At 58.4% G+C, this 57,233-nt stretch carries 46 protein-coding genes and 2 pseudogenes; 21 read left to right on the top strand and 27 right to left on the bottom strand.

Going from position 1 to position 57,233, the window contains the following annotated elements:
• Positions 1-1,243, top strand: a 1,243-nt coding sequence (locus tag QDY28_RS25440) for an NAD-dependent succinate-semialdehyde dehydrogenase (RefSeq protein ID WP_331384153.1), incomplete at its 5' end; no start/stop codon positions are given.
• A 183-nt stretch (positions 1,244-1,426) separates the two neighbouring features.
• On the opposite strand, the gene QDY28_RS25435 is transcribed toward QDY28_RS25440, so the two are convergent.
• From QDY28_RS25435 to QDY28_RS25390, 10 genes are all read right to left on the bottom strand, one after another.
• Positions 1,427-2,356: a heme-binding protein gene (locus QDY28_RS25435; protein WP_331384152.1), complete on the bottom strand. Its 930-nt coding sequence runs from the start codon at positions 2,354-2,356 to the stop codon at positions 1,427-1,429.
• A 49-nt stretch (positions 2,357-2,405) separates the two neighbouring features.
• Positions 2,406-3,422 carry a sugar phosphate isomerase/epimerase family protein gene (locus tag QDY28_RS25430; RefSeq protein ID WP_331384151.1) on the bottom strand — a complete coding sequence of 339 codons (1,017 nt, stop codon included), beginning with the start codon at positions 3,420-3,422 and terminating at the stop codon, positions 2,406-2,408.
• Between the two features lie 2 nt (positions 3,423-3,424).
• The gene (gene iolE / locus QDY28_RS25425) at positions 3,425-4,363 is read right to left on the bottom strand and encodes a myo-inosose-2 dehydratase (RefSeq protein WP_331384150.1); all 939 of its coding nucleotides are present in this window, start codon (positions 4,361-4,363) and stop codon (positions 3,425-3,427) included.
• A complete protein-coding gene (locus QDY28_RS25420) occupies positions 4,360-4,905 on the bottom strand; it encodes a hypothetical protein (RefSeq protein WP_331384149.1) in 546 nt (181 codons plus the stop codon). Before QDY28_RS25420 ends, iolE begins: the two co-directional genes overlap by 4 nt.
• On the bottom strand, positions 4,902-6,008 hold the full coding sequence (locus tag QDY28_RS25415) for a ferritin-like domain-containing protein (protein ID WP_331384148.1): 1,107 nt from the start codon (positions 6,006-6,008) through the stop codon (positions 4,902-4,904). The genes QDY28_RS25420 and QDY28_RS25415 overlap by 4 nt, the downstream gene beginning before the upstream one ends.
• 43 nt (positions 6,009-6,051) lie before the next feature.
• A complete protein-coding gene (locus QDY28_RS25410; RefSeq protein ID WP_331384147.1) occupies positions 6,052-7,908 on the bottom strand; it encodes a GMC family oxidoreductase in 1,857 nt (618 codons plus the stop codon).
• Positions 7,909-8,088: 180 nt separating this feature from the next.
• Positions 8,089-9,846, bottom strand: a complete 1,758-nt coding sequence (locus QDY28_RS25405; protein ID WP_331384146.1) for a GMC family oxidoreductase — start codon at positions 9,844-9,846, stop codon at positions 8,089-8,091.
• A complete protein-coding gene (locus QDY28_RS25400) occupies positions 9,824-10,291 on the bottom strand; it encodes a hypothetical protein (RefSeq protein WP_331384145.1) in 468 nt (155 codons plus the stop codon). Before QDY28_RS25400 ends, QDY28_RS25405 begins: the two co-directional genes overlap by 23 nt.
• Complete coding sequence (locus QDY28_RS25395) at positions 10,288-11,739, bottom strand: glycoside hydrolase family 15 protein (protein WP_331384144.1); 1,452 nt, start codon at positions 11,737-11,739, stop codon at positions 10,288-10,290. Before QDY28_RS25395 ends, QDY28_RS25400 begins: the two co-directional genes overlap by 4 nt.
• Positions 11,740-11,789: 50 nt before the next feature.
• A complete protein-coding gene (locus QDY28_RS25390) occupies positions 11,790-12,227 on the bottom strand; it encodes a lipocalin-like domain-containing protein (protein ID WP_331384143.1) in 438 nt (145 codons plus the stop codon).
• Positions 12,228-13,038: 811 nt separating this feature from the next.
• Between QDY28_RS25390 and QDY28_RS25385 the strand changes: the two genes are divergently transcribed.
• The 4 genes from QDY28_RS25385 to QDY28_RS25370 all read left to right on the top strand — a co-directional run bounded on the left by QDY28_RS25385 (position 13,039) and on the right by QDY28_RS25370 (position 16,239).
• Positions 13,039-13,782, top strand: a complete 744-nt coding sequence (locus QDY28_RS25385; protein WP_331384142.1) for a helix-turn-helix transcriptional regulator — start codon at positions 13,039-13,041, stop codon at positions 13,780-13,782.
• Positions 13,783-14,027: 245 nt separating this feature from the next.
• Positions 14,028-14,696: an acyl-homoserine-lactone synthase gene (locus tag QDY28_RS25380; RefSeq protein WP_331384141.1), complete on the top strand. Its 669-nt coding sequence runs from the start codon at positions 14,028-14,030 to the stop codon at positions 14,694-14,696.
• Positions 14,697-14,989: 293 nt separating this feature from the next.
• Positions 14,990-15,241 (top strand): hypothetical protein, encoded by a 252-nt coding sequence (locus tag QDY28_RS25375; RefSeq protein ID WP_331384140.1) that lies wholly within the window; start codon positions 14,990-14,992, stop codon positions 15,239-15,241.
• 131 nt (positions 15,242-15,372) lie between these two features.
• Positions 15,373-16,239 carry an MBL fold metallo-hydrolase gene (locus tag QDY28_RS25370; protein ID WP_331384160.1) on the top strand — a complete coding sequence of 289 codons (867 nt, stop codon included), beginning with the start codon at positions 15,373-15,375 and terminating at the stop codon, positions 16,237-16,239.
• A gap of 76 nt (positions 16,240-16,315) precedes the next feature.
• On the opposite strand, the gene QDY28_RS25365 is transcribed toward QDY28_RS25370, so the two are convergent.
• The 5 genes from QDY28_RS25365 to QDY28_RS25345 form a co-directional block, all read right to left on the bottom strand.
• The gene (locus QDY28_RS25365) at positions 16,316-17,224 is read right to left on the bottom strand and encodes a homocysteine S-methyltransferase family protein (RefSeq protein ID WP_331384139.1); all 909 of its coding nucleotides are present in this window, start codon (positions 17,222-17,224) and stop codon (positions 16,316-16,318) included.
• 147 nt (positions 17,225-17,371) lie between these two features.
• The gene (locus tag QDY28_RS25360) at positions 17,372-18,061 is read right to left on the bottom strand and encodes an ABC transporter permease (RefSeq protein ID WP_331384138.1); all 690 of its coding nucleotides are present in this window, start codon (positions 18,059-18,061) and stop codon (positions 17,372-17,374) included.
• A 12-nt stretch (positions 18,062-18,073) separates the two neighbouring features.
• Positions 18,074-18,799, bottom strand: coding sequence for an ABC transporter permease (locus QDY28_RS25355; RefSeq protein ID WP_331384137.1), 726 nt, complete (start codon positions 18,797-18,799; stop codon positions 18,074-18,076).
• A 12-nt stretch (positions 18,800-18,811) separates the two neighbouring features.
• On the bottom strand, positions 18,812-19,585 hold the full coding sequence (locus tag QDY28_RS25350) for a transporter substrate-binding domain-containing protein (RefSeq protein WP_331384136.1): 774 nt from the start codon (positions 19,583-19,585) through the stop codon (positions 18,812-18,814).
• 43 nt (positions 19,586-19,628) lie between these two features.
• Positions 19,629-20,408, bottom strand: coding sequence for an ABC transporter ATP-binding protein (locus tag QDY28_RS25345; RefSeq protein WP_331384135.1), 780 nt, complete (start codon positions 20,406-20,408; stop codon positions 19,629-19,631).
• 173 nt (positions 20,409-20,581) lie between these two features.
• Between QDY28_RS25345 and QDY28_RS25340 the strand changes: the two genes are divergently transcribed.
• Complete coding sequence (locus tag QDY28_RS25340) at positions 20,582-21,064, top strand: Lrp/AsnC family transcriptional regulator (RefSeq protein WP_331384134.1); 483 nt, start codon at positions 20,582-20,584, stop codon at positions 21,062-21,064.
• A 103-nt stretch (positions 21,065-21,167) separates the two neighbouring features.
• Here the strand turns inward: QDY28_RS25340 and QDY28_RS25335 are convergent, their stop codons facing one another.
• From QDY28_RS25335 to QDY28_RS25325, 3 genes are all read right to left on the bottom strand, one after another.
• The gene (locus QDY28_RS25335; protein ID WP_331384159.1) at positions 21,168-22,406 is read right to left on the bottom strand and encodes an ABC transporter substrate-binding protein; all 1,239 of its coding nucleotides are present in this window, start codon (positions 22,404-22,406) and stop codon (positions 21,168-21,170) included.
• A 61-nt stretch (positions 22,407-22,467) separates the two neighbouring features.
• Positions 22,468-24,573 carry a putative bifunctional diguanylate cyclase/phosphodiesterase gene (locus QDY28_RS25330; protein WP_442967582.1) on the bottom strand — a complete coding sequence of 702 codons (2,106 nt, stop codon included), beginning with the start codon at positions 24,571-24,573 and terminating at the stop codon, positions 22,468-22,470.
• 478 nt (positions 24,574-25,051) lie between these two features.
• Positions 25,052-25,954: a helix-turn-helix domain-containing protein gene (locus QDY28_RS25325; RefSeq protein WP_331384133.1), complete on the bottom strand. Its 903-nt coding sequence runs from the start codon at positions 25,952-25,954 to the stop codon at positions 25,052-25,054.
• A 199-nt stretch (positions 25,955-26,153) separates the two neighbouring features.
• On the opposite strand from QDY28_RS25325, the gene QDY28_RS25320 reads away from it, so the two are divergent.
• The 6 genes and pseudogenes from QDY28_RS25320 to QDY28_RS25295 all read left to right on the top strand — a co-directional run bounded on the left by QDY28_RS25320 (position 26,154) and on the right by QDY28_RS25295 (position 34,312).
• Positions 26,154-27,344, top strand: coding sequence for an ABC transporter substrate-binding protein (locus tag QDY28_RS25320; protein ID WP_331384157.1), 1,191 nt, complete (start codon positions 26,154-26,156; stop codon positions 27,342-27,344).
• A gap of 80 nt (positions 27,345-27,424) precedes the next feature.
• A complete protein-coding gene (locus QDY28_RS25315) occupies positions 27,425-28,333 on the top strand; it encodes a carbohydrate ABC transporter permease (RefSeq protein WP_331384132.1) in 909 nt (302 codons plus the stop codon).
• Complete coding sequence (locus tag QDY28_RS25310) at positions 28,333-29,184, top strand: carbohydrate ABC transporter permease (protein WP_331384131.1); 852 nt, start codon at positions 28,333-28,335, stop codon at positions 29,182-29,184. The genes QDY28_RS25315 and QDY28_RS25310 overlap by 1 nt, the downstream gene beginning before the upstream one ends.
• Complete coding sequence (locus tag QDY28_RS25305) at positions 29,181-31,271, top strand: alpha-galactosidase (protein WP_331384130.1); 2,091 nt, start codon at positions 29,181-29,183, stop codon at positions 31,269-31,271. Before QDY28_RS25310 ends, QDY28_RS25305 begins: the two co-directional genes overlap by 4 nt.
• Before the next feature lie 5 nt (positions 31,272-31,276).
• Positions 31,277-32,368, top strand: coding sequence for an ABC transporter ATP-binding protein (locus tag QDY28_RS25300; RefSeq protein ID WP_331384129.1), 1,092 nt, complete (start codon positions 31,277-31,279; stop codon positions 32,366-32,368).
• Positions 32,368-34,312 (top strand): annotated as a pseudogene (locus QDY28_RS25295) (beta-galactosidase). Before QDY28_RS25300 ends, QDY28_RS25295 begins: the two are co-directional and overlap by 1 nt.
• A 125-nt stretch (positions 34,313-34,437) precedes the next feature.
• Here QDY28_RS25295 and QDY28_RS25290 read toward each other — a convergent pair.
• A complete protein-coding gene (locus QDY28_RS25290) occupies positions 34,438-34,836 on the bottom strand; it encodes a DUF1236 domain-containing protein (protein ID WP_331384128.1) in 399 nt (132 codons plus the stop codon).
• A 265-nt stretch (positions 34,837-35,101) separates the two neighbouring features.
• Here QDY28_RS25290 and QDY28_RS25285 point away from each other — a divergent pair, with 265 nt between their 5' ends.
• Entirely contained in the window at positions 35,102-35,608 is a 507-nt protein-coding gene (locus tag QDY28_RS25285; RefSeq protein ID WP_331384156.1) for a hypothetical protein, read from the top strand.
• A 45-nt stretch (positions 35,609-35,653) separates the two neighbouring features.
• On the opposite strand, the gene QDY28_RS25280 is transcribed toward QDY28_RS25285, so the two are convergent.
• The 6 genes from QDY28_RS25280 to QDY28_RS25255 all read right to left on the bottom strand — a co-directional run bounded on the left by QDY28_RS25280 (position 35,654) and on the right by QDY28_RS25255 (position 41,573).
• On the bottom strand, positions 35,654-36,136 hold the full coding sequence (locus QDY28_RS25280; RefSeq protein ID WP_331384127.1) for a GNAT family N-acetyltransferase: 483 nt from the start codon (positions 36,134-36,136) through the stop codon (positions 35,654-35,656).
• A gap of 19 nt (positions 36,137-36,155) precedes the next feature.
• Entirely contained in the window at positions 36,156-37,103 is a 948-nt protein-coding gene (locus QDY28_RS25275) for an ABC transporter ATP-binding protein (protein ID WP_442967583.1), read from the bottom strand.
• Complete coding sequence (locus tag QDY28_RS25270; RefSeq protein ID WP_331384125.1) at positions 37,103-37,915, bottom strand: ABC transporter ATP-binding protein; 813 nt, start codon at positions 37,913-37,915, stop codon at positions 37,103-37,105. Before QDY28_RS25270 ends, QDY28_RS25275 begins: the two co-directional genes overlap by 1 nt.
• Position 37,916: 1 nt before the next feature.
• On the bottom strand, positions 37,917-38,831 hold the full coding sequence (locus tag QDY28_RS25265; RefSeq protein WP_331384124.1) for an ABC transporter permease: 915 nt from the start codon (positions 38,829-38,831) through the stop codon (positions 37,917-37,919).
• A 3-nt stretch (positions 38,832-38,834) separates the two neighbouring features.
• The gene (locus QDY28_RS25260) at positions 38,835-39,812 is read right to left on the bottom strand and encodes an ABC transporter permease (protein WP_331384123.1); all 978 of its coding nucleotides are present in this window, start codon (positions 39,810-39,812) and stop codon (positions 38,835-38,837) included.
• 105 nt (positions 39,813-39,917) lie between these two features.
• Positions 39,918-41,573: an ABC transporter substrate-binding protein gene (locus tag QDY28_RS25255; protein WP_331384122.1), complete on the bottom strand. Its 1,656-nt coding sequence runs from the start codon at positions 41,571-41,573 to the stop codon at positions 39,918-39,920.
• A gap of 241 nt (positions 41,574-41,814) precedes the next feature.
• On the opposite strand from QDY28_RS25255, the gene QDY28_RS25250 reads away from it, so the two are divergent.
• Positions 41,815-45,216 (top strand): response regulator, encoded by a 3,402-nt coding sequence (locus QDY28_RS25250; protein WP_331384121.1) that lies wholly within the window; start codon positions 41,815-41,817, stop codon positions 45,214-45,216.
• A gap of 81 nt (positions 45,217-45,297) precedes the next feature.
• On the opposite strand, the gene QDY28_RS25245 is transcribed toward QDY28_RS25250, so the two are convergent.
• Positions 45,298-46,335: a class I SAM-dependent methyltransferase gene (locus QDY28_RS25245; protein WP_331384120.1), complete on the bottom strand. Its 1,038-nt coding sequence runs from the start codon at positions 46,333-46,335 to the stop codon at positions 45,298-45,300.
• 181 nt (positions 46,336-46,516) lie between these two features.
• On the opposite strand from QDY28_RS25245, the gene QDY28_RS25240 reads away from it, so the two are divergent.
• From QDY28_RS25240 to QDY28_RS25210, 7 genes are all read left to right on the top strand, one after another.
• Entirely contained in the window at positions 46,517-48,520 is a 2,004-nt protein-coding gene (locus tag QDY28_RS25240; RefSeq protein WP_442967581.1) for a putative bifunctional diguanylate cyclase/phosphodiesterase, read from the top strand.
• 246 nt (positions 48,521-48,766) lie between these two features.
• Entirely contained in the window at positions 48,767-50,056 is a 1,290-nt protein-coding gene (locus tag QDY28_RS25235; protein WP_331384119.1) for a Tad domain-containing protein, read from the top strand.
• Between the two features lie 413 nt (positions 50,057-50,469).
• On the top strand, positions 50,470-50,835 hold the full coding sequence (locus QDY28_RS25230; protein ID WP_331384118.1) for a DUF488 domain-containing protein: 366 nt from the start codon (positions 50,470-50,472) through the stop codon (positions 50,833-50,835).
• A 298-nt stretch (positions 50,836-51,133) separates the two neighbouring features.
• A complete protein-coding gene (gene repA / locus QDY28_RS25225; RefSeq protein ID WP_331384117.1) occupies positions 51,134-52,357 on the top strand; it encodes a plasmid partitioning protein RepA in 1,224 nt (407 codons plus the stop codon).
• A complete protein-coding gene (repB, locus tag QDY28_RS25220; protein ID WP_331384116.1) occupies positions 52,354-53,385 on the top strand; it encodes a plasmid partitioning protein RepB in 1,032 nt (343 codons plus the stop codon). The genes repA and repB overlap by 4 nt, the downstream gene beginning before the upstream one ends.
• Positions 53,386-53,768: 383 nt before the next feature.
• Entirely contained in the window at positions 53,769-55,073 is a 1,305-nt protein-coding gene (gene repC, locus QDY28_RS25215) for a plasmid replication protein RepC (protein ID WP_331384154.1), read from the top strand.
• 711 nt (positions 55,074-55,784) lie between these two features.
• Complete coding sequence (locus QDY28_RS25210; RefSeq protein WP_264422582.1) at positions 55,785-56,123, top strand: hypothetical protein; 339 nt, start codon at positions 55,785-55,787, stop codon at positions 56,121-56,123.
• Between the two features lie 6 nt (positions 56,124-56,129).
• Here the strand turns inward: QDY28_RS25210 and QDY28_RS25205 are convergent.
• Positions 56,130-57,005, bottom strand: a pseudogene (locus tag QDY28_RS25205) (IS66 family transposase); the annotation flags it as partial.
• Positions 57,006-57,233: the final 228 nt, after the last annotated feature.

Here is a 57,233-nt window from a genome sequence, read left to right as displayed (position 1 = left end):
ACGCTCCGGCATCCTCAGGCGCTGGTTCGAGCTGATGATGGAAAACCAGGATGATCTCGGACGCATCCTGACCGCCGAACAGGGCAAGCCGCTCCCCGAGGCCAAGGGCGAAATCGCCTATGGCGCAAGCTTCGTCGAATGGTTCGCCGAAGAAGCCCGCCGCGTCTATGGCGACATTATCCCCGGCCACCAGAAGGACAAGCGCATCCTTGTCATGAAGCAGCCGATCGGCGTGGTCGCGGCAATCACCCCCTGGAACTTTCCGAATGCCATGATCACCCGCAAGGCCGGCCCTGCTTTTGCCGCCGGCTGCGCCATGGTCTTGAAGCCCGCCTCGCAGACGCCGTTTTCGGCGATTGCAATTGCGGTGCTGGCCGAACGCGCCGGCCTGCCGAAGGGTCTCTTCAGCGTATTGACCGGCTCGGCCCGCGCCATCGGCGGCGAGATGACGGCAAGCCCGGTCGTGCGCAAGCTGACCTTCACCGGCTCGACCGAAGTCGGCGCCGAACTCTACAAACAGAGCGCGCCGACCATCAAAAAGCTCGGTCTCGAACTCGGCGGCAATGCCCCCTTCATCGTCTTTGACGATGCCGATCTCGATGCCGCCGTCGAAGGCGCGTTGATCGCCAAGTTCCGCAACAACGGCCAGACCTGCGTCTGTGCTAACCGCCTCTATGTGCAGGACGGCGTCTATGATGCCTTTGCCGAAAAGCTTTCCAAGGCGGTCGGTTCGCTGAAGACCGGCAACGGCTTCGACGAAGGCATCAATCTCGGTCCGCTGATCGACGAGGCAGCCCTTGCCAAGGTCGAGGAGCACGTTGCCGATGCGCTCGCCAAAGGCGGCCGCGTCGTTGCCGGCGGTCATCGCCATCAGCTCGGCGGACGCTTCTATGAGGCGACCGTGCTTGCGAATGTGACGTCGGCCATGGCGGTCGCGAGAGAAGAAACCTTCGGTCCGGTGGCGCCGCTCTTCCGCTTCAAGGACGAGGCCGATGTCATTGCTCAGGCCAATGACACCGAATTCGGCCTTGCCTCCTATTTCTATGCCAAGGACCTTGCCCGCGTCTTCCGGGTCGCCGAAGCGCTGGAATATGGCATGGTCGGGGTCAATACCGGCCTGATCTCGACGGCCGAAGCGCCCTTTGGTGGCGTCAAGCTTTCCGGCCTCGGCCGCGAGGGCTCGCGCTACGGCATCGAGGAATTCACCGAAATCAAATATGTCTGCCTCGGCGGCGTCGCCTGAGACCAAGGGAAGGCGCGAGATAAAGCAGCATGATGCCTGGTACAGGCTTGAGGTCGACGGCGGTGTCGTCGACCTCTCGGCCCGCCACAGCGCGACATAGCCGACGCTACGCCAAGTGACTGAAGCTGACCATCTCATTCAACTCGCCGAGGAAACCGGGTTCTGCGTTGGATAAATCCCTGCCTAGAATGCTTTGATCAATGTTCCGACCGTCACATGCGGAAAGCTCTTGCCTTTGAAATTCAGCAAACCGGTTTGCGAATATTGCAATTGCACGAACTCGTTACCCAGCTCGTCTATGACGGTTTCGATAGCAAAGACGGAATCCAGATCGAGCGTATTGGCATTGCTGGTGATGAACGGGACATTTGCGATGCCGCCGGCGGTGGAGGTTATCAAGCGTGTGATCTGTTTTAGGGTCTGACCCTGCTCGAAGACCTGATGGTTCAAGGTATCCCGTAGCACCTGATTGGGATCGTCGATCACAGCCTGAGTAATGCCCGGAGGGACCGGGCTGGTTCGGAATCCGTTCGTAATGGCAAGATCATACTCGGGATATGGATTCTTGCTGCCGGGCGCCGGCGGCTCGCCGCCGATCGCGAAGGGTATCGTGTTGGCCGGCGGGATATCCGGCACCTTGTCGAAGTCGGCATGCTGCACGAAACCGACCGTGCAGAACGCGTTGCCATGGGGAATGGTGCCCAATCTCGCAATGCTCGCATCGGCTTTTGGCGCGGTGGTCGCCGGAATATTCAACCACATGCCGGGTTCTATATGCAACGCGCCGCCATTGGTGCCGTCCGTGACGCGATGCAGGTAGGTGACACCATAAATGGCGATATCACCCTGCTCGCTGCCGCGATTGAAGACAGGGGATCCGATCGACGTGAATTCGATCGTTTCGTGCAATAGATTGAGTTGCAGGAAGAAGCCGTTTTCACTGCGACCGGAATAATCCGGACGTGCAATAAGGCTAAAACCCGTCCCTTCCCAGAAGCCGGGAAGATCTGCCAGGGCGCCGAGCCGATCGGCGGTGACCTGCTGCGAGGTCGCTACGCGCCGCAATGTGGCTAGGCCTCTTACGTGAAGCGGAGAAGGCTGCATATCGTTCATCGTCGTCACCTGTCCTTCGTGTGGCATGGGTCGGTGTCAGGCGGCTCGTTCAAAGCGCCGAGAGATACTCAAGCTTGGCGAATTCCTCCCGGAGGGTTTCCAAACCGTCACGGGCAACGTCATAGACGCTGGGTCGGCCCGCCACAGGCTGGTCCTCGCCAGGAATCCAGAACTTGCGCCGCGTCAGATGCAGGCCGCCGAGGAAAGCGGGGACCGCGTTGAACACCTCGATCAGGAACGGGCCGTCATAGACCGGCAGGATCGGCGCAAGGAAACTTTCCCAGGGAATCCAGCTATCCTTCAACGCGCCTCGATCCGGCGCGGAGATATGTATGTAGTTCAGGCGGCGCTGCGCGACGGTGGTACGCACGTCGGCCTGGAAAGCCGCAGGGCCGCTGCTTCCAAGCACCACATGAGCGCTGTCGATGGTCAAACCAGCCTGGGAACTGCCTACCCCTTCCAGGAAGCCGAGCACATCCGAGACCATGTTCGGCGCCGGTGTTTCCCAATGGTCCACCGGCTCGATCGCGAGCTTGACGGCCCTCTTCTCCGCATAATTGGCGAGCTCCTCGATGATCGGCCGCGCTAGCCTGTAGCGAGGTTCAAGCCAATCTTGCAGCGCATCGCTCCAGAGCGGCGTACCGGAATCGAGCGTCGGGAAGACACCGTAGGGAAAGACGATTGGTCCCGCCATGACGGTCTTGCCGCCCAGGATCGACGTGATATCGACGCGGGACTTCAAATAGGCCAGTGCGCCTTCCCTCTGTTCCCGGTAAGGCGAGGTGGGATCGAAGGTCCGCGTTGTCCCGACATTGGTCGTGAAGCGTACCGTTTCCAGGCCGGCCGCGTCCAAGGCCTGCCTGAAACGGGCGTAACTGTCGATCTCGGCCTGATGATCGCCCGTCTGTTGCGCGGCGATCGGCAGGTCGAAACCGTCATAGCCCATGGTAAGCAGGGCCTTGATGTGGTCGATGAGGGTTTGGGTGTAAGCCCGATCATTCGGCCGCAGGTCCGCCGTAAACATGAACAGGCTCAGCAAAATCTCTTTTTTTGCGCCCTTGTCCATCGCTACCACCCGAGCGTCTCGCGCAGATAGGTACGCGCCATCTTGGCGTAACGAAGCGGATTGGCTTTCGCCGGATCCTGTTCGGCTTCGATCACCAGCCAGCCGGCGAAATCGGCTTCGGCGAGCGTCGCAAGGATTTGCGGGAAGGTCTTTATCGAGCCGTCACCGGGAACGGTGAATATGCCGGCTTCGATGGCTGCTTCGAAGGAGAGCCCGTCATCATGAACACGGGTGACAACGTCGGCCCGGATATCCTTCAGATGGATGTGCTTGATCCGGGCGGCGTATTTCTTGGTGACAGCCAACGGATCGACGCCGGCTGCGGCAAGATGGGCGGTGTCGAGCAACAGATGGATCAAATCCGGATCCGTCCTTTCCATCAGCCTGTCAACGGCAGAAGCGATCATCACACCGGTGCCGAGATGCGGATGATAGCAAAGGCGCCGGCCTTCTTCCCTGGCAATCCTGCCGATCTGATGCAGACCGTCCACCAAGCGCCCCCACTGTTCGTCCGTCAGCGTCGGGCAGTTCGGGAATAGCGCGACCGGCAGCGGATTGACCGCATGGCCAAACTCGGCCACCACCAGATCGGCTCTCCTCGGATCGGTGCTGCCGCGCTCCATCTCCTCCAGAAAGGCAAGTTGCTGGCGGACTTTCTCGATCGTCTGCTCTTTCATCGCTTCAATCGTGAAATAGGTGCTGACCCACGGTTCCGAAACGCGCAAACCACGCAGTTCGAGTGCCGGCTTCAGCACCTTGGGGTCGGTCGGATATTTGTGGCCGACGCTGCAGCCGACATAGCCGGCGAGCGCCATTTCACTGATGCATTGTTCGAAGGGAATGCCGATGTCTATGTTGATGAAGTCGTCGTTCCACCAAAGCGTCGGCGTGATGCCAAGCCAGACCTTTTCGGGAGAGAGTCGGGGAGTTTGGATGCTCATCTTGCCAATCCTTCATTGTGGTTGATTTGGACTTCCTTGACTTGCGCAATCGCAGGCTCGCCCGCAAAGGCCGGAATCCGTGGCGGAGACGCCCATGAGCCATAACCCGGGGCCTTTGCCCCCGCGGGATGGGCTCCGATTGCCTTCCACATCAGGCCTTCGGCATAGGCGGCGGGCGAAATCACGAAGCTTACGTCCTTCGGCTTGGCACCAAACGCCTCGCACCAAGCGGCCGGCAGTCCGTACCAAGTGCCGACGTACCAGAGTTTGATGATGTTCCGCGCGACCGGGCCAAGTTTCTCGCTTCCGAAGATCTCACGGCGCAGACGCGCCTTTCGCTCCGACGGAGGTTGGCCCCCTGTCTCCAGACAGATCTTTTCGTAGGTGGAAAGGAGTTCATTCAGGATCGCATCGCCAATCGCGTCGTTGACGGCTGTGAGATAAGCTTCTACCTGGCCTGTCGCCCACAATTCAAATGTGGCAAAGGCGGTTACCTCCGTCGAGAAGGCAAGAAAGCGGTGCGGACGATCTTCGATACTCATGCCTGCGCCTCCTCGGCCGCAACGGTGCGCAGCACCTGATTGTAGCCAATCTCGAACGTCGCCATCGCATACTGGCCGGGGTAGTTGGGCAGGGGATTGCGGATCAGGTCTCCCATCAGGTTCCTGAATTCGAACATTCTGGGCACAGCCTCCAGCAGCAACTGCGGCTGGCCGTTGAAAGCTTGCGTCAACAGCTCCAGGAACGCCGCATAGGTCTGGTTGAACGAAAGCGCAGCCTCGTAGAGTTCCGGGCTCTTCTTACTGTCGATGTCACCGAGTTTCAGATCGGTTTTGACCGGATAAACAGCATGCCAATCGACCCTGAAAGTAGGCCCGGTCGGATGGCCTGCCCTGTCCTCCGGCTGGTAATAGCGCTCTCTGTCCAGCTCGTCGAAGCGGTAGTAATGCGCGAGCTCTCTCTCGTGGTCGTAGATGCCGCCGCCGGCGCCTTCGCCCTGTTCCATCACAAGGCGGATCGCCGCCCTTGCGCTTTCGATATCGATGACGGGAAAGAGCTCGCCGCCGCCGGAGTAATAGTATTCCGATGTGACCTGGCGCTTCGGATCCCCAATAAAGATCGTCTTGCCGTCAGTCTTGGCTTCCTTTTCCAGACGATCGAAACCCTCTTCGATTGCGGCGTAGAAGTCGCCGATGCTGTAGTATTGCATGTCGCTGGCGCCCGGATATCTCCCAAGCACCGTTACGCCCGAACGGTACATGCGCTTGACGAGCTTGTGGGATCCGGGGGCGAGACGAGGACGTTCGATCTTCTTGAAGATCGCCAGCGTCTCCTTGCTGAACGACGCCAGACTCACTTTGAAATCGGTTTCACCATCGGGAAGATGGGCGGGATAGGAAGGCACGAATCCCGGCCTGGTGAGGTCAGGGGTCCCGCCGATGGCGTTCAGAAGGTTTGCCGCGATCGTCAGATGCAGCATTTCCTCGACAGCGACGACCCGAATGACCTGGACGGCATCCACGTTGGTGCCGGGCTTGATCGAATAAAGCGCCGTCAGGTAGGGCGGAATCGTTGCATGCTCCAATTGCATTGCCAGGTAGAGATGCTCTTTGAGTGCATCGAGCGTCGTAATCGTATTAGACATGCTGGCTTCTCCGATTGTTGTGCGCGCGGAAGCGGTCCGGGGCTTATCGTTGCAACTGTTTCAGCATTGCTCGGGCGCTGCGGTAGCACAGTGCGGCGAGGGTCAAGGTGACATTGGCCGTGCCAATGGTTGGCATGCTGCCACCGCCGACCAGATAGAGGTTGTCGTGCTCCCAGGAGCGCTGGTCGATGTTTACGGCCGACCTCTGCTTGTCCGATCCCATGATGTGGGTGCCGGCCAGGTGGTTGCCGCCGCGGATGGCATAGCCTTCGCCTTCATAGTTCACATAGCCACAGTCATTGGTGTCGTAGCGGGTATGGTCGGCGGCGCCGAGCCGGGCAAACATGGTCTTTGCGAACTCCCGCGCATAGGCGGCGCCGCGCATGGTGTATTCCGGAACCGTGAACGAGACGACCGGCCGCATATTGCCGAGCCGGTCGGTATATTGCGGATCGACCGAAACGCGATTGCTCTCGACCGGCATCACCTCGATCATGAAGGCCAGCAGCAGTTGGCGCGAAATGCGGTCGATCAGCCCCTGTCTCAGATCGCCGCCGAAGCGGTTGTGCTCGTCGACGAGTTCGGTGACGTCGGAATAGGGCGAGCCGACGGCCCAGCCCCAACCATCATTGTGGATATCGACGCTGAAGGCCGCCTGATGCCGCCTGAAGGCACCGCCGCGCAAGTCCACGATGCCGCCAGTACAGCTCGTGCCGCGCATGGTGCCGCAAACCTCCGGCATCAGTGCCCAGCTCAGCAAGTAGGCGTGATCCATCAGGTTGCGGCCGATCAAACCGCTCGAGCTCTGCAGGCCCGATGCCAGCATAAGCCGCGGCGTTTCGATGGCGCCGGCAGCCAGCACGAAGATCTTGCCTCTCACGGTGATCGTTTCATATTCGGGCGAGGCCTCATGCTTATAGACCTTGACCTCGAGCGCCTTTGCCCGACCCGTGTCGGAGTCGATCAGAACGCGCGAGGCGACGGCCTGTGCAAGAAGATCGACCCGCCCGGTTTGAAATGCTTTCGCCAGCGTCTTCCCGGAATGATAGCGCGCCTGCACGGGACAGATCGGAACGCAGTTCGTATTGCCCTGACAGCGTCCCCCCTCCTCGACCTCATGCGTATTGACCGCGCCAACAGGCACATACCCCTTGCCACCGTCATAAGCCGGATTGGGGATGCCGTTGCGCCCCTGGGGATAGGGTCGCACCTTGACGGGATAGGTCTCTCCGTAGAGTTCGACCGCGGTTCCGTCGATGCCTTTGGCCACCATCTGGTCGAGATAGGAAAGCGGCAGGCCCCGCATGGGATAGACGTAACCCTCGGGAAAGGTGATATCGAGATAGCTCTGGTCCTCGACATCGGCCGACACGCCGATCTCGCGCTCCGCGGTTTGATAGTCCGCCTCGATATCGCGATACTCCAGCGGCCAATCGAGACCCTGACCGTACAGAGCGTTCGACTTGAAATCTTCTTTCAGCAGTCGCGGCGTCTTGGCTTCCCAGTGCATGGTCGTGCCGCCAAAAATCCGCGTATAGGTGGTATCGGTCACATAGGGCCCGGATTGCACCATATAGGTCGAGGCGTCGGTTTCGCCCGGCTGAAGCTTCCGAAGCTCCGGGCTACGCGGCATCGGAACATTGGGATTGACCGGATAGGGCGATTGGTTGTCCTTGCTGGCGGCATTGTAGAAGTTGGTCACCAATGCATTGTATCCGTCTAGGCTCCGGTTCGTTCCGGACGCGGCTTCCAGGACGAGGACACGCTTGCCCGCCTTGCTGAGCTCATTGGCGATGATGGCGCCGGAGATGCCGGTGCCGACGATGACCGCATCATAATTTCCGTCCGCGGCGACGGCTCCGATGTCGGTCCTTCGCGCAGAGTCAATGGCAAACAGCATGGCGCACCTCCGTCCTATGCAATGAGAAACGAGGAGCACTTCCTCGGCCTTCTTTCCGGTTGGCGCGCAGCCGACATGATAGATGCATTCTGCTTGCTCCCCTTTTGCGTGGTGCGATCAAAGGACCGCTCCGATAAAATGAAGTCGTCAGCCGGCTTTCGCCGGCACGTGCAAATGCGATCAGTGTGCGAAGGTCGCGATCAACCGATCCGCCGTCCGCAACGCCAAAGCCGTTAGTGTCAGCGTAGGATTGGATGTGCCAAGCGTCGGAAAGCTGCCGGAACCGACGACAAAAAGGTTCCGGTGTTCCCAGGCCCGCTGGTCCGCATCGAGGACTGAGGCGCTGGGATCCGAGCCCATGGCGTGCGTGCCGGCAAAATGCCCCATCCCGTGATAGGCAAATGTGCGCCCCTGATAATGGGCCGTTGGAAACCAGCTTCCCTTATCCGGGTCGGTACAATCCTTGATCCCGGCTCGACGAAATACGGCTTCGGCAACGCGCAAGGCAGCCGCCATGCCAGCCAAGGTATAGTCATCGATCCGGTAATCGATCACCGGGCGCGGATTGCCGAGGGGATCGCGGCAGCGGGGATCGATGCTGATGCTGTTGGCAGCGTCGGGAAGCTGTTCGACCGCAAGCGAGAAGCGGATCTGGCGCGGCAGCGTCGCCTCGAGTTCCCCACGCAGTGCCGAACCATACAGCCCCGCGTTCATCACCGCCTGATAGACCGCCGTGTCGGGAGCGCCGGTGCTCGCCCGCCAGCCGTCATTGCCAATGTCAAAGCGGAATGCTGCATGTTTCGAGCGGAACGCGCCGCCCCGCAAGTCCTCGATGCCGGCTGTCGACTGCGGGCCCCTGTAGGCGCCGATCGAAAGGGGTGCGAGCCCCCATGCATAAAGCGTCGGATGATCCATGAGGGTTTTGCCGACTTGACCGCGCGGACCGTCGATCCCCGATGCCAACATCAGCTTGGCATTTTCCACGGCATGCGCCGCCAAAACATAGACGCGGGCCTTTGCGACCAGGGTCGTCGCATGCGTCGAGTTGCGATCCTCGTAGCGCTGATATTCGATCCCTTTCACGTCGCCACTTGCCGGATCGATAAAGATCTTGGAGGCGACCGCCTGCGTCATGACCGTCAACCGGTTCGGATTCGCCTGAGCGAGGGTTTTGCCGGCATTGTATTTCGCCTGCACCGGACAGATCGGCGTACAGGATGTGTTGCCCTCGCAGCGCTCCCCGAGATAGCCGGTCCCGACCGGCCTGTAGGATTTGCGCGGTTGCGAATTGCGGGCCGCCGGATAGCTTCGAACCCTAAGCCGGAACGACTCGTCCTGAAGCTGCACCTCCATGCCGTCAACGGCCGCCCCGAGCACCCGATCCGAAAAACTGGGCGGGACGCGCCGCATCGGATAGTCGTAGCCTTCCGAGAAGCTGAGCCCAAGATAGTGCTGTTCGGAGACATCAGCGGAAACGCCGATCTCATGTTCGGCCTGCTCGTAATAGGGTGCGATCGTGTCATAACCGATGGGCCAGTCGCGTCCGACCCCATGCAGCGATCGCATGCGGAAATCTTCCGGCAGCATGCGCAGCGACACGCCGAGCCAATGCAGGGTCGATCCGCCCCATAGCCGCGTATAGCTGCTGCCATAGAGATTGGGGCCGCGTTGGACGAAGTAGCCGTTGTTCGACCGCAAATCTGCCGTGTCCGGTTGCGGCGCGGCGACGGCGGGCGGCCACGCCGATTCCGGGCCCTTGCTGTTTGCGGCGTAAAAGTGCTCCAGATGCTGCGTGTATTCGGTGAAGCTGCGCGTCGTGCCGGGTCCCGCCTCAAGCAGCAGCACCCGCATATCGGCTTTGGTCAAACGCTTCGCGATCATGGCGCCCGCAACACCCGCGCCGACGACCACCACGTCAAAGGACATCTCGTTCGTCATGTCTTTCCCCTGCGGGCGCGAGCGCCCATGCACCGAAACCTTGCTGTTTGGCACCCGGCGGATGAGCTCCCGCCGCAAGCCATTGCAAGCCGGCCTGATAGGCCGCGCCGGAGACCAGATGGGTTTTGTCGAGCGGCGATGCTCCAAAGGCGCTGCGCCATCCCTCTGGCAATTGTTGCCAGGTGCCGCAGTACCAAAGCACGATCACGTTGCGCGCGATCGGTCCAAGTCGAGCGTTCCCGAGAATTGCCGGAGAACGCTCGCCATCTCGGTCCGTCGGCAATTCTCGAAAGCTGCCGAGGAGATCCTTCACAATGCCGCTGGGAACAATCTGGTCCAGCAGCGCGAGATAGGTCTCTGCCAGGCCGGTGGCCTGCAATCGCATCGCGTTGAAACCGGTCAGCGCGCTTGAGAGCGCAATGAAGCTTGCCAATCGCTCGCTCATTTTTTGCTCCCGGCCGCCCGCGTGGACTTGCCGGCGACCTTGCCCGACAGCTTGTTTCCGCCGGTTCTGGCGCGTACGGCGGACAGAAACGACGCATAGCTCCATGTCAGATTGTGCACGCTCTTTTCATAGCCGGACGTGCCGTCGAACTGTTCGCTCAGTTCATAACGATCGCTGTGATAGATGACCGCGCGCAGCATGGCATCGCCCGCGCTTCTGAGCGCCGCTGCGGCATCGGCGACGGAGGTCGCGCTCGTCACACCAACCTGCGCGAAGAAATCGTCCGACAGGCTATCCAAAGGAACCGTCCCGGCGTGATCGATGTCATTGGCGAGACGATAGTAAAGTTCCGCGAAATTGCATGTGCACAACGCCCAGGGATGCCCGCCGCTGACAGGATGGGCGACATCGCCGTCATAGGTGTCGCCGGGATAGCGGCCGAGGAGCGGACCAATCCCACGCGTCTGATCGGCGGCATTGATCGGGTAGAATGCACTGGAATTCGGATCGGCCCACTGGCTGCGCAGGCGGGCGGCCGTCGCAAGCAATCTTGTGTCGGTTGCCGGCACCGCTCCGTAAATACAGGCCGAAACGATGTCGATGTTCGGATCGTAGCCAAGGTCGCCCGGAACGACCGAGACGCCGGGACCGGCCCCTGGCGCCAGCATCGTCACATAATACGAGCCGTTCCAATGATCCTGAAGGGCGCTTTCGAGCCAGGCAATCGCCGTCGGTACATCGGCGGCAACGCCAATGCCGTGGGTATTGGCGGCCACCTCTCTGAAACAGCGCAACTGAACCGAGCGCGCAAAGAAGGACAGACCTTCGTGCTCTTCCCAGAGGTTGGTGGTGGGCTTCTGGTAAGCACCGAGGAGATAAGACATGTTTGTTTCGATGACCTGCCTGGCAGTGGCTTGGGTCGCCGTGTCCAACTGGGGATAGGCCTGCAAGAGAGCAAGGCTCTGAATGGCAGGTCCATCATTCTGTTCGGTCCACGGGCGCGGTTGCCCGGCGACGGTAAAGCATGCATGCCCTAGCGTTGGATGGGCATTCGTCTGACAGAGCCTGGCGAAGCTGACGTAGTCGATCAAACTCGGCATGCCACTGCCTGGAGCCACAGGCAATCCGGCCGCGGCGATCTCGATGGCGGTGATCGCAGCATCGCGCACCCAGTTGTAGACATAGTCCTGATCGACGCCGGGTGTATTGGCGGGAAAGGAGGGCGCGGCGATAACGCATCCGGACGCCGAATATTGCCCGGGATTGGCGGGATCCTCGATGACATAGCCATCGCTCGTGACGTTGCGCAGCATTAAGAGGATGAGATAATTGGCGAGAGACGCCAGATCGGTTTGTTGGTAGGCTGCCTTCGGGTGCTGCCTTCCCAAAGCAAGCGGCACTCCCGCCCGAGCACGGGCCGTATGATGGATGGTGCTGGTGATGTTCATCTGTTCCTCCGCTCGAATGCATGAATGAGGCGCAGCAGCGCCCAAGTGAATCAGGCGTCGGCTGGTCCCTTGTCGCGGATCCAGGACATTTCGTTCACGGTGGTTACTCCACCGCTCTCAGAGGGGGGCGTGCGCAAGATCAGCTCATCGCCTTTAAGCTCGTAGGGGCGGACCTGCTCGGTTTCCGACCAATTGGGGAAAGAGCTGCCTTCGATCCTGTGCGTGACCTTGCCGTCGGCAACCCTGTAGCTGCCGAAATAACCCAGGCAAGTCGAATAGGCCGCCGCCTGCTCCTCGGCGCTTCCGCCGAGAGGATCGCTTGTTTCAAAAGACGGACGATGCGCCGCCGTCATTTGCACCATCATCTTGCCGCCCGACGTGTAGACAAGCAAACCCGACGCCTCCTCACCAAGGGGATAGGAAACATCTCCCTTGCTCGTCGTCCTGCGCCATCCTGATAGTCTCCAAGATCCCTTGAGATTGTTCATGGCCCCCTCTGTGCTTGCCGGAAACGTGATCGCTCCGCCCTCGCACGGTCTTCTCCGACCGTGACGCAAGGCATTGCATGGGTTCGACTTTCGGAATTCGAGCATGGCGTTACGGCACGAAAGTGCGAACACCTCGGCGCAACGTCACATCATCTAAGTCTGAAAACTGATCGATGAGGCAGGACACGAGCCCCTTCCATCAGTCACATGTCACAACTGTCCGAAACAGGTCATACACGCTGCGTGCCTGTTACTGGTTTTCTCCTGGCGTCGGCGAAGTCACAGCTTCATCCCTCATCGACCTCGCTGACATTGAGATCGATTCCGAAGGCTGACAATTTTATTGGCGCTGACGGAAGCCAGCGCTTCCGTCGATATCGGACGTGCAAGCGGCAGGTTGACCCTGCCTGCAAAGCTATTTGGAATTCTCTTTCCCTGATGCCCAAAGACCGGCCAGGCAATGCCCATTCCGCACGCCGTAGCCTCCCAATGAAAGACTATCTTTGGCCTTCGGTATGCCCGCACCCTGTAGCTGCAATTTTCTTCCCTTGTGTCGGATTTAACAGCTACCTTACGCAACGGTAAATAAGCAATTTTGCCTATGTTTGAGCGCATTCCCGATCCGGCAAAGAACCTGCGGCTTACCCACCCGATCATGCGAGACAGCCTCTCCGCCAACGACCCCCTCGCTCGCACTCAGGTTTTATTATAAAAATATCATATAATCCGGGTATCACCCGAAATGGTCATGAAAATAATACTTCCTTGAGCTAATATGCAGTAGACTATCTGAAATCCTGGGGAGGGACGAGTGAACAGTGAAGCCGTGGCAACTGCAAACGTAATGTTCGACTTTTTGTCGGAAACCGCTGCGGCAAAAAGCAAGGATGAAATACTCGGCTCATTGGACCGGTCGGCACGGCACTTCGGTTTTAGCTGTTTTGCAATTTCCGGCATACCTTTGCCCACGGAGCGAATTGATTCCTACTTTATGTTGAATGCTTGGCCGTCGGAGTGGTTCGACCACTATCTTTCGCACAACTATGTGCACGCCGATCCGGTGATCCAGCTCTCTAAAATGCAGGACGGTGCTTTCGTTTGGTCGGAGGCGCTCCGAGATCAAGAGCTTGGCCGTCACGCGCGCCGCGTCATGAATGAAGCCAGAGAATTCAAAATGAAAGACGGCTACAGCGTGCCGCTGCACTCAGCGAGCGGGTTTCAGGCGATCGTGACGTTCGGTGCCGAAAAGGTCGATCTCTCCGGCGCTGCCAGGGGCGCGCTGCATATTCTGTCGATCTATGCCCACAATGCGCTGCGTGGCCTTATGGCGAAAGAGGCGAGATCGCGAGATCGGAGCCTGCTGCGGATCACGGCGCGGGAGCGAGAAATCATTCAGTGGTGCGCAGCCGGCAAGACGGCCATAGAGATCGCCGGAATTCTGGGGCGTTCGCACCGAACCATTCAGAACGAAATCTTGAATGTTCAGCGCAAGCTCAATGTCGTGAACGCGGCGCAGATGATAGCGGAAAGTTTTCGTTTCGGAATACTTCGCTAAAGAGCCTTATCGGCGGGCCGCAGACAGGTCAGCATGCCGTCGCGCCCTCTTGCCGGTTACTCACGTCGCCTCGGAGCTGCCCCGACCAATCCTCATCCAAGCTTATCGATGACGTCGGCCGAGAGCTGAAAGCTGGGTATTTTTACTCATTTAAATGGCAGGGACTATCATGCATTCTTGCCGTAAAATCAGGGGCAAGGATGATTAGACTCTACGTCGGTTGCTCGGCATCAAACGGGCAAACAATGGAGAAAATTTGGCGCTTCCGGCACGAGCAATTTGTGGAAAGGCTCGGTTGGGAAGCCATTCGGCGAAGCGACGGATTGGAAATAGACCAGTTCGATCACGACCGCGCCCTGCATCTCGCACTCTTTCATGAAGATGCCGTCGTGGGGTACTCGCGACTGCTCCCTACGACAGAGCCGCATTTGTTGTCGGACGTCTATCCTCAGATCATGAACGGCGGAACATGGCCACGCTCACCGGACATTTTTGAATGGACCCGATGTGTTGTCGCGAAAGGTGAAATACTCATCAATCGGGTGCCGGCCTCACACATCCTGATGACCGGGGTGATGGAATTTTGCCTTGTTGCCGGCATCAGCTCGCTGATCGTTGAAACGCACCCGAAGTTGGTGGACCTGTTAATTTCGACGGGTTGGCAGGTGACCAAACTCGGATTGCCGTCGCTGCTCGAGGACGGCTTGGTTGTGCCAATCCAAGCAAAGCCTTCCATGGCTGGTTTGATGCGGCATCATCAACTCTACTCCATCCATGGAACAACCCTCTTGCTGGAACCGGAGCTCCACAATCCGCTGAAGCCCGAGACGACCTTGAGCCACTTGCCCTACTTGGCTCATGCAAGAATTCGTACAAACCACAAGATCAATGAAAACGCCTATTTGGCTAAGTGAAAGCAGCGGCCGCGCCGTAAGCGCGAGCTGGCTTTCGGCGGGCAACATATGCGATCGGGGCGCGCTGCAAGCGCCGACTGCCGAGATGGCGACTGACAGATTTCAGAAGAGATATGCCAGCTCGCTTGTCCCGGCAAAAGCGGAAATGAGGGAGTGATGCGACTGCTGCGGGCATTGGTCGGGCAGATTAGATCCACCGAAGAGCGCGATCGCCCTTGCGACGGCGACGTTTACAATGAGCTGTGGGTGCAACGTTTGATCGATCAATTCGATCAGGAATTGAAGGCTGCAGAATGCCGGGGCAACCGGAAAGACGCTTCAGAACAAGCTGGTGTGAGATGACAAGCGACAAACAGAATCAAATTGAAATTTTTGCGGAACCCGAAATCTATATTAAGGAACTGGTGCACGATCAGGCCAATAATTTGAGCGCAATCATCACCCAGGTATTTGAAAACCAGACGTCGACCGAGGACGTCGCATTGATACGCTATCTGCTTCAAATGCTCAGCGTCGCAACCACGGTCGAAAGAAAGTTTCATTAGTAGAAACACAGCAGCGCTTCGCCCTGGTATTGTAGATGCCGCCGGCCGACCGGCCTGTTCGAAGCCGGTTGAGAACGGCCACTTCCTGCCGTGCATATCGGAATGGAAATTTCTTGGGAGGAGGGGCTCGCATGACTATCGCTGTAAAACTGTGCTCTTATCCGGGCCTTGACGATCGCATCACGATTGTAAGGGCTGGCGATGAAGTCGACAGCGTGTTTGTGCGCACGGAAAAGTTCAACGTTCTGATCGACACCCTTGGGACGCCGGAGCTTTGTCAGACCGCTCTTAATCTACTAGGGGAAAAAGCACGTGATCGTCCGCTGATCGTCGTCAATTCCCATATGGATTGGGATCATTTCTGGGGCAATGCGGCCATCATCGGAAAGGCGCCGATTATCGCCCATGCGGCAGCACTCGAACGTCTGCGCGACCTATCCTGCCTGCAGACGCTGCGGGAAAAGGCGGACCAGGAGGCGCGATTCCGAAGTGTCGAACTCGTTGGCCCCGACATTACCTTTTCAGGCTCGACCATACTTCATGGTGGCGATCTTAGCCTGGAGCTCATTCACACCCCCGGACACACGCCCGACCACATCGCCGTATGGATTCCCGAGATCCGTGTCTGCCTGGCTGTCGATGCGGTAGAGCATCCGATTCCCGAGGTCTGGAGTGAGAATGCGGATGATCTTCGTTTGCTCCGTTCATCACTCCTGCGCATTCGCGATCTGAATGCGCAGTTCATCATTCCCGCCCATGGTATGAGATCCTCTCCCTCCACCGTGGACGAGAATTTAGCCTATTTCGAAACATTATCGGATCGTGTCGGCAGCCTCAATGAAGGCCAGTTCGCGGACCCGGCGCTGAGCAGATCGCCGGGGCTTCGGCTCCAGGATTTCGTGCCGCTCCCAAACGGCATGGCCGCGCAGACCATCGAATTCTATGAGAAATGTCATCAAACGAACCTTCGAGCGACCATATCGGCACACAAGGATTGAAGAGGATGCGATGAGGTATCGCGTCCTCTTGGCGATTTAGATCCCGCGATGCGCGCATCCGGGACATGCGCGCGTATCAGCCCAGCAATGCCTGCCGGAGCTGGTGAATATGGCCTGTGCCAATGCCGCAGCAGCCGCCGATGATGGTTGCGCCCGCTTCGACCCATGAACAGGCGAAGCGCGAATATGCATCGTCATTCAGATCGCTGCGGGTCCCGTGCAAGCCCTCGTTGGCAGCGGAATCGCCCTGCTCGCCCTCGAAAGCATTGGCATAGACGCCGATTTCGAGCGCAACACCCCTACCCCTGAACACCCGGGCGGCGGTTTCGACTGCCGGCCGCATCACTTCCGGTTTGCTGCAATTGAACAGGAGCACGCTCGCGCCCGAAGAAGCAGCCCAGATCGCCGCATCATCGACGCTCTCGCCGGAGCGGAGTTTCGGTTCACTGCCGTTTCTCTGCGCCGCATCATCGGCCAGCGTGAACGAGATCCAGAACGGTTTTCCGGTCGCCGCAACCGCGGTACGAACGGCTTCTCCCTCGGCGATCAGGCTCAGCGTCTCGCCGAGCCAGACATCGACATACGGATCAAGATTTTCGACCAGCACCTTGAGATAGTCCTGCACGCGGGAGGGATCGAAATTCTGCGGTTCGTAGGAACCGAAGACCGGCGGCAACGAACCGGCGACGAGCACCTTCCGATCCCGGTGGGCGTCGGCTGCTTCACGCGCCAATTGGCCTGAGCGCGCAATGAGCTCTGCACCTTCCTTCCAGAAGCGCTCCTCGCCGATATGGAAGGGCACGAGTGCATAGCTGTTCGTCGTGACGACTTCCGAGCCGGCGGCGATGAATTCCTCGTGCACCTGTCGGACGATCGCGGGCGAATTGATCAGCGCCAGCGCCGACCATTCCGGCTGCTTCAGTTCGGCGCCGAGGCGCATGAGTTCGCGGCTCATGCCGCCATCAAGAATGCGGAGTTTGCTCATAAACGGGTCTCCCGAAATGGATTTGGCAGGCATCAAAATCCGGCCGCGCGAGTGCTGTATCGGCGGCCGGGCGGTTCAAGATCGGACGGTCGGTTTCGGAAGCCTCCAAACAGGCGTGAGGCATGGCCTTCCTTTTGCATCATGAGGTCAGCGTCGCGCCGGCACCTGCGCCTCCATGAGACGGAAGGCCCGGGCGATGACGGCGGTTAGAATGAGATAGAAGACCGTGACGACGATCAGCGGCTCATAGACGAGCAGCGTGTCCTGACGCACCTTGCTGGCGACGGCGTAGAGATCCATGACCGTGACAGTAAAGGCGAGCGGTGTCGCCTTGAGCTGCATGACGATCTCGCCACCGATTGTCGGCATCGCAATGCGAATGGCGCGCGGCAGCCAGATGCGCCGCGTTAGCGTGAAAGGGCTCATGCCGAAAGCGCGACCGGCCTCCAGTTCACCCTTCGGAACCGCAAGCAAGGCGCCGCGGAGCACCTCTGCCTCATAGGCCGCATAGTTCAGCGTAAAGCTCACCGCGGCGAAGAAGAAGCCTTCGCGCAGGATCGGCCAGAACAGGCTTTGGCGGATGCCCGGGATCATCGGCAACAGCGATCCGACGCCGTAATAGAGAAGCCAAAGCTGGATGAGCAGGGGCGTGCCCCGGAAGAAGGTGCAGTAAGCGCGAGCAGCGTATCGCACCGGTGAGCTGCCGCTTACTTGCGCGAAGGCAAGTCCGATCGCCAGCACGAAGCCGAAAACGACCGAGATCATCAGCAGCGATATCGTCTGCCCGGCGCCGGCCAATAGAAGTGGCCAATAGGAGACGATCCATGAAAAGGTCATGTCACGCACTCCCTAAGCGAGCTTCGGCTGACCGCGCCGCAGCCGACGTTCGATCACATTGAAGACGACGTTGGAGGCGAGGGTGAGAGCAAGATAAAGAAGGGCAGAGGCGAGAAAGAAGATGAAATAATGCTTGGTGCTCGCCCCGGCGAGGCGGGTGGCGAGCGCCAGTTCCTGGTAGCCGACGACGGCGACCAGGGCGCTGTCCTTGGTGATCGACATCCACAGATTGGCAAGGCCCGGCAGTGCGTTCGGCAGCAACGCGGGCAGCACGACACGGCGAAAACGCAGCATTGGTCCCATGCCAAACGCTTTTGCCGCCTCGATCTGACCGACAGGAATGGCGAGTATCGCGCCTCTGAGCACTTCCGTCATGTAGGCGCCCTGCACGAAACCGAGCACTGCGACGGCGACGGCAAAGCCGTTCATCTCGAATGTGGGCAGATTGACGGTGGCCAGAAGCCGGTTGAGCCCATCCATGCCAGCATAATAGAGACCGACGATCAGGATCAGTTCCGGAATGGCGCGGATCGCCGTCGTATAAAGATCAAGTAGCAGGCGAAGCGGCCTGTTGCCGGAAAGCTTGCCAAGGGCACCTGCCGTGCCGAGCACCAGGCCGATCAGAAAGGCGCCTGTGGAAATTGCGATGGTGGAGGCGGCACCCAACAACAGCACGCCTCCCCATCCCGGCGGATAGGGAGAAAGCAGCTCCAAGATCGTTTGCTGGGTGACCGCCATCGTTCGGTTCGCTTATTTTGCGCCGTAGATGTCGAAGTCGAAATACTTCTTGGTAATTTCGTCGTATTTGCCGCTGGCGCGGACTGCCGCAATCGCTGCGTTGAGCTTCGCCTTCAGCTCTGTGTCTTCCTTGCGCAGGCCGCCGGAAACGCCGGCTCCGAGGATCTCCTTGTCGTCGGCGACGTCGCCCATCTTTGCGCAGCAATCCTTGCCGCCGTCGCTTTTCAGGAAGGCATCGAGAGCAAGAGAATCGCCAAAGACATAGTCGATGCGGCCGGCGGCCAGATCCTGGAACGCCTCGTCGAGGGTCTGATAGGTCTTCTGCTCAGCAACGTCTGCAAAATACTTCTTGTAATATTCCGACTGGATGGTGGAGACCTGAATGCCGATGGTCTTGCCTTTCACGTCATCAGCCGTTGCGCCCGGCTTTCCGTCCTTGGGGCCGATCAGCGTGCTCGGCGTGTTGTAATATTTATCCGTGAAGTCGATTACCTTGGAACGCTCGGCGGTATTCGACATCGACGACCAGATCACGTCGAACTTCTTGCTCTGAAGGGCCGGAATGAGGCCATCCCAGGAAAGCTCCACGATCGAGCACTTCTCCTTCATCTGCTCGCAGACGGCATCCATCAGGTCGATTTCCCAGCCTTGCCACTTGCCGGAAGCGTCTTTGGCGAAGAAGGGCGGATAGGATTCATTCATGACGCCGAAACGAACCTCGGCCTGCGCGGCAACAGAGGAAAGCACAAGCGTAGCGCCGGCAAGAAGGATGGGCAGCAATTTCATTGGCGGGAGTCTCCAGATGGGGTTGTTTGTGATGGCGTGTAGATCAATGGACGAGCATGCCGGTGAATTCCCGGCACCGGGCGCTGAGGGGCGTATCGAAAATCTGCTTCGGCGGCCCCTCCTCCTCGATCCGCCCTTGATGCAGGAAGAGAACGTGGCTGGAGACATCGCGGGCAAAGCGCATCTCATGCGTGACAAGCAGCATGGTTCGGCCCTCCTCGGCGAGATCGCGGATGACCTTGAGCACTTCTCCGACCAATTCCGGATCCAGCGCCGAGGTGGGTTCGTCGAAGAGCATCACGGCCGGATCAACGCAAAGCGCCCGGGCAATCGCCGCTCGCTGCTGCTGACCTCCGGAGAGAAAGGCCGGATAGGCATGGCGCTTTTCGTAAAGGCCGACCTTGCTGAGCAGAGATTCCGCCTTCTCGACAGCCTCGCGGCGCGGAACGCCCAAGACATGCACCGGGGCTTCGATGACGTTTTCAAGCACGGTGCGATGTGCCCAGAGATTGAAGCTTTGGAAAACCATGCCGAGGCCCGTCCGCAGCCTCTCGATCTGCCGCCAGCTCTTCGGCTGCATCTGCCCACCGCGACCAGGCCGGAAAGCGATTTCCTCGCCATTCACGATGATGCGCCCGCGATCCGGTATTTCCAGCAGGTTGATGCAGCGCAGGAAGGTACTTTTGCCCGAACCCGACGAACCGATGATCGAAATCACATCGCCCTTGCTCGCTTTCACCGAAACACCTTTGAGGACTTCATGCGGGCCAAAGCTCTTGTGGAGATCGTCCACACGAAATGCTTGGGGAGACGGTTCTGTCATGCGCGGTTCCAGTGAAAAGCAATTTGCGGAGAATATCGCGAAGAGCCGCGATTTTTGCGCGCAAATTCTGGTCATTTTAGGTAAAATATGCAGAAATTCGTTTCTGACGCATCAAATATGACGCAATACCCATTTCGGAGGGTAATTTGCCACCGAGAACGGAAGGTGCAGATATGGAAAAACTGGATCGTTTCGATCGCGATATCCTCGACATCGTTCAGCGCCATTGCCAGCTCACGGCGGAAACCATAGCTGAAAAGGTCGGCCTTTCGACCTCGGCCGTGCAGCGGCGGCTGAAACGCCTGCGAGAGGATGGGGTTATCAAAGCCGAGGTCGCTATCGTCGACCGAAAGGCGACCGGCACCCCGATGGTTTTCATCGTCGGCATGGAAATCGAGCGCGACAATTACGACGCGCTCGCGAAGTTCCGCATTTGGGCGGAAAAACAGGATCACATTCAGCAAGTCTACTACGTTACCGGGGCGGTGGACCTGATCGCCATCGTCACGGCCTGCGACGTCGAGCATTATGACGACATCGCGGCTCTGATCATGGCGGAAAACCCGCAGATCCGCCGCATGCACACCAATGTCGTGTTGCGCGATGTCAAACTCGGCATGTTCGTCCCGCTGACAGAGGACGATCGCAGCCAGTAGTCCTCTGCTCCGAAAACCGAGCGCCCGATGCAGAGCCGCTCGTCCATTCGGGCAATTTTCCCGTCCGAGGCGTCGATCTATCGCATGGTGAGAACCGAACCCGTCACCGTTGCATCAAAATATCGTACAGCCGCTTTTGCGCCTCCTTCGGGGACGCGTTCCCATCGTTGAAGAAATCGCCAACCACGCCAATCCAACCCTCCGACATCTGGCTTGGCATCGCTTGGGATTGGGCGCTGACCTCGCCCTTCTTCGCCCGGATCATTTTCAATCCGAGCTGACCGCAGCGATCGAGACCAGCCGGATCGACGTCCATCCGAACGGGAAGAGATCCCTTGGTCCGGCTGAACGCGACCTGATTGTCCCGGTCGAGAACCATGCGTGCGAAGGCTCTTTGGGCGTCAGCCGTGCCATCGCGATTCGTAAGCGGAAAGGCAAACGCATCGATGACCATGAAATAGGCGATGGAGGTGCCGGGAACGAGCGTGCAGTCGAAGTCCTTGTCGACGACATAGCCGCGCGCGCCAAGCTCGCCTTTTGCCCAGTCGCCCATGAACTGCATGCCAGCCTGACCAGCGCCAACCGCTGCCGTGGCGTCCGCCCAGGTCTTGTCTTTTCGCACTGCGAATGGCTCCACATAGTCCGACAAATGCGAAAGCATTTCCAAGGCGTCGATCATGCGCGGATCCAGGACCAGCGAAGCATCACCACTCATGAGGCGCGCATATCCCTCCGGTCCGAATTTGTGATAGATGATGTCATTGAAAATGAGCGACACTTCCCATCTGCTGCCGCCAAGCGCAATCGGAACATGTCCGGCGGCTTTGATCTTTTCGGCAATGGTGAAAACGTCATCCCAGGAGGCCGGCAAGCTTAAGCCGGCATCGTCAAATATTTTCCTGCTTGTCCAAAGCCAATTTTCCGCATGGATATTGGTCGGCGCGAAATATACCTTTCCCTGGTAGGATATCCGGTCAAGGACCGTCGCTGGAATAACATCTCGCCAGTGATCGGTCTCCGCGACATCGTTCATGTCCTGGACAATTCCCATTTCCGGCAGTTCACGCGATCCCTCGTTGGCGTTCCATTGCATCACGGCCGGCGGATATCCGTTGGCGATGCGGTCGCTGACGACACGCTGCACAGCCACCTTGTTTTCGGCAGGCATATCCACCCATTGATTGCCGGCGGCCGTCCATGCTTTGCGGAACACGGCAAGTGCGGCGGACTCGCTTTTCGACACCCAGAAATGCACGACATCCACCGCCATGCCCTCGCCGGCAAGAGCCGGCATCGACGGACAGGCGGCCGCCAAACAAACTGCAAGCCATGCCCGCATCATTCCATTCATCCGCTGTTCCTCCGTCGAAAAATTTATTCAATCCGCCGAGCACCGCTCACGGTTAGCGCGCCATCATTCTTCGGGACGGCTTGCGCATCGCCAAGTCTGGGACTGCCAAACGCTCAACCGCTGCCGAGGCGGGTTCTGGCTTGGCGTATAGATAACCTTGACCGACCTCGCAGCCGGCACCCAGCAGGAAATCGCGCTGCGTTTCGTTTTCGATCCCTTCGGCGACGCACCGCTTGCCCAGATTGCGAGCAAGATCGATCATCGCCCGTACGATCTGCTCGGAGCGAAGATCCCTTCCCAGGTCGCTGACAAAGCTGCGGTCAATTTTCAGTTCATCGAAGGGAAAATCACGCAGATGCACGAGCGACGCGAAGCCGGTGCCGAAATCATCCAGCGACACCGACATGCCGTGTTCCCGGAAACGTGTGATGGTCTCCATGATCTGACTGGCGCTGCGATTGAGAAATACATCCTCCGTCACTTCCACGGCAAAGTCGCGCCATTCGAGCTGATGCGTGCGGACTGCCGTGGCAATGAGATCATATCCGTCGCTGCCGACCAGCAGCACTTCGGGAAGGTTGATGGCAACCGATCCCGGGCGCAGTCCTGCAGCTTTCCAGGCCTTTAGGTCACGTGCAACGCTGTTGACGACACAGCGCGTCATGCTGCTGATGAAGTGCGACCCGTCCATGAGCGGCAGGAAACGGCCCGGCGGCAGGATGCCAAGCCGCGGATGATGCCAGCGCACCAAGGCTTCGAAGCCGAGATGTTCTCCGCCTTGAAGATTGACCTTCTGCTGATAGTAAACCACGAACTCGTTTCGGTCGGCGGCGAAAGCCAGCGAGGCTGCGAGTTGGTTCTCCTCCAGACGTTGCGCAAGCGATGCTTCGTCGAAGATCACAGCGGTATTGCGCTTGGCTTTCGCAGCATATAGCGCGAGGTCGGCAACGCGCATGAGCGTCGCCTCGTCTGCGGCATGCTTGGGCACAGCCGCTCCGCCGATGCTGGCTGAAACCGGCAAAATCCGGCCGTCGAAACAAAATTCCGTGGCAATTGCTGCAACCGCACGCTTGGCCAGCACTTCCAGTGCCGTTGCGTCGGCAAGGCCCGGAAGCAGAATGGCAAATTCGTCGCCGCCGAGTCTCGCCACTATATCGGTAGAGCGAAAGGTCCCTTGCAGCATGTGGGCGACGTGACGAAGAACCGCATCGCCAGCCGGATGTCCGACACTGTCGTTGATGCCCTTGAAATGGTCGAGATCGACCAGTAGCATCGAAAAACCCGTGCCGACCTGCTCAAGCGAGGCGAAGAACCCGCTCAACGCATCATTAAAGGACGAGCGGTTGCTGAGGCTGGTGAGCGCATCGGTATGCGCCTGGTGCGTCAACTTGGTCTCGAAGTCGATGGTCAGCCGGTGTTCGTTACGAAGCTTCCTCAAAAGCGGCATGAAAAGAATTGCGGTCGCCAGAACGAGCGCGGCCGCGGTCAGGCCGAGAAGCACTGCGCTGATCAGACGCGCATGGTCTATGCTCCCGTCGCTGCGATCATGTGCATTGTCGATCAACGTGCTGAACTGGCGCATGAGCAGGCTGTCGGAGGAAACGGCAAAGTCGATCGGCCCCCAGAAGGAATAGCGCTGGCGTCGATCCTGCGCTTTTGCCGATACGACCCTATCAGCCCGCTTCAGAAAGTCCTCGAGCCGACCGGCAAGTTCGACGCGCATTTGTTCCGATGCGGTATCACGCGGATTGAGCTTTTCGAGGAGATTGCGTTCCAACTTGCCGTGCAATTCGTCGAGTTGTCCGCTCATGCTGCGAATGTCGTCAATTGCTTTGCGAACATCCTCGACCATCGGCTTTATAATATATTCCGGCATTTGCGGGTCGGCGGAGGCCTTCATGACAGCCCGCGTTTGATTGGTGAGCTGCTGAAAACGGATGAACTGGCGCCCGGTAAGATAGCTGATGTCCTGCTGCAGCGAATGACGATCGAGTGCGATCTCGACGGTCTGATAGGTCGCCCCGATGAGCATCGTCATGATGATGACGGCGGCCACATAGTGCCGTCCGATCGATCGAATGTATCCCTCCAGGGAGGAATGACGTTTGCCGGTCGGAGCCATTTCATTTTCCATGTAGGACCAATCCCAGTCAGACATTGAGATTCTGCTGCAGCTTCACGAGCGCGTTTCTTAGCAAGGTTTTGCTGTAAATGAGCCTGCGCGGCGACGCCCCGTCTCTATCAACGCCGATGATGACCGATTGATTTTCAGAAGGCCGATCGGAACCGACCGCGTCCGGACTACCGGCCGGACTGCCGTGAATGCGCCACTCGATTGCCAATCAACAGGGGAAGCCTTTCGCGAGAGCGACGGCAGCTTCATGGTGATCCTCCCGGCTGCAACGGTGACCAGAAGTGTCATCCATCCGGTCATTTCTCATTGAGAAGGCCGCGCAAATCATTCGGGCGGATCTGGAGCCCTGCAACCTCGTCGGTACTCGGGACCGATGCTGCAAGTACATGGCGATTAGCCGACGAAAAGTTTAATAAAATGCTGCGCATGGCGATCGGAGGCGAGCTTCATTGCGCAATACGGATTGCATATCGGAAAATGGATATTGGTGGGGCCGATCGGCCTAGTTCGATCTTGCCGCCATACCGAAGCTGCTGCGATATTTCGCCGGGGTGGTAGAAAAGCGGCCTTCGAAAGCTTCGTAGAAGCGCGACAATGATCCAAATCCCGCTTCAAATGCGACAGCGGCGACGGGCAGATCGCTTGAAATCAGCAGCGATTGGGCAGTATCGAGCCGGTGGCGCGTTATCGCCTGATTGACCGTAAGTCCGACCGTCTTCTTGAAGATCGACATGGCGTAATTCGGATGCAAACCCGCAGCCAGCCCAACGTCCGTCGCCGATATCTCGCCCAATGCCTTTTCGGCAATAAACCGAAGCATTTTTTCCACGCGCGGCAGCCGATCGGGATCCTGGTTGCGCGATATTTCGATGGCCGAACTCCGCTCGCGCAGATCCTGCCAGCCATCGCGCGCGATCCGTCTTATGCGCGCGACAAGCTCGTCACGCACGATCTGCTCCAGCTCCGGATCGCCCGACAGCAGCTCTTCGCGCCATTTGAGAAAGACGTCGCGATCGTGCGGTCTCGGATTTAGCGCTTCTATGAGGCCGCCACGGAACACGGCGTCGCGAAACGAACTCATGCTGTTGAAATTGACGAGGACCGACATCGGGACATAGAGGCAGACGAAGTTCGTCGGCTCAGCGATATCGACCACCTGATGTGGGATCATTCCCCAGAAAAGGCAGAGCTGGCCCTGGGAAATCTGAAGCCGGCGCCCGTCGTACCAATAGGTGATGCGTCCATCGAGAACATAGTTGAGCTCGACCTGGCTATGCATATGCGGCCCGCTCATGCGCCGCACATCCAATCGCTCGCCGGCACAGAAGCGATGGTCGCCGAAGACGACGAGCGGGTGGCGGGTGGGTCCATCGTGAACTGGAACTGACTCGTCCTCGACCTGCATTGCGGCGTCCTCTAGCACCTTTGCGATCTTACAAAACCGGAAGTGATCTTGGTAATCGCGGTAGCGGTTTACGAATTTGGATGATGAATATCAACCGCCGCACACGGCAGTGACGTATGTGCGGACGAGATGCCGCAACGGATGAGTGGAGGATGACGTGGCCTTTTTGAGAAATTTCGGCTCGATTGCACTGAGCTATATGCTGGTTGCGTCGGCAGCAAGTGCCGGAGAAATTGTTCTTAATTCCGACCAATCGGACCCCGTGCCGAAGAAGGCAATGGGAGAACTGATCGCCGACTTCCAGGCGAAGAACCCTGACATCAAGGTCAAGTGGAACGATTTCGACCACGAAGGCTACAAAGCCGCCATTCGCAACTTCCTGACCGCGGATGCCCCGGATGTCGTGGCGTGGTACGCCGGCAACCGCATGGAACCCTTCGTCAAGGCTGGTCTTTTCGAAGATGTCAGCGACATCTGGGCCGCCAATGGTCTGAACGACCAGTTGAAGTCGGCCGCCGCCTCGATGACCATAGACGGAAAGAAGTGGGGTATTCCCTATACCTACTATCAGTGGGGCATCTACTACCGCGCCGACATCTTTAAGGATAAGGGCGTCGAGCCGCCGAAGACCTGGGACGAGTTGGTCGCAGCCTGTGCCAAGCTGAAAAGCGCCGGCATTACCCCGTTTGCGATCGGGAGCAAGGCGCTGTGGCCGACCGCCGGCTGGTTCGACTATCTCGATCTGCGCGTCAACGGCTATCAGTTTCACATGGATCTGACGTCCGGCAAGGTGCCTTATACCGACCCGAAGGTCAAAGCCGTGTTCAGCAAGTGGGCGGAGCTTGTGAAGCCCGGCTACTTCCTCGAAAACCACGCCGCGCTCGATTGGCAGGATGCCATCCCGCAATTCGTCCAGGGCAAGGCAGCCATGTACCTCATGGGCAATTTTGCCGTCGCTCCCATGAAGGATGGTGGACTGAAGGAAGATCAGATCGGCTTCCTGCCGTTCCCGCAGATTACAGCGGGCCTCCCCGCAGCCGAAGAGGCGCCGTTGGATACGTTCCACATCCCGTCGGGCGCAAAGAACAAGGAAGACGCCAAGAAGTTCCTGGCCTATCTCGCTTCCCCGGACGCGCAAACGAAAATGAATGCCACGCTCGGTCAGCTTCCGGTTAACAATCAGTCGATCAAGCCGGACGACAAGTTCCTGAAGGCAGGCTTCGAGCTGCTTGCAAAGGCTCAGGCACTTTCGCAGTTCTATGACCGCGATGCTCCGGCCGACATGGCGAAGGCCGGCATGGAAGGCTTCCAGGAATTCATGGTGAAGCCCGACAAGATCGACGCGATCCTGGCGCGTCTCGAGAAGGTACGTGCCCGCGCATACAAGTAGCACTCTCCCAAGACGATAGGCTGCCGGACGTCCGTGACGTCCGGCAGAATTCTTAGCAGCAGTTTGTACAGGAGCAGACGGTGGGCACACCCAGTACCGCTCAACCAACGTTCTGGAAACGCAATCAGCAGGCTCTTGCCCCCTGGCTATTTCTCGCGCCGGGCGTCCTGATGTTTCTGGTCTATGTGATCGTCCCCGTCTTCCAGTCGGTATGGATCAGCTTTCATGACTGGGACGGCCTTGGCCCCAAAACCTGGATCGGCCTTGGAAATTACGTCGAGCTCTTCTCCGACGACGCCTTTTACACGTCGCTGCAGAACAACATCATATGGCTCGTGCTCTATCTGCTCGCTGTTCCGGCTGGTCTGGCGGCAGCGCTGTTTCTGAACCAGACTGTAGCCGGCATCCGCCTCTATAAATCCCTCTTTTTCTTTCCCTTCGTCATCAGCCAGGTCGTGGTGGGGCTGATCTTCACCTGGTTCTACGCCCCGAATTTCGGGCTGTTCTCAGCCCTGATGAAAGCGTTGACGGGAACGCAGGTCGCCGTCCTTGCCGATGAGCGCCTGGTGACTTACGGCATTATCGGCGCCGGCCTTTGGCCGCAGATCGCCTATTGCATGATCCTCTATCTGACCGGCCTCAACAACATCAATCCGGAACAGATCGAAGCCGGGCGCATGGATGGCGCAAAGGGCTGGCATCTGTTCTGGAATATCGTCCTGCCGCAGCTTCGCCCGGCAACCTTCATCGCGGTGGTGGTGACCGTCATCGGCGCGCTCCGGTCCTTCGACCTCGTCTCGGTCATGACCGCCGGCGGCCCCTACGGATCGAGCCGTGTCCTGTCCTACTACATGTATGAACAGGCGCTTTCCGAATATGGCTTCCGCATGGGGTACGGTGCGGCCATCGCTGTCGTTCTCTTCCTGATCATGATGATCTTCATTGCCTTCTTCCTCATTCGCATGCTGAGACAGGAAAGGAATTCCTGATGTTTCCGACACCTGTCCAGAAATCGGGGCCATGGGTTTCCATCGCCTACCAGATCATTTTGCCGATCTGCCTGGTCATTTGGCTTCTGCCATTGATCGGCGTGGCGTTGACGTCGATCCGCCCATCGGGGGATCTGGCCGCCGGCAATTATTTCGGCATCCCCTCGGGCTTTGCCGGCGTCGAAAATTACACCGCCGTGTTCCGGGATTCTCCCATCGGCCACTACATCCTGAACTCGTTCAAGATCACCATTCCAACGGTGATCGGCGCGGTCGGATTGTCTTGCCTCTGCGGCTTTGCCCTTGCGGTCTATCGCTTCAAGGGAAGCCTCGCGCTGTTCTTCATCTTCGTCGCGGGCAATTTCATACCGTTTCAGATCCTGATGGTTCCGGTTCGCGACCTCACCCTCAAGATGGGCCTCTACGATACGGTGACCGGACTCGTCTTGTTTCATGTTGCGTTCCAGACGGGCTTCTGCACGCTCTTCATGCGCAATTTCATCAAGGGGCTGCCGTTTCCCCTGATTGAGTCCGCACGGGTGGAGGGCGTCTCGGAATGGCGGATCTTCGTCCATGTCGTCCTGCCCTTAATGCGCCCGGCGATTGCGGCACTGTCGGTGCTGATCTTCACCTTCGTCTGGAACGACTATTTCTGGGCCACGGTTCTCGTGCAGGGACAGGCTGCAATGCCGGTCACCGCTGGACTGAACGCATTGAACGGACAGTGGGTCGCCGCATGGCATCTGGTGTCGGCAGGTTCTATCGTTGCCGCCATGCCGCCGGTTCTGATGTTCTTTTTCATGCAGAGGCACTTCATTGCCGGCCTCACTCTGGGAGCGACCAAAGGATGAGCAAGATTGTTGTCGTCGCAGCGGGAGAGATCTCCTTAGCGCTCGGTCTGCCAGAACGCGGCATGCCCGAGATTCTCGGTTTCGGCCGGAACGTGCATGCGCCGGAATTCTGGCCTGACGTGCCGCGCTCGAGCCGCGTCAACGGCATGGATATCGATGTGCCGTCAAATGTTCTGTTGCCCATTGGCGGCCTCGGCTTCTTCGGCTGGCCGGCTATCTCAGGTCATCGCGACGGACGTTCGTTCATTCTGGATTTCGGCAACTGGCAATCCGAAGAGAGCGGTGCCGTTGTCCTGCTGAAGGCCGAGGATGCCATTGCGGAAATTAGCCTGCAGGTCCGCATCGAAGGGAGCGCGACCGGCGTGCTGTCGATTTCGACGTCGCTGACGAATAGCGGCTCCAGCGGCTACACCTTGGACCGCTGCATGGCGGCGAGTTTCCTGATGCCCGCTGGCGCAGCGGAGCTCACAAGCTTTGCCGGGATGTGGGGCCGGGAATTTCAAACGCGGCGTTCGCCGCTTGCCAACGGGCTCTGGATGCAGGAAAGCCGGCGCGGGCGTACCTCTCATGACCGTTTCCCGATCGTGTTCCTCGACTGCGGCGGCGAACGCATGGGTTTCCATCTCGGCTGGAGCGGCAACCATCTCGTGGCGATCGACACGCTCGACGACGGCCGCCGATTGGTGCATCTCGGCGAACTCTTCGAGCCTGGTGAGATGCGCCTTGCGCCGGGTGAAACCTACGATAGCCCGACGGCTTTTGCAGGCCCCGACAGGCAGGCATTCATCGCCTTCGCCCGTGAAAGTGTGCTCGCATGGCCGGGCGGCAAGATGCGGCCGCGGCCGGTGACGCTCAACACCTGGGAAGGCAATTATTTCGATCACCGAATGGATTCGCTCAAGGCTCAGGCGGATGCCGCGGCTGCGATCGGTATCGAGCGCTTCGTGCTCGACGACGGATGGTTTGGCAAGCGCGATGACGACACCACCAGCCTCGGCGACTGGTTTATCGATGCGCGAAAATATCCCGACGGGCTGAAGCCGCTTGTCGATCACGTGACGTCGCTCGGCATGGAATTCGGCCTCTGGTTCGAACCTGAAAACGTCAACCCGGAATCCGAATTGTTCCGCGCCCATCCCGATTGGGCGCTGCAAGTCAAAGGGCGCCCGCTCCTTCTGTCGCGAAACCAGCTCGTGCTGGATCTGACACGCCGTGAGGTCAGCGACTATTTATTCGAGCGCATGGCGGCAGTGCTGTCTACCCATGCGATCTCCTACATCAAATGGGACATGAACCGCGACCTGACCCATGCCGGCGGTGTTGACGGCGGTGCGCGCATCGCACGGCAGACGCGCGCCGTCTACGCACTGATGGATCGGATCCGCCAGGCATTTCCGGCCGTCGAGATTGAAAGCTGCGCATCCGGCGGCGGGCGCATCGACTATGGCGTCCTCAAGCGCACCCATCGTGTCTGGACGTCCGATTGCACCGACGCTTTCGAGCGGCTGAAAATTCAGGACGGAGCTTCGCAGTTCGTGCCGCCGGAGATCCTCGGGGCGCATATTGCCGCTTCGCCGAACCATCAGACCGGCCGCCGGCTCAGCCTTTCCTTCCGCGCCCTTGTCGCGCTCGCCTATCATCTCGGCGTCGAACTCAATCCGCTTACCCTCGACGCGGAAGAGAAACAGGAACTTGAAGGCTGGATTGCCCTTCACAAGCGCCTGCGGCCGCTGCTGCATGCCGCCGGCAAACAATTTCGCCTGCCGGCGCTCGACGGCCGCTACATATGGGGCGCTGCCGACTCCGAACGAATCCTGGCCTTTATCGTCCAGGGGCCGCAGATGGTCGGCGAACAACCGGCGCCCGTCCGGCTGCCAATCGAGGGCGATGGCAAGGGGCAGTGGCGGGTCGCGGCGGTGCATCCCGCCGAGCCCGACTTCATCCGGATATCGGATGGTCAGCGGAAGCTCCTGAGCGGAGAGCTGACCTTCAGCCTCGATACGCTCCGGCAGGTCGGACTGCCCTTACCGATGCTCCGTCCCGAAAGCGGGCTCCTTCTCGAACTCGAACCCGTGATCAGAGGCTAAATTCCATGGGAAATGTAACGCTCAAGCGCGTGACGAAGCAGTTCGGCGCCGCAAGCGTCATTAAAGGCGTCGACTTGACGATCGAAAAGGGCGAATTTTGCGTCTTTGTCGGACCGTCCGGCTGCGGCAAGTCTACCCTGCTGCGGATGATTGCCGGTTTGGAGGACATCTCCTCCGGCGAGCTTAGTATCGGCGGCAACGACATGACCAGGGTTGGCCCGGCGGAACGGGGCGTCGCCATGGTGTTTCAGAGCTATGCGCTCTATCCGCACATGACGGTGGCGGAAAATATCGGTTTCGGTCTGCGCATGACCGGCCATTCAAAGGACGAGGTCGCCCGCCGCACCAAGACGGCTGCCGAAATGCTGCAACTGCAATCGATGCTGGGCCGGAAGCCTTCTCAGCTTTCGGGTGGGCAGCGCCAGCGCGTCGCCATCGGCCGCGCCATCGTGCGCAACCCGCAGGTCTTCCTTTTCGACGAGCCGCTGTCCAATCTCGACGCCTCGCTTCGGGTGCAGATGCGCACGGAAATCAGCAAGTTGCATCAGGATATCCGCACGACGATGATCTACGTCACCCACGATCAGGTCGAGGCGATGACCATGGCCGATAAGATCGTGGTGCTTCAAGGCGGGCTGGTCGAGCAGGTGGGATCGCCGCTGGAACTGTATCATCGCCCGAAAAACATCTTCGTCGCCGGCTTCATCGGTTCCCCGAAGATGAACTTCCTCAAGACCACGGCTTCACCCGTTGCCGATGGTGTCAAGGTCGATCTGCCCGGCGGCCAATCGATTACTCTGCCACGCGCTTCGGTCAGCGAAGGTCAGCCGGTCACGCTCGGGATCCGTCCCGAGCATCTCGACCGAAATGCCGAGGTGGGCGCGACACTTCAGGGCAAGGTGCGCCTGGCCGAACATCTCGGATCGGAAACCATGTTCTATGTGAGCCTTGCTGACGGCACTGAAGTTGCCGTGAAGTCGGACGGGCTTGCGCAGGCCAGACCCGGCGACGATCTTTCCATCCATGTTCCGGCCGCGGCCTGCCATCTGTTTGATGACGCCGGCAATGCCATCCTCAACGGAGATTTGACGAAATAATGCTCGGCGTTTGCTATTATCCGGAACATTGGCCCGAAAGCTGGTGGGAAAAAGACGCGCACCGTATGCGAGCGCTCGGGATCTCCTATGTGCGGATCGGTGAATTCGCATGGTCGCGCCTGGAGCCTGCGCGCGGCTCCTTCGATTTCGCCTGGCTCGATCGGGCAATGGACACGCTAACGAAAGCCGGTCTGAAGATCGTCTTGGGAACGCCGACGGCCACGCCGCCGAAATGGCTGATGGACGAATATCCTGAAATCGCCCCGGTGGACGAACAGGGCAAGGTGCGAGGCTTCGCGCCGCCACTATACCTTCTCCTCCGACGTGTGGTGGAAGGAATCCGAACGCATCGTCGAGATCGTCGCGAGGCGATACGGCACACATCCGGGCCTCGCGGGCTGGCAGACCGACAATGAATATGGATGTCATGATACCAGCCTCTCCTGGGGCAAGGAGGACCTGAAGGCGTTTCGCCGTTGGCTGCGTCTTCGCTACCAGTCGACGCAGCAGTTGAACGAAGCCTGGGGTGCCGTGTTCTGGTCGATGGAAATCCAAAGCTTCGACGATGTCGTGCTGCCAAACCTGACGGTGACGGAACCGAACCCTGCCACCAGGCTCGATTTCTGGCGCTTCCATTCCGACCAGATCGCCGCCTATGACCGGATGCAGTGCGATATCATCCGCAAGCACTCGCCCGGGCGCTGGATCACTCACAATTTCATGGGCTTCGTCAACGATTTCGATCATTGGAAGGTTGGCGAAAACCTCGATCTCGCCTCTTGGGATTCCTATCCGATCGGCTTCGTGGAGAAGTTTCCGTTCAGCGAGGAAGAACGCGTGCGCTGGGCAGAGACGTCCCATCCCGATATCGCCGCCTTCCATCACGATCTCTACCGCGGTGTCGGCAACGGTCGATTCTGGATCATGGAACAGCAGCCAGGGCCGGTAAACTGGGCGCCCTGGAACCCGGTGCCGAAGCCGGGCATGGTGCGGCTGTGGACCTGGGAGGGTCTTGCTCACGGAGCCGAGGTGGTCAGCTATTTCCGCTGGCGTCAGGCCCCCTTTGCGCAGGAACAGATGCATGCCGGCTTGAACCTTCCGGGCCTCGACGAACTGTCGCCAGGAGGCTTGGAAGCCGAAATCGTCGGACGTGAAATCGGAGCTGTCGGATCCTTGCCGGAAGCATCCCAGGCTCCCGTTGCCATCGTCTATGACTATGAGAGCTACTGGTCCACTTCCATACAGCCGCAGGGCCGGGATTTCCGCTATGACGAACTTGCCTTCCGCTGGTATGAGGCAGTGAGAAAGCTCGGGCTTAACGTCGACTTCGTTCGGCCGGGTGGTCGCTTAAATGATTATCGACTCGTTCTCGTTCCCTGCCTTATGCACGTGTCCGAGTCGGCTCTTGCCGCGCTTCGGGATGCGGATGGGACCGTGCTTTTTGGTCCGCGGACCGGATCGCGAGATCGTCATTTCCATATCCCGGCCAATCTGCCGCCCGGGCCGATCGGCGAACTTGCAGGCATCAGGGTCACGCAGGTCGCGTCCCTTCGGCCGGGGCTCGACGCACCCATATCGGGCGCGATCAACGGCCGAGCAACGCGATGGCGGGAATATCTGGAAACGACGGCGGATACGACTGTCGAGGCGACGTTTGAAGACGGCAGCCCGGCGCTAGTGTCCAAGGGACGATATAGCTATCTGGCCTGCTGGGCCCACAGTTCCCTGCTCACCGAGCTGATGTCGCACGTCGCCGGCAAGCTCGACTTGCAAACCAGCGTGCTGCCTGACCACATCCGGTATCGCCGCGCCGGCGATCTGACATTCGCGTTCAACTATGGGCCGGACGCCTGGTTAATTCCGGGGGAACGGGAGTTTGTGATTGGCGGACAGGAAATCCCGCCCTTTTCTCTCTCGGTGTGGAGGCAAATGCCAGTCTCTTGAATGACGCGCGGATCGTTGTTTCAAGGTCAATTTTGAAGAATTCCCGCTTGGCGCCTAAATCTTTCTGGGCGCCTTGCCATAGCGCGAAATAGGAAGGACCTCCGGTGGAGGTCCTTCTGCTCGGATTATTCGAGAATTTTAACGACCTTCCGCGTCTTCGGCTGGACGATGACACGCTGATGGTTCACGACAGCATAGGCGTAGGTTGGGTTGTCCGGCACCGGTGTTACGACAACGGTTTCAGGGAGCGGCTCACCGACGACAATCCTATCTTGCACGACAGTTTCAGCAGGGGGCATCGGCTGCTCTTCCACATAGGTGACGACCTTCTGCGGCGGCGGATCGATCGCGGTTCCAACGATTGCACCCGCTACGCCGCCGACTGCGGCACCGACGGGACCACCGACAACGGCTCCGGTAACTGCGCCGCCTGCGGCGCCGGTGACCGTCGAGGACTGTGCAAAGGCTGAACCAGCGAGAAGCGCGAAGGCGGCCGCCGCGGAAACGATGAGTTTCGTATTCATAGCGTTTTCCTTTCCTTTTTGCTCGCAAGAGCTGAAAGGGGAATGGCCTTGGCATCAGAATGTTCCTCCAGACGGGTCGCCTGGAATCATCACAAGTTGCACCATTCTGACAAACTTCGTGAAAAATGAGAGCTGAACCCTTGCCCGATCAAGGGCGGCGGCGGTGCAAAGGTTGTATTTTCAGAGGCGGCTTTCTATAGCTCGTGTGGTCTACGCGGGTCACCGTCTTACTCGGCAACAAGAGAGACGACATGAAAGGAAAACAATGCTTTCAAAGATCGTGACGGTACCACTTTGGACGCTGGTTTTCGCCTTGACGGCAGTTTTAGGATCGCATGAAGTCGCCCAGGCCGGATCGGAGCATTCATGGCTGCAGGACCCCAATAGCCACTGCAAATTCGTGGCGCCGGCATCTCTCACGGCCGGGCCCACCTTTTGGACGGGCGCCTGCACGGATGGGAAAGCCTCCGGCAGCGGAATGCTGCGCCGCCGCGACGGCAATCGCGCAGGCGCGGCTTTCTTTGGCCAAATGAAGGACGGAATTCCCCAAATAGGTGTTGTCGATCTCGGCGACGGATACCGCGCCGGCACGTTCGATCAGGATGACATCGGCGGCCAGGCTGTATCGGAGCCGCAAGTCCGGATTGATGCCTTCCGAGCCGCTATCGAAGCTGCTCGTTTTGTGAGTGCTAAATATAAGGCGGAGAACAACCGCGGCTCCGCGCAACTTTATGAGACGCTCGCAAAAACATTTGAAGCGCAGCTCGACTGATCGGGTACCCATTCGCTGCCGCCTGCAGCAACCGTCCGATCCCCTTCAGCCGACCGTCTTGGAAGTGCTAAGCATGCCGCGATAAATTCCCGGCCACGATCCGGGAATTTCGAACGCATCGAGGCGTTTGCTGTAGAACTCGACCGGCCCTGGATCGCCGATGATGGCATAGGCATAGCCCGCCTCGCGAAGGCCGTTGAGCACGGCAAACAACAGCGCCTCGCCTACTCCCTTGCCGCGCTCGTCTTCCGCAACTCCCGTCGGCCCGAAAAAACCTTTGGCGGTCGCATCGCCGCAGGCAAAGCCCAGCATCTTGCCATTCCGGACCGCAATCCAGGTCATGATCGGATGGCTGCCGAAACCTGTTTCACTTTCGGCTGCCCACTTGGAGCCGAAATGCGTCTCGATCCAGTCGAGCACCTGACGGCGCTCCGGCGTGAGCGCCCGGCGTATCTCAATGCCATGGGCTGCCATTTTCGCATTGTCATGGGCAGGCAGGTCGTAAAGGCGGACCAGAAGATCAGGCATGCTGCGCAATGTCTCCCGTTTATGCGTTCATATCGAGATGATGGTAGACGAAATGACCGGAGGCAACTTCGACCGACTGTCCGACTGGCCTACGAGAAGAATTCCGCACCGTCTCGGCATGCACGGAGAACGGCTGGCCTTGTTCACCACGACCGCTCACGATCCTGACAGTCGGATCGGGCACGGCCGACAGCAGGAGCTGCGTATAGGGATGCTGCGGATTGCGGATCACGCTGGCTGACGGACCATATTCGACGATCTGGCCAGCAAACATGACCGCCGTCTCCTCGGCGATATAATGGGCCGTCGCGATATCATGGGTGATGTAGAGAAAGCTGATGCCGCGCTCGAGCTTCAGTCGGCGCATGAGATCAAGCACCGAGCGGCGGATCGAGACATCGAGCATGGATGTCGGCTCGTCGGCGACGATCAGCCTTGCATCCACGGCAAGCGCGCGAGCAAGATTGACGCGCTGGCGCTGCCCTCCCGAAAGCTCATGCGGATATTTATCAAGCGTCACATCCGGATCGAGCTCGACATCGGCAAGCGTCCGGCGCGTCGCCTCCTCCAAAGCATCGCCTTTCAAGCCTCGATGCAGGACGAGAGGCCGCACGAGATGATGGCGGATCTTGTGTGCCGGATTGAGGGCGGCGAACGGATCCTGGAACACCATCTGCACCATGCGCAGATAGTTCGTCTGGTCGGCATGGCTTTTGAGGCTGGCAATATCCCGCCCGGCAAACAGGATGCTGCCCGACGTCGGCTGGAAGAGCCGGGCGACGGCTCGTCCGACGGTCGATTTTCCGGAGCCGGATTCGCCGACGATCGCCAGCGCCCGTCCGGCTTGCAATGTCAAGGACACGTTTCGAAGCGCCTCGACCCGCTTCTCCGGCCCGAAAAAGGGCTTCAGCGTGAAGATTTTGCTGACGTTCTGCAGTTCGAGCAGCGGCGGGAAATTTTCGCCCATCATACGACGACCTCCATCGCGTGACCGAGCCGTGGCATCGCTTCCCACAGGCGCCGCGTATAATCATGCCGGGGTGCGGCCACGATATCGGAGACCGGCGCGGTTTCGACGATTTCGCCCTTCAGCATGATGGCAATCCGGTCCGCAAATTGTGCCATGAGCGCCAGATCGTGGGTGATGAACAGAATGGAAAAATTGAGCTTTTCCTTGAGCGTGACGATCTCCTGCAGGATCTCCCGTTGCACGACCACATCAAGCGCAGTCGTGGGCTCATCCATAATCACGAGCTGCGGTTCGAGCGCGAGTGCAATGGCGAGCACGACCCGCTGGCGCATGCCGCCGGACAATTGATGCGGGTAATCGTCAAGCCGATCGGCGGAAATGGAGACGAGTTGCATCAGCGTTTCCGCACGGGCCCGGGCCGCGTCCCGTCCCATTTTTTCATGCCGGGACAACACGTCCCGGAACTGTTCAAAGATCGTCAGCACCGGATTGAGCGAGCTCATGGCGCTTTGAAACACCATGGATGCCTTGCGCCAGCGCCATTGCTCCAAGGCGCGGGCGGAAAGCGCAAGCACATCGGTCCCGTCGATCCGGATATCGCCTTTCGAGATGATCGCCGGCGGTCGGTGGAGCCGCATCAGGGCGAATGCTATGGTCGATTTTCCGCAGCCGCTTTCGCCGGCTAGTCCCATCACCTCGCCGCGTTTGATATCGAAATCCACACCTTTGACGGCGGTGAAGAGACCGTGCTGGGTCAGGAAATCCACCTGCAGCCCGCGCACTTCCACAAGATTGGAGGAGAGGTTCAATTTAGGCCTCCTGTTCCAGGACCACGGTCCGGGCGCGGTCGAGCTTGCGCTGTTTTCTGACGGCGGCATGGACCGTCCCGAGCGTGCGCAATCGCGGATTGGAGATCTCATCGACGGCGAAATTGATCATCGACAGGCCGATGCCGATGATGGCGATGGCGGTTGCCGGTGCGAACACTTCCCACCAAGCGCCGACGCTCATCGCCGATGAGGTCTGCGCATTGTAAAGCATGGCGCCCCAGGAAACGGCGAGCGGATCGCCCAGACCCAGGAACTCCAATGTCGCTTCGGTAATGATCGTGTAGATGACCGAGCCGATGAAGTTGAAGCCGATGATCGAGAGCAGGTTGGGCATCAGTTCGACGACGATCATCCGCCATTTGGGCTCGCCGATCAGTTCGGAGGCGAGGATGAAATCACGTTGCCGGAGTGTCATCGTCTGCGCCCGCGTGACCCGCGCGCCCCAGGCCCAGGAGGTCAGCCCGATGATGAGCGCAATGACCAGCGGGCTCGCCTCGCCGACGAAAGCGGCGATGACGAGCAGCAGCGGCAATTGCGGAATGACAAGGGCAATATTGGTGACGAAGTTGATCGCTTCATCGATCAGGCCGCCAAAATAACCTGCGGTCACGCCGAGGATCACACCGATGACCGTGACGATCGAGCCCGCCAGCAGCCCGATGAACAGCGAGGTGCGCGTGCCCCAGATCAATTGCGTGAAGACGTCGCGGCCCATCCGGGTGGTGCCGAGAATGTGGTCCAGTGACGGCACCTCGTGCGGTCGGCCGACGCGCTTGATCGGATCATGGCCGGTCAGCACGGGAGCAAGCAGGGCGACGGCCACATAGAGGATGACGATGGCAAGGCCGATGAGCGCCTTGCGGTTACCGAGAATGGGAAGGAGCATCCTTTTCATGGGTCAGGCCTTCCGCAGTCTCGGGTCAAGCAGGACGTAGATGAGGTCGACGAGTAGGTTGGCCGAGAGCATGGCAAGCGTCATGATCAGGAGCTGACCCTGGATCAGCGGATAATCACGCGCCACGATGCCGAGATAGAGGAGATGACCGAGACCTGGGTAATTGAACACCACCTCAGTCACCAGCGAGCCACCCATCACGGCGCCAAGCGTGATAGCAAAGGCTGTGACGCTTGGAAGCAAGGCATTGCGCGCTGCGTAGTTGAACATCACACGATGGTCGGTAAGGCCCTTGGCCTGGCCCATGACGACATAATCCTCGCCAAGCTGGCCGATCATGTTGTTACGCATGGTGACGAGATAGCCGCCAATGTGAACGAAGGCGAGCGAGACGACCGGCATGACGGCATGGTAAAGCGCGCTTGAGAGGAAGCTCGGCGTCAGCCCCGGATCGAGCTGAGGATCGAAGGCGAAGCTCGTTGGAAACCAGGCCAAGATCAGGCCGAAGACGTACAGCGCCGTCAGAGCCACGACGACAGCGGGAATGGACTGGATCGCCAGCGCACCGGGAGAAGCGATGGTATCGAGGATGCCGCCGCGACGCCAGGCCGCCGAGACCCCAAGCAATGAACCCGACATAAAGGCGAGGAACGAGGCAGTGCCAGCGAGCGTGATCGTCCAGGGCAGCGCGTGGCCGAGTACCTGGCCCACCGTCAGCGGATAGAATTTGATCGATGGTCCGAGATCCCAGGTAAAGACGCTTTTTATGTAGTCGAGAAACTGCAGATAAAGCGGTCCTGAGGCAAAACCGAAGGTTTCGATCAGGGCGGTTTTGGCTTCGGGCGGCAGCGAGGAATTCATCTTGGCGAACATTACGTCCACCGGATTGCCCTGCATCAGCCGCGGTATGAAGAAATTGATCGTGGCCGCGGTAAAAAAGGCGGCGATATAAAAGACCAGTCTGCGCAGAATGAACATCATCGGCTTATCTCCGGCGGTGGGTGACCGTCGCCGTTCGGTTCAGGCCATTAAACCTGAACCGAAGGAGCGGGTCCGGGGAGAGGGATCGAACCGGACGCGCCGGACCTATTGTGCGACCGGACGCAGCGCCAGAAGATGCAGCAGACGCTCCGGCACGCCGTCGTAGACAACTGGGCGAGCAACTGGATTGTCCGCGCTGAACCACCCGGTGAACCGTTTGGTATTGTATTCATACCAGAGCGGATTGTTGTAGACGGCGACGAAGGGCAGGTTCGCGCCGATGAACTCCTGGATCTTGTTCATGGTTTGGAGCTGCTGCCCATGATCAGTGGTCGTGTAGAAGGAGTTCAAAAGCGCATCGAGCTGAGGGTTGCTGTAATGGGCCGATGCATAGCGCGTCTTGCCCTTGTTGCGCGAATTGAGCGCTTCGTCATACATGAAATGAGGCGTGACGCCGGTGCGGAACGAATTGATCGCCACATCGTATTTGCCGGTGGTCAGCGCATCGGTCCAGCCGGGAACGTCCGGTGTTGAAAGCTTTGCCTGAATACCGATCTGGGTCAATCCTTCGATTGCGAGCTGGCAGGTGTTGACCCAATCGGTCCAGCCATTCGGCACGATGATGTCGAAGCTGATCTTGCTGCCATCCGGATTTTCCACGAAACCGTCGCCGTCGATATCCTTGAAGCCTGACTCGGCGAGTTCGGCCTTGGCGCTCTCGATATTGTATTTCGAGTAGACGCCATATTCCTCGTCCACCTTCGGATTGTTCCAGGAGTGAAAGGCGCGGCCGAGGCCGGACGGATATTCGTTCAGCGTCGGATAGCCATAGCCGGCAATGTCGACCATCGCCTGACGATCCATCGCCATGGAGAAGGCGCGGCGGAAGGCGAGATTGTTGAAGGCCTCGTGATTTCCGGCATTCGCCGTTTCGAAATTCATGGTGAATGCGACCATCGAACCGGCCGGGAACCAGTAGCCATGGTTTTTAGGGTCAGTACCGACATAGGTCTTTTCGATGTCTGGGAGAAAAGAACCGAACCAGTCGAGTTCGCCCTTGGCGGCAAGCGCGATCGTCTGATCATTGCCGGCCACCTGCGGAAAGCGCATGCAATCGACCTTCAGCGTCGCATTGTCCCAATAATTGGGATTCCGGCACTGGATATATTCCTGCGGCGTGAAACGGCGGATTTCGGTGAGCGGACCGCTGCCGACCGGGTTGGGATTGGTGAAGGTGACGGGATCCTTGACTGAGGCCCAGATATGTTCCGGGACGATGTAGACCTGCACGATCTTGAAGATCAGGCCACTGTCGGCATTTTTATAGTTGATCTTGACCGTATGATCGTCAACTGCCTCGATGCCATCGATCTGGTCCCAGATCGCCTGCAGGTCGAGCGCCTTGTGTTCCTTGATCAGGTTGAAGGTGAAGGCCACGTCCTTCGCCGTAAACGGCTTGCCGTCAGACCATTTCGCGTCCCTGAGCTTGAAGGTGACGCTTTTCAGATCATCCGAATAGGCAAAGGATTCCGCCAGACGATAGTTCGGTTCGCCATCCTTGAGCGCGTTGAAGATGATCAGCGGCTCGTACATGAAATCTTCCACCGACGGCACACGGGTCGTGGTGTTGAAGGGATTGAAATTCTCGACCCATGCCGTCGACTCGTCCGGCAAGGCAGTCAACATCACCTCTGCACGCGCCGCCACCGGCGCCATGACACTGGTAATCAGCACGGCCTTCAAAATAGTCCTGATGTTCATGTCCGTTCCCCATCTCTGACGGCGCAGGTTCTTGCCCGGCCCGGTTTGCGACGTCATATCAGCGCGGGACGAACGGCAAAGTCATCCGGCAATTCCGGCAAGAGTTGCGGCAAAATCGTCAAAACCGGAAATTCCGGTCATATCGAAAAAACCGACTCCCCTTTTTTCGCAATTGTATAGATTGGCCGGAATTATCCGCCAGGGGAAAGCGGGAGGAGGGCATGCCAGACATGACGCGGGAATGCTGCCGATGCTGAGAGCGCTGTCGCCGTCCGGATTTCGGGGCCGTCTTCTGCTCATTCTTCTGGCGATCAGCCTGCTGCCGTTGCTGGCCACCGCTTCCGCCTTCTTCTACATCCTCAACCGCAGTGTCACGGTGGAGACTTTTGCCAAACTAGCCTTCGTTCGAGACGCCAAGCGCAGCGAAATCGAACAATATCTGACCTTTGCCACACGGCAGGCCGAAAGCCTCAGCCAGTCAAATGCCGTGCGCTATTCGATCGGCGATTTTTATGGCTTTGCCTATGCGTTCCGGCAGATCGATCCCTCGCCCGAACGGGCAACCGCCATCCTGCGCCAGATGTTCGGGATCGATCGCGATGGCGGCGGCGAGGCGCTGCTGCCGAAGGACAATGACGCCATGCTGCGTTCGGCGCTCGAATATGCCAATGCGCATCAGCAGTTTCACGATGATTTCGTCAGCTTCGTCACGACCTCCGAATTTGAAAATCTGTACCTCATCACACCGGAGCAGCGCGTCGTCTATTCGGTCGAGAAGGATCGCTATCTTGGCACGGACCTGAAGACGCTGGTGGCTCCGACACCCCTCTCCCGCCTCGCGCGTGCCATGGCCGAAGCGCCGGTAGAGCAGACCATGTTGATAAGCGATTTCACCACCGATCCCGTGACCGGCAAATTCGGTGCCTACGTCGCGGTTCGCGTTGCCTTCTACAACAAGGTACGCGGCATGGTCATCTTCCGCATGGGCGCCAAGGGGCTCAACCGGATTGTTCAGTCGCAGCAGGGTGAAACCAGCAGCCTTTATCTCCTCAATTCCGATGGTTTCTACATCTCGGCGCCCGATGGTCACCAGCCGGGCACGCGCAGCGATCCTGCGGCAACCGGCGACGCTGCGCCTTCTGCCACCGCGCTCGTCGATGACGGGCTTGGCGGCGTTCCGGCGCTTGCGGCCAGCGTCCAATTGCATTTTGGCGCCGTTCCCTGGAGCCTGGTTGCCGAAGTGCCGGAATCCGTCGCCTTTGCCAACAGCAATTCCCTCCGGCAGATCGTCATCACGCTGGCTCTGGTTTTGCTGCCGGTGCTCACCGGGCTGGTCTTCTATCTCTCGGGCACGATGACCCGGCCCGTGCAGCGCCTGACCGATGCGGCAGGCGCGATTGCCGACGGCGATCTCGACCATGTCATGCCGACGATCAAGAACCCGTCCGAACTCGGCCGGCTGACGGCGAGTTTTACGCGTATGCGCGATGCCGTGCGCGAGCAGCTCAACCTCATCAATCAGAAGAACGCCGAACTGGAAACGCATGTCGGCCTGATCGAGGAGAAGAACAAGGCGCTCGAAGAGGCAGACCGGATGAAGGACGCCTTCGTCGCCAACACCTCGCATGAATTGCGCACGCCATTGAACGGCATCATCGGCATTTCCGAAACATTGGTGGCGGGCGTTGCCGGCGAATTGACTGCAACCCAACGCAACCAGCTTCAGCTCATCAGCTTCAGTGCCCGACGGCTTTCGCGCCTCGTGGACGATCTCCTCGATCTCTACCGCATCCGCCAGGGCCGCATGCGGCTCGACATCCACCCCGTGCATATCGCAACCAGCGTCAGCAATGTGCTGAAAATGTGCGAGCCGCTGCTGCGCGGCGAGCCGGTGGCCCTCGAAGTCGATATCCCCGAAGATATTCCCTTCGTGATGGCCGACCCCGTGCGTTTCGAGCAGATCCTCTACAATCTCCTTGGAAACGCCATCAAATATGCCGGCCAGAGCACGATCCGCGTCGTGGCCACACCGACCGGCAAGAATGTTGCGATCAGCGTCGAGGACACTGGCGTCGGCATTGCCAGCGACAGCCTCGAACGCATCTTCCAGCCTCTGGAGCAGGCGGGTTTCGGGGACGGTACGCGAGGACCGGCCGGCACCGGTCTGGGGCTGACGATCGCCCGCCAACTCGCCACTTTCCTCAACGGCAAGCTCACGGCCCATTCCGTGCTTGGCGAAGGGTCGCGCTTCACGCTGGTGCTGCCAGCCGCCACGGTCGAGCCCTCCTATATCGATTATTTCGGCGAGGAACTCGATCAGAAGCGGCTGCACGAGACGGTCGACATGATCGCCCGCAGCCAGATCGCCGCCGATGCGCCAATGGCTCCCGGCGCGCCGCTGATCCTTGTGGTGGACGACGAGCCAATCAACATCCAGGTGCTGCGCAATGTCCTGCAACCGGTCGGCTATGTCGTGCGTGCGGCCGAAAGCGGTGCTGATGCGCTGGCCTTCATCAATCGCCTGAAACCCGATCTCGTCGTGCTCGACGTGATGATGCCCGGCATGAGCGGGCTTGAAGTCGCCAAAGCCATCCGCGAGCGCTACGACCTGCTCGATGTGCCCATCATCATGGTGACGGCGCGCAGCCGCACACGCGACGTCATCGCCGGCTTCGAACATGGCGCGAATGACTATGTCGTCAAACCCTTCGTCAAGGACGAGCTTCTGGCCAGGGTGGCAACGCTGCTGGAGGCCGCACGCGCGCGCAGCCAGATCCGTGAAAACAGCTCGCTCAAGGCGGAAATCGAGCGAAGGGTGGAAGTCGAGGACGCGCTTCGGCTGTCGCAACAGCGTATGGCCAGACTTCTCGAAATTTTCGAGGTGGCAATTCTCTGTACCGATCACCAGCACCGGATCATCTACGCAAACCAGGCTGCCCTCGGCATGTTTAACGTGCCGATCATCGCAAACGAAACAGCGCTTTCATCGTTGACGGGGACCGAGCTTGCGGAATCCATGTATCAAGCCGTGAAACGGGAGGGAGAATTTTTCCAGCCGAGCATTCGCCTCGGCGCCGATGCATTCGCCCTCAGCGCCTTTGAGTTCGATATCGGAACCGGCGGAGGACTTGCGCTCGTCGTCCAACCGATTTCGGCAAGCGATATCACTCGCAGAGATCGAGTGGTTCACCACCTATTGGGAGCAATCGACAGCGCCGGCGCCAACTTGACTATTTTGGCACCTGAGCCTGAGCGCCCTGATGCTTCGGCCATCGAGCCGCTTGCCGAACCCAGGCAGCAACGCGCCTTTCGTTTAACCATCATCGATGTGATGAAACAGAGTGTCGAGCTCTGGAAACGGATGACGGGCAAGGGCAAGATCGATTTCGCCGAGCGCAGCGGAATCTGGCGCGTGAACTTGGATCGCTCTTCGCTGCAGGCCCGCACGCTTGAAAAATATCTGTTGCTCGAAACCTTGCCTCTTCAGCCCCGGTGGCGCGACGTCATACGCTCCGGGGAGTTCGCGCTGGCCCATGCCATGAAAACCAGCCTGGATGCAGACCTCAGCGATCTTGCCGAGACATTGCGCCGGGATCTCGACGAGTTACGGGCTATGGTTCGCGATGGCCGCAATTTGAATTGAGCAGGCACATTGCACCGCCTTGCCTGGCTTGGACAAAAGCGGTGCTGCTTGAATTGGCGAGAGACGGGAACGACGACTGCGTTATTCCGCCTTTGTAATTTCGCAATAAAGAATGTTGCGGTTCTCTCCAAACCAGACGGATACTTTTGTCTCCGCGTTGACGGCACCTGCTTCGGCAATCATTTGCATGTCGTTTTCCGAACGCAGGAGGAGAGGCCAATTCATGAACGCTTCCATGTAGCCGTCGACTTCGATTTCCTGCGAGAAATTCGCAAACAGGAAGGAGCCGCCGGGCTTCAGCATTGCAACGCATTTGCGCGTCAGCTTGGCCGCAACCGGGAAGGTGAGATAATCGTAGAGGCCTGCAGCGTAAATATAATCGAAATGCCCGAGAGCATGCTTGTTGGAAAGCAAGCTCTTCACCGTACCGTCCACGGCTTCGACGCATGTTCCGGCAAAGTCGCGCGCGACCGTGCCTACACTCAGCGGGTCCTGATCAAGCGCGATCCAGCGTCTGATTTTTCCTTCCCGAAGCGCAGTTGACAAAGCAGCTTCGCGAAGATGCCCCGATGCCACCGCAAGGACTTCCGTCGAGCCGGGTCGATCCTTGGCGTATTCGTCCACCCGTCGAGCAAGGATATCGCGGCGCTCTCTTACGGCGACCGATGAGGAAGCGTCCTTGGTGTAGTCATAGATCCTTCTGCCCAACTCGGTGGAGGCGGCGATTTCTTCCCCCACTTGTGCATGGCCGTAAATGAAATCGAGCAGATGCGCGTCACCCGCATAGCCGCGCGGCTTATCGAATGACCATCGTGTGAATGGATCCTGAAGCAGAAAACGAGCGACGGGATGGTTCTGCGTCAGCAGGACGATTTCATTCCAAATGTTAACATGAAATCGACGGCGGATCTGATGCAACGCCTGCGATAGTCGGCTCACGATGACGTGGGGATCCATTTCGGATCGAAACTGTTGAAGCGATAGATCGAGCGTGAGAGCAAGCTCCGCCTTGGCTGTTATCATCTGATCTGAGGGTGGAAGGTCGTCTAGCTCAATGGGGCGAAAAGCTTGACCAGGTGCAATGAGACTTTCGCCGTCGAACTTAAAACCTTGTGCCATAAATGAACTCCGTCCACACAATGTTAAGCATAAATATGTGGACGACAGAACTCGATTGGATTTTGCACGTCAAGAGGGTATTTCTAGCAGCACGAGCTAAATTTCGTGAGCAACACAGACGGAACTTTGGAAAGCGGTGAACTCAGGTTTATCGGCAGCAATGCTCGGGAGGCATCGCCGCATGTTCTATGAGCAAGTATCTTCAGAGCAGATCGCATCCGGAGTTCCCGCAAACGCCGCGCTTCTGGACGTAGACAGCGCTGTGCCAACGAAAGAACTTCATAACTCCGCTTTGGAGATGAGGGCAGCGTATGCAGCGGAAAACGATGCCGCCCGCCGGGAATGGACGCATAAGGGATTGTGGATGGCGGTTGCCGTTTATCTCGCCTTTGCCGCTCCCGACACCTGGCTCATTCCCGACGTCGCGCCGCTCACAATCGTCATGCGGTTTGCCGTCGCTGCCACTGTGCTTGTCGCCTTTGAGATTTTGAGGTGGGCGAAAGCGAAGACCGTTTGGCTGGACTGCACTTGCGCCTTGGCGCTGATCTCCGGTTATGTCGGCTGGCTTTGCCCGGCGATCGCCACAAAATACGCGATGAGCATGTCGTACTACATGATCTTCGGCGCGATTTTCATGATGGGCGCGAATCTGTTCTTCAGCTTCTCGTTTCGCCTGTCTGTCGTGACGTCCGGCACCGTGTTGATGGTGTTTTTTGTGGCGCTATACGCTTCGTTTCCATCGACGCCGGCCTACCAACTCGCCTTCGGACTGTTTTACGTCTCGTGCTTCATATTCACATCCTTCGTGAACTGGCGTTTGAATGTCGAGCGTTACAACGTTTTCCTGAATGCAGTGGAAGCGCGCCAGCAGCATTGTGAGGCGGCGGAGCGCGGAAAAGCGTTGTTGCGTCTTTCGCACACAGATTACCTCACAGGCATCGAGAATAGGCGCGCGATTGATCGGAGGCTGAACGAGTGCTGGAGCGCGTGGAAAGATGAAGGGCGCGAATTTTCCGTCATCCTGATCGACGTCGACTTCTTCAAGCGTTTCAACGATCGATACGGCCATCAGGAAGGCGACCGATGCCTGACCATTATCGCCACGACGCTTCAGAAACTGGTAGAGCGCCGTGGAGGCATTATCGGCCGTTACGGCGGCGAGGAGTTCATCGTTGTCATGCCTTTGCGAGCGCAGGATGACGCCACCTATATGGCGGGGAAGATTCGGCACCAGGTCGAGGCGCTCGCCATCCGGCATGAAGAGCGGCCGGACGACACCCAGTTCGTAACGGTAAGCGTCGGTGTTGCCTTTATCAGCGAACGATCGGGAGCAAAGGTGGAATGGCTTGTGCGTGAGGCCGACCTTGCGCTCTACAGCGCAAAAGCCTCTGGCCGCAACTGCGTTCGAATATTTGACCCGACGCTGCGGCGTCCGAACGAGGATGCCGGCAAATTGGTCCCGCTGCTGGCGGCGGCTATCGAACGGAGACTGGTATCGCTGGTGTATCAACCGATATTCGATCTCAGGGACGGCCAGATGAAAGCCGTCGAGGCTCTGATGCGGCTCCGCATGCCCGATGGAACCTCCGTGCCGCCGGGTGTCTTTATCCCGATCGCCGAACGGACCGGATCTATTATCGAATTGGGTCGCTGGGCGATCAAGACGGCATGTCAGGATATCCTGGCATCCGACCGCATGACCACGGTGAGCGTGAATGTCTCGCCAGTACAGCTAAGATCTCCAGGTTTCGCTGCGAGCGTTGCAGCCATCCTGCAGGAAACCGGAGTATCCGGGTCCCGACTTGCGTTGGAAGTCACCGAGGGGCTGGATATGGAGATGCAACCCGAGGTGCTGCAGTGTGTCGCCGATCTCCAGGCGCTCGGCGTCGAGATTTGGTTGGATGACTTCGGCTCCGGCTACGCCGGATTGTCGTGGCTTCGGGCGATCGAGTTCAATACCGTCAAGGTGGACCGGACCTTCCTGCATGATTGTTCGGACCAGCGCGGACTGACCATGCTGCAGGACATGGTCGCCCTTATCCGCAACCGGGGAAACACCATTCTGGTGGAAGGTGTGGAGACGGAGGCTCAGATGTCCGTGCTTCAGAATCTCAGTATTGACCGTGTTCAAGGATTTCATCTGGGCAGACCGGTAACCGCCGACTTATTGAAAGCGCACGCATAGCTCCCTCTCGGCCAGGAATCATCGAGCCAGGGTGGCCGTCCCGCGCTTCATAGGGATCGCACCTTTGGCGGGCGATACCGAACAGCGCAATGAACCGTCCGTCGGATTTGCCGAGGACGTTCACGCTTTCTTAGTCGTGCGCTTTAAATACGGATTTATGATTTAGCGATATACGGATCTGACAACTGCCATGACGGCGGATCGAGCGCGAATGAACTGCGTCGTCTAGCCCTGGTAGTCAGTCAGATGTTTCAGACATTTCTTCGCTTCCTACGGAGCAAATCCGGCAATTTCGGCACGATCACGGCGCTCCTCGCCGTGCCTTTGATCGGCGCGGCGGGTTTGGCGGTCGATGTCGCGAATGCGCTCAGCTTGCGCAGTCAGCTCTATGAAGCCGCCGATGCGGCAGCGCTCGGAGCGATTTCGGAATCCTCCAGCGGCGTAGCTGCGGCCATGGCCATGTCGGGGGATGGCGTGGTGACAATCGGGCAGGATGAGGCGCGCAAACTCTTCTTCGGCCAACTCGCGAGCGATTGGAAGGATGTTCCCGTAAATGTCGACATCTCAGTGACGAAGACCGCCAATATCGTAACGTCAAACATCACGTTCCACGCGGCTGTTCCGACATCCTTTCTGCAAGTGCTAGGCGACACGTCAATTCCGATTGCCGGATCGGCCACAGCGCAATACCAGACCGCCACCTTCATCGATTTCTACATGCTGCTCGACAACACGCCGTCCATGGGCGTCGGCGCGACACCGGCCGACGTCGCGATGATGCAAAGCAATACCAGCGACAAGTGCGCCTTCGCCTGCCACAACATGGATACGACGAACAATTATTACAATCTGGCGAAGAAACTTGGGGTGAGCATGCGCATCGATGTCGTGCGCCAGGCGACGCAGAAGCTGACGGAGACGGCGACTACCAACCGTGCGACGCCCGATCAATACAGGATGGCAGTCTACACCTTCGGCACGCAGGCGGAGAAGGCACAGCTAACGACAGTATCCGGCCTATCATCCGACATGGCGCAGGTCAAAAGCTATACCGACAATGTCGATCTCATGACCATTCCCTACCAAGGCTACAACAACGACCAGACGACGAGTTTCGACAACGCGCTCACCCAGATGAAGAGTAACATGGGTACTGGCGGTGGCGGCACCAGCAGCGCCGATCGCGAAAAGGTTCTCTTCTTCGTGACGGATGGGGTTGGTGATAGCCAAAAGCCATACACCTGCACGAAGCCTTTGACCGGCAATCGGTGCCAGGAGCCGATCGACACGTCCTTCTGCCAGCCGCTGAAGGATCAGAACGTCAAGATTGCCATCCTCTACACGACCTACCTGCCGCTGCCGGCAAACAACTGGTACAATACCTGGATCGCCCCGTTTCAATCGCAAATCCCGACACGCCTGCAGAGCTGCGCTTCGGCGGGTCTCTATTTCGAGGTTAATCCGACGCAGGGCATCACCGACGCAATGAACGCGCTCTTCCTCAAGATCATCAGAAGCCCCCGCTTGACGAGCTGAGATTTCATTCGATTTTGCAACCCGCGGCAGGGAACAGGCTAGTTCGAGGACGCCTTCAATACCCTGTGCGTACTTGAATCCATTGCCTGGCCAGTGTCCTTTGCGTCCTTCGCCATTCCCTTCACCGTGTTTGCACAGGACGATAACGTCAATAATGCCAGTATTGCAGCGGCGAGTGAGACTTTGATCATGGTTAAATCTCCTCTTCAGATAGTATGGATTCAATTTATCCGCGCATCTCTTCGTTTCAAGGAACGCAGATCCGAAACATTGCAGAAGAGGGATCAATTCTCGGCAAGCATTGCCGACGTCAGGGCAGAGAGCGGTCACAGATATCCAATGGCGATTGCCGCGACGATGGGCTAAGGCTATGTAGCTGAGCATATGCTTTGAAACAGCGGGAGCTCTCTGGATTGGCTCATTCGCTTCTAAAACTGAAACGGGTGTACGACGAACCCTCGCACGAAGATGGTCGCAGGGTGCTTGTCGACCGCTTATGGCCGCGCGGCCTTTCCAGGAAAGATGCGAAACTGACCGACTGGATCAAGGATGTCGCCCCATCGCAGGAACTCAGAAAATGGTTCGATCACAAGCCGGAACGGTTCGCGGACTTTCGCGAAAGATATCGGCAAGAACTCGCGTCGAATTCAGCGGTGCAGGCACTAGTCGAATTCGGCGATGGGCCTCTGACGCTGGTGTATGGCGCCAAGGATCCAGTTCACAACCATGCCGTCGTTCTTCTGGAATTTCTGAACAGCTTGAAGAATCGTAGCCGATAATCGGCGGTTAGTGCAGGAAGCGAGTCGCGACTCATCATAATGTCGGAGGCCCGAAGGCTAATTCGGCCGCTCGAAATGCAACCATTCGATCTATCCAAAAGCTCTAGCCCGGATGGTGGTTTGCGGGGCAGCATCAGCTAAGCGGTGGAGAACACAAGGAAAATCGCCTTTTGTTTCTTAGCCGGAAAATGGCGTTAAGATTGCGCTAACCTTATTTTGCTGGACGTAAACGCAGAATCATGTCCTTTGTTAGCGGGTGGTGGCCGATAGAACGAGTGTAGGCCGCCAAGAGGGACAAATGGCGCTAACGAAACAGACCGAGCAGGAGAACGCATTTTTCGAGAATGCCGCGACGAAGATCGTCCGGCATGCCGGCATGCTTTCGAACCAGCTCCAGGCTTTGCGGACCCGCATGTATCCGCCGAAGGCGGAAAAGAGCCTGCGATATTTCATGACGAACGAGGTCTCCAAATTGACCTCCATTCCCGACTCGACCCTGAAGCTATTGTCCAACGAGGGCCGTGGACCAGTTCCCAGCCGGCTCGAAAACAACCATCGCGCCTATACGCTGCAGCAGATCAATCAGTTGCGCGCCATGTTTGCCGAGCAGAAGCCCTCGGATGCATTACGGTTTCTTCCCTACCGGCAAGGCAATGAGCATCTTCAGGTGCTCGCGATCGCGAATTTCAAGGGCGGTAGCGCCAAGACGACGACCAGCGTCCACCTTGCGCAATACCTTGCGCTCCACGGCTATCGTGTTCTCGCAATAGATCTAGATCCGCAGGCCTCGCTTTCGGCGATGTTCGGTTTCCAGCCCGAGATCGACGTGCAAGCCAACGAGACCATTTATGCTGCTCTGCGTTATGACGACGAACGCCGTCCGATGAAGGAGATCATCCATCGGACCTACTTCGATGGCATCGATCTCATTCCGAGCAACCTCGAGGTCATGGAATACGAGCACGAGACGCCTCGCATTCTGGCGCAGCGATTGGGCAGCCGCGAAGGCATGTTCTTCGAGCGGCTGAAACTCGCATTGGACGAGGTCAAAGATCGCTACGATGTGGTTATCCTCGACACGCCTCCTTCCCTCGGTTTTCTGACGCTTGGCGCCATTCACGCCTCGACGGGGATGATTGTAACCGTCCACCCGGCAATGCTCGACGTATCGTCGATGAGCCAATTCCTGTTGATGATGGGAGATCTCATCCAGGTCTTGGGTGAGAGCGGTGCTGTGTTGAAGCAGGATTTCTTCCGCTATCTCATCACCCGCCACGATCCGAACGACCAGCCACAGTCGCAGGTGGTGGCCATGCTTCGTCATCTTTTCGGCGACGATGTCATCTTGCCGACGGCAATCGAAAGCACCGCGGTCGAGGCCGCGGGCCTTGCCAAGCGAAGCTTGTACGAATTGGAAATGGGCCAGGTCGGCCGCGATACGCATCGCCGCGCCCGCGATGCAATGGATGCGGTAAACGATGCGATCCTGGATCTGATCAAAAGCAGTTGGGGGCGGCGATGACGAAGTCCCCAAAAAGATCGTCGCTTGCCGCAAGCTTCGGATTGCTTGCCGCCGATATCAATGCCGATACGAAGAAGAGTGCTGAGCAGCAGCAGGCGTCTCCTTCGGCGCCTGCACGTGTGGGTGCCGGCGTCATCGGCGCCACCCATAAGGCCATCAGCGATATCAGGGATGAGCGCGACCGGCTTCTTGCCATGCTGGAGGCAGGCTCGGGCGGCTCGACCGAAATCGAGACGAGCTTGATCGATCCGTCGCCGTTTCCTGACCGGCTTCCTGACGACAATGATGGCTTGTTTGCCGAGTTCAAGAAGAGCATCGAGGAAGATGGGCAGAAGATTCCCATCCAGGTCCGTGTTCATCCGACGCTGACGGGCCGATATCAGGTGATCTACGGGCATCGCCGCTTGCGCGCCGCCCGCGAGCTTCAGCGCCCCGTCAAGGCGCTGATTTTGGAAATGTCCGATCGAGACCTTGTTGTCGTTCAAGGTATAGAGAATGCGGCACGCCAGGATTTGAGCTGGATCGAACGCGCGCTTTTTGCTTGGCGCATGGACGAAGCCGGCATCCGTCCGCGAGACATTTATGCGGCGCTTGGGATCGACGATGCAGAGCTTGCGCGTATGCGCTCCGTCTATCGTGTCGTGCCGCTCGACGTTATCGAAGCCATCGGCAGGGCGCCAAAAATTGGGCGGCCGCGATGGGTGGAGTTCGGTGGATCGTTAAAAGCGAAACCCGAAGCACTTAGGGCGATTAGAGAAACCCTGTCAGATGACAGGGTTTTGCGCTTGATGTCGAATGAGCGGTTCAGTCAGGCCATGGGGGTGCTGAAAGCCCCTGCGGCTCGCCTGCCTGGTCGCGATCTTCGCGACGGACGCGGCAAATCCCTGGCAAGACTTCAGATTTCGAAAAAAGAACTGAAGCTTATGCCGGAGACCGAACGCGGATTTCGGTTCGCAGCTTTCCTCGAAGGCGAAATGCCGGCGCTGATTGCAAAGTTCGACGCTGCTGACAAACAGGATGAATCATAAACCCTGTCAGTTGACAGGGTTCTTATCGCCGCGCCCGCGCGGATTTGGAATAAACTTATCGACGGAAGAAGCCTCACGGCGAGCCATTCGAGAGCCTTTGTATTCTTGTAGCGAAGATATCATTGCTCTTTTGCCGCGACCTTCGATCTGTTGGTATCCGCTGAACAGCGGAAACAACTCGGCCAAAAGCCGAGAAACCATGATTGAAACGAAGAGAGAAAGGTAAGCGACGGCAAAAAGAAAAGGCCCCCAAACGGCGAACCATTCGAGAGCCTTTGCATTCTTGTAGCGAAGATATCAATAGCTTCCCCCGAATCAGTTGTCAATGCATCGAAGTCGTTTCGGTGGCCGTATTCGCTTTGCCTGCGATCAAAGGCGAAGATATGCACAATTCGAACTCCATAACGACGCCTTTTGGGCGGCGGTCGATGACGCTTGGCATGTTGTCAAATCAGTATGAAGCCAAGAATATCGAACCGGGGAAAACTGTTGACAAATGGAGACTGTTTCGCGCCCTCTGCGAGGCCAGAAGCGTTTACGGAATTTCCGACCGCGCCCTTGCCGTATTAAACGCATTGCTGAGCTTTTACCCGGAAAATACCCTGTCGGAAGAAAACGGCCTGGTGGTCTTTCCTTCCAACGCACAGTTGTCGTTGCGGGCCCATGGTATTGCTCCTGCAACGCTGAGACGCCATCTCGCCGCATTGGTGGCAGCCGGTTTGCTGATCCGGAAAGACAGTCCGAACGGCAAACGTTATGCCCGACGTGATCGGACAGGCGAAATCGACGAGGCCTTCGGTTTCAGCGTCGCGTCTCTCATTGCACGCGCCGACGAAATCTTTGCTCATGCGGCCGTCATCGCTGCGGATCGCCAACGCTTGCGTATCACCAAGGAACGTCTGTCGATTTGCCGCCGCGACATCACAAAGCTGATCGAGATCGCCCTCGATGAACAAACGCCGGGCGACTGGCTGATGATCCAAACGACCTTTCACTCGATCGTGGGAGCCATGCCCCGTGCGCCGCAAATGGGCGATTTAATCGGAGTTCTCGATGAGCTGGAGATGCTGCGCGGCGAAATCCTTATCCGCTTGGAAAAGCAGCTAGAAACACAAAAACAAAGCGCCATAGAATCCCAAACTGAGCGCCATATACAGAATACAGATCTTAAAAACATTCTTGAATCTGAACCAGCCTCCAGCGTGCCGCCGGTTGACGACTTGAGAGACGACGAAACCCTCAGCGCATGCGACAACCGGGAGGGATCGTATTCCCTGTCCAATGACAATACGCCCCGGGTAGTCCTATCAGAAGGCGTCAAAAACCGTTCTGTTTCACCGCTGAAGTCGTTCCCCCTCGATCTCGTAACCCGGGCATGCCCCGAGGTCGTATCATACGGCTATGCCGGTAAGATCGAGAGCTGGCGAGACCTCATGGCGGCTGCAATCGTCATCCGAACTATGCTGGGCATCAGCCCGTCCGCCTATCAGGACGCTTGCAATGTCATGGGACCTGAAAATGCAGCAATCGTCATCGCCTGTATGCTGCAGAGGGCTGAACATATCAATTCGGCCGGCGGTTATCTCCGCAACCTTACGCAAAGAGCGCAACGCGGCGAATTCGCGATCGGCCCGATGCTCATGGCTTTGGCACGATCGCACAGCTTGCCGGGACGGGATGCTGCGTAAAAATATTCCATTCGCCTCGGTGAAATCCGGGAGTATGGCCTCTGCTCAACAATCTCGGAGCCCTGCGCTTCCGCAAATCCTTGGTGCGAGCGTCGTTATCTCTCTGATCAGATATGAGGACCTATTGGCGGTGAAGATGCTGAGGACTGAAACTCCGTTTATCATTGGGGCCGTGGGGCGAGATACCGTGCACCTTAGCTCACCAGTCGAGCCAGAGCTTGAATATACGAAGAAGACTTATGCGACCGGATCGCAAGCTATTGGAAGATAGTGGAACTCGAGCTTCTAACGATCATCGTTCAGATGCCGTTGTCGGCATGCAGGTGCCAAAAGATCAAATATGTCAGCTATTTCGCTTTGCGTTCGGGGCGTTATTGTAGTAACTTCATCATCATCAAATCGATCTCAATTCGGCGTTTTTCGCAGCTACAGATCGTCTCCGTCCCGAACACTCCATCGATCGAAATTGGCGCCCCAACAGGGAATAGCGAGTGACGGAAATAAACCCTAAGATCACTTCCGTTTGACAGCTTAGCTTAAATTTAACAATCATTTAGGCCCATCGGATAATTTGCAGCCGCGCCAGGAAAAGGGTAAGTGGGGCAGATTTGTTGGCGGTGCCGGTTTGTCAGGCAATTGTGTCGCTGACCAGCTTCTATCATAATCCGCTTCGTCCTTGAAGAAGACTCCGTTTTGGGGTGGAGCCGTGCCATGACCGACATCGATATCGACGCGCTCAATGAGACCGAACTGCTGGCGTTGAACGAGCGTATCGTCGAACGGCTTCATCTTCTGCATCGGCAAAAGACAGATCAGGCATTGCAGCAGATCAAGATTGGCAGTGCCGTGATGTTCGACGCGCCCGACGGCAGAAAGATTACGGGTGTCGTCATCCGTCGCAATCGTAAAACCGTCACGATCCATACCGACGACGAGAGGCACTGGAACGTCTCACCGACGCTTGTCAGGCTGACCGGTCGGCATGCTCTGGATGAGGTGGCGTCCAAGGACGGGCGCGTGGTGCCATTTACGAAGCCCGGCAGCCGATAGCAGCGCTTAGGCTCTCGCCGCGATAAGGCCTGCCAATTGTGGAATGGCCTCGCCACCAATGCCGAGCCGGTCGCCAAGATAGTCGTAAAAGGAGATGCCGAGCTTCCGGCACGTCTGCATCAGACCGAGCATGGTATCGCGTGCAATGCGACCGTCTCGGCTCATCGTGCCGCCAGAGATCTTTCGTTTGGTAACAAACGTCCGCAAAGCGCTCTCCGATGCGTTGGTGTGCAGCGGAATGTAGGGATAGTCGAGCACCTTCAGTAGCTCGTTCTTCCTTCGATGCAGCCGCTCGAGAAGCTTGTCGAGGGCCTCATAGCCGGTGCGCAGGGTGAAGATCCGATCGAACCGTCGTCGGAATGCGGGAGCGGACGCTGGGATAGGGTTCTGCTTGTAGGCTTTCAATGCCTTGTAGTATCGCCAGATAAGATCGCGAACGACTGTGGCCCATCGCTCCTCCTTTGCGGTGGCCGGCATCAACTTTTGCACCAGACGTTCCGCATGGACCCAACACAGGGCGTGATTGCCGACGCGGAACTGGCCGGCATCGTCGGACACGATGACCATGTCACCCACCAGACCATGATGGCGGATGGCACCCCAGAGCCCGGCTTCGGCAAGCAGGCCAACGGCTTGCGTATCAAAGATGTCGACGCCCTTGCCAGCCAGATGTGTCATGAACGGAACCTGGTTGCAGAAGTGTTGCGGTTCAAAACTTCTCAGTCCGGCAGTCAACGGTGGGGCGCCATGGCGTGCTTCCAGATAGTCGAAGGCCGCGTCGTTCAGCACGTAGTCTCGGTAATTGCCGCGTAGCAGCGACAGGAAATTCAGACGTGATTTCGATTTCGTGGTGCGGAAGACGCTAAAGTTCGGGCCGCCGATGTTGTCAAAGCTGGTTAGAGGCGCGACGCTGCCAGCCAGTTAGAAATGCGACAGTCATGGCTCGTCACTTGCTCCGACGATCAGCCCCCGGTCCGACCGGCTGGGCCGGGTTGCAAGGGAGGAGCGGGGGCGGGTGAGACGCACCCCTCGGCTTTAGCTTCCTTAGTTTGAGATTGCTTGCGCTTCTTGAGATTGCGCCAACAGCGGTCATCCGACCGTGTTACGAGG

It is taken from the genome of Rhizobium sp. BR 362 (assembly GCF_036528765.1).
Classification (GTDB): domain Bacteria; phylum Pseudomonadota; class Alphaproteobacteria; order Rhizobiales; family Rhizobiaceae; genus Rhizobium.
The sequence above is the reverse complement of the archived record's forward strand: the minus strand, read 5'-3'. Positions and strand labels throughout refer to the sequence as shown.

Excerpts from the sequence above, each read along its gene's own strand:
- QDY28_RS25275 (WP_442967583.1), bottom strand. The coding sequence starts at position 37,103 with ATGGGCGAAAATTTCCCGCCGCTGCTCGAACTGCAGAACGTCAGCAAA.
- QDY28_RS25395 (WP_331384144.1), bottom strand. The coding sequence starts at position 11,739 with ATGAACATCACCAGCACCATCCATCATACGGCCCGTGCTCGGGCGGGA.
- QDY28_RS25435 (WP_331384152.1), bottom strand. The coding sequence starts at position 2,356 with ATGAACGATATGCAGCCTTCTCCGCTTCACGTAAGAGGCCTAGCCACA.
- QDY28_RS25250 (WP_331384121.1), top strand. The coding sequence starts at position 41,815 with ATGCTGCCGATGCTGAGAGCGCTGTCGCCGTCCGGATTTCGGGGCCGT.
- QDY28_RS25285 (WP_331384156.1), top strand. The coding sequence starts at position 35,102 with ATGCTTTCAAAGATCGTGACGGTACCACTTTGGACGCTGGTTTTCGCC.
- repC (WP_331384154.1), top strand. The coding sequence starts at position 53,769 with ATGCACAATTCGAACTCCATAACGACGCCTTTTGGGCGGCGGTCGATG.
- QDY28_RS25410 (WP_331384147.1), bottom strand. The coding sequence starts at position 7,908 with ATGCTGTTTGCCATTGACTCTGCGCGAAGGACCGACATCGGAGCCGTC.
- QDY28_RS25210 (WP_264422582.1), top strand. The coding sequence starts at position 55,785 with ATGACCGACATCGATATCGACGCGCTCAATGAGACCGAACTGCTGGCG.
- QDY28_RS25345 (WP_331384135.1), bottom strand. The coding sequence starts at position 20,408 with ATGACAGAACCGTCTCCCCAAGCATTTCGTGTGGACGATCTCCACAAG.
- QDY28_RS25305 (WP_331384130.1), top strand. The coding sequence starts at position 29,181 with ATGAGCAAGATTGTTGTCGTCGCAGCGGGAGAGATCTCCTTAGCGCTC.
- QDY28_RS25380 (WP_331384141.1), top strand. The coding sequence starts at position 14,028 with ATGGAGAAAATTTGGCGCTTCCGGCACGAGCAATTTGTGGAAAGGCTC.
- QDY28_RS25240 (WP_442967581.1), top strand. The coding sequence starts at position 46,517 with ATGTTCTATGAGCAAGTATCTTCAGAGCAGATCGCATCCGGAGTTCCC.
- QDY28_RS25355 (WP_331384137.1), bottom strand. The coding sequence starts at position 18,799 with ATGGCGGTCACCCAGCAAACGATCTTGGAGCTGCTTTCTCCCTATCCG.
- QDY28_RS25245 (WP_331384120.1), bottom strand. The coding sequence starts at position 46,335 with ATGGCACAAGGTTTTAAGTTCGACGGCGAAAGTCTCATTGCACCTGGT.
- iolE (WP_331384150.1), bottom strand. The coding sequence starts at position 4,363 with ATGAGCATCCAAACTCCCCGACTCTCTCCCGAAAAGGTCTGGCTTGGC.
- QDY28_RS25300 (WP_331384129.1), top strand. The coding sequence starts at position 31,277 with ATGGGAAATGTAACGCTCAAGCGCGTGACGAAGCAGTTCGGCGCCGCA.
- QDY28_RS25265 (WP_331384124.1), bottom strand. The coding sequence starts at position 38,831 with ATGAAAAGGATGCTCCTTCCCATTCTCGGTAACCGCAAGGCGCTCATC.
- QDY28_RS25310 (WP_331384131.1), top strand. The coding sequence starts at position 28,333 with ATGTTTCCGACACCTGTCCAGAAATCGGGGCCATGGGTTTCCATCGCC.
- QDY28_RS25400 (WP_331384145.1), bottom strand. The coding sequence starts at position 10,291 with ATGAGCGAGCGATTGGCAAGCTTCATTGCGCTCTCAAGCGCGCTGACC.
- QDY28_RS25430 (WP_331384151.1), bottom strand. The coding sequence starts at position 3,422 with ATGGACAAGGGCGCAAAAAAAGAGATTTTGCTGAGCCTGTTCATGTTT.
- QDY28_RS25360 (WP_331384138.1), bottom strand. The coding sequence starts at position 18,061 with ATGACCTTTTCATGGATCGTCTCCTATTGGCCACTTCTATTGGCCGGC.
- QDY28_RS25365 (WP_331384139.1), bottom strand. The coding sequence starts at position 17,224 with ATGAGCAAACTCCGCATTCTTGATGGCGGCATGAGCCGCGAACTCATG.
- QDY28_RS25420 (WP_331384149.1), bottom strand. The coding sequence starts at position 4,905 with ATGAGTATCGAAGATCGTCCGCACCGCTTTCTTGCCTTCTCGACGGAG.
- repB (WP_331384116.1), top strand. The coding sequence starts at position 52,354 with ATGACGAAGTCCCCAAAAAGATCGTCGCTTGCCGCAAGCTTCGGATTG.
- QDY28_RS25320 (WP_331384157.1), top strand. The coding sequence starts at position 26,154 with ATGCTGGTTGCGTCGGCAGCAAGTGCCGGAGAAATTGTTCTTAATTCC.
- QDY28_RS25335 (WP_331384159.1), bottom strand. The coding sequence starts at position 22,406 with ATGATGCGGGCATGGCTTGCAGTTTGTTTGGCGGCCGCCTGTCCGTCG.
- QDY28_RS25255 (WP_331384122.1), bottom strand. The coding sequence starts at position 41,573 with ATGAACATCAGGACTATTTTGAAGGCCGTGCTGATTACCAGTGTCATG.
- QDY28_RS25260 (WP_331384123.1), bottom strand. The coding sequence starts at position 39,812 with ATGATGTTCATTCTGCGCAGACTGGTCTTTTATATCGCCGCCTTTTTT.
- QDY28_RS25340 (WP_331384134.1), top strand. The coding sequence starts at position 20,582 with ATGGAAAAACTGGATCGTTTCGATCGCGATATCCTCGACATCGTTCAG.
- QDY28_RS25290 (WP_331384128.1), bottom strand. The coding sequence starts at position 34,836 with ATGAATACGAAACTCATCGTTTCCGCGGCGGCCGCCTTCGCGCTTCTC.
- QDY28_RS25375 (WP_331384140.1), top strand. The coding sequence starts at position 14,990 with ATGCCGGGGCAACCGGAAAGACGCTTCAGAACAAGCTGGTGTGAGATG.
- QDY28_RS25370 (WP_331384160.1), top strand. The coding sequence starts at position 15,373 with ATGACTATCGCTGTAAAACTGTGCTCTTATCCGGGCCTTGACGATCGC.
- QDY28_RS25330 (WP_442967582.1), bottom strand. The coding sequence starts at position 24,573 with ATGTCTGACTGGGATTGGTCCTACATGGAAAATGAAATGGCTCCGACC.
- repA (WP_331384117.1), top strand. The coding sequence starts at position 51,134 with ATGGCGCTAACGAAACAGACCGAGCAGGAGAACGCATTTTTCGAGAAT.
- QDY28_RS25405 (WP_331384146.1), bottom strand. The coding sequence starts at position 9,846 with ATGACGAACGAGATGTCCTTTGACGTGGTGGTCGTCGGCGCGGGTGTT.
- QDY28_RS25350 (WP_331384136.1), bottom strand. The coding sequence starts at position 19,585 with ATGAAATTGCTGCCCATCCTTCTTGCCGGCGCTACGCTTGTGCTTTCC.
- QDY28_RS25325 (WP_331384133.1), bottom strand. The coding sequence starts at position 25,954 with ATGCAGGTCGAGGACGAGTCAGTTCCAGTTCACGATGGACCCACCCGC.
- QDY28_RS25415 (WP_331384148.1), bottom strand. The coding sequence starts at position 6,008 with ATGTCTAATACGATTACGACGCTCGATGCACTCAAAGAGCATCTCTAC.
- QDY28_RS25235 (WP_331384119.1), top strand. The coding sequence starts at position 48,767 with ATGTTTCAGACATTTCTTCGCTTCCTACGGAGCAAATCCGGCAATTTC.
- QDY28_RS25390 (WP_331384143.1), bottom strand. The coding sequence starts at position 12,227 with ATGAACAATCTCAAGGGATCTTGGAGACTATCAGGATGGCGCAGGACG.
- QDY28_RS25280 (WP_331384127.1), bottom strand. The coding sequence starts at position 36,136 with ATGCCTGATCTTCTGGTCCGCCTTTACGACCTGCCTGCCCATGACAAT.